This is a genomic window from Pacificispira spongiicola (assembly GCF_012926505.1).
In the GTDB taxonomy this organism is placed as follows: Bacteria; Pseudomonadota; Alphaproteobacteria; order UBA8366; family Aestuariispiraceae; genus Pacificispira; species Pacificispira spongiicola.
This window is the reverse complement of record NZ_JABBNT010000005.1, coordinates 170214-226982: the sequence shown is the minus strand read 5'-3', so window position 1 is coordinate 226982 and position 56769 is coordinate 170214. Positions and strand designations below refer to the sequence as shown.

Here is a 56769-nt window from a genome sequence, read left to right as displayed (position 1 = left end):
GGATCCGACCTGGATCGGTCGGTCGCCGGTATTGGCAACGGTGATCGTCACGGACGGCTGGCCCTTGTTGATTTCGATCTCACCGTCGGCGGGAAAGATTTCGCCCGGAATCATGGTCGTTCCTCCTGCTTCAGCGGATCGGTTCGTGGACGGTGACAAGCTTGGTTCCGTCGGGGAAGGTCGCCTCGACCTGGACGTCGTGGATCATTTCCGCCACGCCGTCCATGACCTGTTCGCGGGTGATGACCTGTGCCCCGGCGGACATCAGATCGGCGACCGATCGACCGTCACGCGCGCCTTCCACGACAAAATCGGTTATCAGCGCGATGGCTTCCGGATGGTTCAGCTTCACGCCGCGTTCCAAACGGCGGCGGGCGACCACGGCGGCCATGGCGATCAGGAGCTTGTCCTTCTCACGCGGCGTCAGGTTCATGCGGTTTTCCTCCCACTCTTTACCAAATCAACAATACCAAGGTCGGGGCAGGGAGAGCCCGCCCGACAGAATCCGATAGATGTCCGCGATCCATAGGCGCAGCGGGCCGGAAGCCTCTGCGACCGCGCGGCAGACCAGGACCCCGCGCCGCAGGCTGCATCCCCAATCCAATCCGTCTTGTGGCGGAACCTCCGCGCGCAGAAGGTCGCGAAAAGCTTCGGGATCGGGGCCGACATAGGCGCAGCCGACCGTGCAGGTCGCGCCCAGCGTTGCCGTCGCGCGCGACAGGGTCGCGGTCAGATCGCCGTCCAAACCGGCCTCGTCCGCGTAAACCAGTTTCCCGTCGATCCGAAGGCGCCAGGATTCGCGGAACCGGGCGGAAATCGACGTTTCCCCCATGGCCGCGCGACCGAAGACCGTCGCCTCCAAGCCGATGAAGCGCGCGCCGACCGCCAGATCGACGAACAATCGGCGCGACAGGGCGCTGCCGTCGAACAGGATGGTTTCCTGCGGCAGCCAATGCAGATCCGCATTATCCGCGGCGGACAGTCGGGTTTCCATGCAGGCCTGACCGTCGCGCCTGCGGTACAGCCGTTCGCAGGCCTGTCCGGACAGGCGCAGGGCCGCATCGGGGCCGACACCGGCCGTCACGTCGAATCGGTCGCCGCCCGTCAGGCCGCCGGCGGTGTTGATAATCACCGCCTCCATCATGGAATGATCGTATATCCGGGGGAAGCGAACCTTGCCGCAGCCAGATTGATAAAGGTTCCCCAGGCGGCTTTTCCCCGCGCGCGTCACCGCGTCCAGCCTGATCACACCCTTCGCCCGCTGTAAGGCGGGCGGGGCGTCCAGATTAGACTGTAAGGTGCCGTCGTACATCGGTTTCCGCGAGTTCCTTTTGACCGCCGGATGCTACCACCTCGCCACGGTCCAGGACGATAAATTTGTCCGCCAATTCCTTCGCAAAGTCGAAATACTGCTCCACCAGGATGATCGCCATGTCGCCCTTGTCGCGCAGGAAGGTGATGGCCCGCCCGATATCCTTGATGATCGACGGCTGAATGCCTTCCGTCGGTTCGTCCAGGACCAGGACTTTCGGGCGGGTCACCATGGCACGGCCGATGGCGAGCTGCTGCTGCTGGCCGCCGGACAAGTCGCCCCCGCGTCGCCGCAACATGTCGTTCAGGACGGGGAACAATTCGAACACTTCGTCCGGGACATTGCGGTCCTTCGACGACAGGCAGGCATACCCGGTTTCCAGGTTTTCCCGAACGCTCAATAGGGGGAAGATTTCGCGGCCCTGCGGGACATAGGCGATGCCCTTACGCGCCCGATCGTAGGGTTTCATCCCGTCGATGGATGCCCCGTCCATGGCGATCGTGCCCTTGGCGATGGGTTGGTGTCCGGTAATGGCGCGCAGCAGGCTGGTCTTGCCGACACCGTTGCGACCCAGGACGCAGGTGACGTGCCCCGGTTCCGCGCTGAGAGAGACGCCGCGCAAGGCCTGCGCCGCGCCGTAATAGAGGTCGATGGAGTCGACAGAAAGCATGGTCCCAATCCCCTCCCGTTACCGGCCCAGATAGACTTCGACGACGCGTTGGTTCGCGCTGACCTGATCGAGGCTTCCTTCCGCCAGGACGCTGCCTTCGTGCAACACGGTCACGCGCACGCCCAGCGAGCGGATGAAATCCATGTCGTGTTCGACCACGACGACGGAATGCGTCTGGGCGATATCCTTCAGCAGCTTCGCCGTTTCTTCTGTTTCCGCGTCGGTCATCCCGGCGGCCGGCTCGTCGATCAGCAGCAGTTGCGGGTCCTGCGCCAGCAGCATGCCGATTTCCAACCATTGCTTCTGTCCGTGCGAAAGGGATCCCGCGACCGTCTCGCGCAGGTCGCCGAGGCGGGTGAGGGCCAGAAGCTCGTCGATACGGGTCTGTTCGTCCTTGCTGGGCAGGCGAAACAACATCGGGAAGACGCGACGGTCCTGTTTCAGGGCCAGCAGCAGGTTGTCGTAAACCGAATGGCTTTCGAACACCGTCGGTTTCTGGAATTTCCGGCCGATGCCCATATTGGCGATGGCGGCTTCGTCGTGCTTGGTCAGATCGACCTTGCCTTGATAAATAACGTCGCCTTCGTCCGGTCGGGTCTTGCCGGTGATGATATCCATCATCGTCGTTTTACCGGCGCCATTCGGGCCGATAATCGCCCGCATTTCGCCCGGCTTGATGATCATGGACAGTTTGTTGATCGCCCGGAAACCGTCGAAGCTGACGCTGACATTGTCGAGATAGAGCAGGGACCCCGCCGCCATGGTCGGGGCGCCCGGCGAAATGTCGAATGGCGCTTCCGCCGGGACGGCGGTCGCTTGCATGACGGGTGTCGGAATTCTAGTCATTGCCGGCCTCCTTTTTACGGGCGAAGCCCATACCGGTGCCCAATCCCGGAAATTTCAGAATGGACAGCAACCCGGCGCAGCCTTTCGGCAGGAACAGCGTTGTCAGTACGAATAAGGCGCCCAGGAAGAACAGCCAGATTTCGGGGAAGGCCACCGTGAAGTAGCTTTTCGCGATATTCACCGCCAAGGCTCCAAAGATGGCGCCGAACAGATAACCGCGCCCGCCCAGTGCCACCCAGATGACGATTTCAATGGAGTTGATCGGCGCGAATTCGCCCGGATTGATGATTCCGACCTGCGGCACGTAAAGCGCCCCGGCAATCCCCGCCAGAACCGCCGACAGGGTGAAGACGAAGACCTTGTAGTGTTCGACCCGATACCCCATGAACCGACTGCGGCTTTCCGCGTCGCGCACGGCAATCAGAACCTTCCCCAGGCGCGACGTCGTGACGAAGCGGCAGGCGATATAGCCGAGCGCCAATGCCAGGGCGGAGGCGATGAACAACCCCCGCCGCACCCCGTCGGATCGCAGGTCGAAGCCCAGCAGATCGCGGAAATCGGTCAGCCCGTTATTGCCGCCGAAGCCCATGTCGTTGCGGAAGAAGGCGAGCAACAGGGCGTAGGTCATGGCCTGGGTGATGATCGACAGATAGACGCCGGTCACTCGGGATCGGAAGGCGAACCAGCCGAAGGCGAAGGCCAGGATGCCCGGTACGAGGGCGACCATCAGCATCGCAAAGGCAAAATTGTCGAACCCGTACCAGTACCAGGGCAGTTCCTTCCAGTTCAGGAAGACCATGAAATCCGGCAGGACCGGGTGGCCGTAGACGCCGCGGTCGCCGATCTGGCGCATCAGGTACATGCCCATGGCATATCCGCCCAGGGCGAAGAACGCGCCGTGACCCAGGCTCAGGATACCGCAATATCCCCAGACCAGATCGACGGCCAGCGCCAACAGGGCGTAGCACAGATATTTCCCGAACAGGCTGACCGTATAGGTCGGCACCTTGAACGGGCTGCCGTCGGGTAAGGCGTTCAGGACCGGAACCAGGACCGCCGCCCCCAGGATCAGGCCCAGGGTGATGACCGTGGCCCGGCCCGTCATGGCCCCGAACAGGAAGCCGCGTGAAGTCGAAAGGGACGTCGTCATGGCTCAGGACTCCACGGCCCGGCCCTTGAGCGCGAAGAGTCCGCGCGGCCGGCGTTGGATGAAGAGGATGATGAAGACCAGTACCAGGATTTTGGCGACAACCGCCCCGGTCCAGGGTTCCATGAATTTATTGGCGACGCCCAGGGTCAAGGCCCCGACCAGCGTTCCCCAGAGGTTACCGACCCCGCCGAAGACGACGACCATGAAGCTGTCGACGATATAGGCCTGCCCCAGATTCGGGCCGACATTGGTCAACTGGCTTAACGCCACGCCGCCGATCCCGGCGATACCGGACCCCAGGCCGAAGGTCAGCGCGTCGACGCGTCCGGTGCGGATGCCCATGGAACTGGCCATCGCCCGATTTTGCGTCACGGCCCGCATTTGCAGGCCCAGCGGTGTGCGTTTCAGAACCGCCAACAGGGCCAGGAAAACCAGGATGCAGAAGACGATGATGTAGAGCCGGTTATAGGTAAGCGACAACGCGCCGTTGACGGCGTAGAAGCCGCTCATCCAATCCGGTGTGGTGACCGGCTGGTTCAAGGGCGAGAAGATGCTGCGCACCGCCTGTTGCAGGAACAGGCTGATCCCGAAGGTGGCGAGCAGCGTTTCCAGCGGACGGCCATAGAGCAGGCGGATGATCGACCGTTCGATGGCGATCCCGACCAGCCCGGTGACGATGAAGGCGGCGGGCACCGCGACGAACAACGAATATTCGATAGCATTCGGCATCAACTGCTGCACCACGAAGGTGGTATAGGCCCCCAGCATCAGCATTTCGCCATGCGCCATGTTGATGACGCCCATGACGCCGAAGGTAATGGCGAGCCCCACCGCCGCCAGCAGCAGGACGGCCCCAAGACTGACCCCGAAGAACAGGGTTTCCAGCAGATTGTAGACCGACTTCTGATTTTCGATGGAGGCGAGGGCGGCCTGCGCCGCGGCGGCGAGGTCCGCGTCGGCTTCCTGCCCCGCCGCGCGGCCCAGGACCTGCCAGACATCGGGATCCATGGAACCGCTCAACATCCCGACGGCGGCCAGTCGTTCTTCCGCGTCGCCATTGGTCAGCAACAAGGCCGCCTGCGCCATATCCAGGGCCTCGCGGACGGCGTCGTCCTGTTCCTTTTCGATCGCTTCGACGACAAGAGGCAGGGCTTCCGGCGACGGATTGGCCAGGACCGCCTTCGCCGCCGCGATGCGCGTATCTGGGTCTTTCGAATAGAGGCGCAGCGCCCCGAGCGCGGCCTTGAGCGCCCCGCGCAGCTTGTTGTTGATCGTGATCTTCTTCAGGTCGCGCTTGCCGTGTTCGCCCAGATCGGCGGCGGTCAGCACGTCGATCGCATGGGGCGCGCCGTCGATTTCCTGGCTGAAGACGATGACGTTGTTCTGTTTCTTGTGGCTGAACAATTCGCCGTCCTGGAGGGCGCTCAGGATCGCCAGGGCGCGGTCGTCGCCCGACTGCACCAGTTCCAGAACCGCCTCCTCCTTCACGGTGAAGGATTGGTCGTTCAGTTTTGCGACGGATGTTTCGAAATCGTCGGCGCGGGACGGCGTGGCCGACAACAGGTCGAGCAGAAAGCTCAAGGCCAGAAATGCGAGGATGACGGGACGCGCCCGTAACGAGACCGGGATGCGAAGCATGGCTCTCTCGCCTCTAATTGTGGAAACTTCTCTGAAAAGGCGGGCCGTCTCTAGGGTCCGTCGACGGGGCCGCGAAATAAACACCAGGGACAGTGGGCGGTTCCCGAAAGAACCGCCCACCGATCACCCCCCGATCAGTAATTCTGACCCGAGCATTTGCCCGTGGTGATGTTGAAGTTCCCGCACGAGATCGGCGCGGTCCAATCGGCAACCAGATTCTTCGACTCCGGCAGGAAATCGGTCCAGGCGTCGCCGATCACGCCCTTCGGCGTGGACCAGACGATCTGGAACTGACCGTCATCCTGAATTTCGCCGATCAGGACCGGCTTGGTCAGGTGATGGTTGGTGTTCATGACCGCAATACCGCCCGTCAGATTCGGGTAGGTAATGCCGTTCATTTCGTCGCGCACCATGTCGACATCCGTCGTCCCGGCGGCTTCCACGGCCTTCACCCACATGTTGAAGCCGATATAGGTGGCTTCCATCGGGTCGTTGGTCACGCGGTCCTCACTGCCGATGAACGCTTGCCATTTTTCGATGAACTCGTCGTTCACCGGGGATTCGGCGCTCATGAAGTAGTTCCAGGCGGCGAGGTGACCGACCAGCGGGCCGGTGTCGATGCCCGACAGTTCCTCTTCGCCGACCGAGAAGGCGACGACCGGAATGTCGGAGGAGGCGATGCCCTGGTTGCCCAGTTCCTTGTAGAACGGGACGTTGGCGTCGCCGTTGATCGTGGACACGACCGCGGTCTTCTTGCCGGCGGAACCGAAGGCCTTGATGTCGCTCACGATCGTCTGCCAGTCGGAATGACCGAATGGCGTGTAGTTGATCATGATGTCTTCGGCCGGGATTCCCTTGTCGAGCAGATACTGCTCCAGGATCTTGTTGGTCGTGCGCGGATAGACATAGTCGGTACCGGCCAGGACGAAGCGCTTCACCGAACCGCCTTCCTCGCTCATCAGGTAGTCGACCGCCGGAATGGCCTGCTGGTTCGGCGCGGCGCCGGTGTAGAACACGTTCTTGGACGATTCTTCACCTTCATACTGAACCGGATAGAACAGCATACCGTTCAGTTCTTCGAAAACCGGCAGGACCGACTTGCGGGACACGGATGTCCAGCAGCCGAAGACCGCAGCGACCTTGTTCACTTCCAGCAGTTCACGCGCTTTTTCCGCAAAAAGCGGCCAGTCGGACGCCGGGTCGACGACCACGGCTTCCAGTTTCTTACCAAGAAGGCCACCCTTCTTGTTCTGCTCGTCGACCAGCATCAGGACGGTGTCCTTCAGCGTGGTTTCGGAAATCGCCATCGTCCCCGACAGCGAGTGTAGGACGCCGATCTTGATCGTGTCGTCCTGGGCCTGCGCAGCCCCGACGGAGACGCCCATGGCAAGCGCCGTAGCAGCCGCCCCCTTCATTACCCTGTTCATCATGTTTTTCATGTTGAATGCACTCCTTGTGACGCCGGCCCCAACCGCCGGCTGCCTTGTGCACCGCAACATTTGTGCCAGTTGATACGCTAACGAACTTACGGTGATAAGGTATTGTTTTTAATAGTAAAACAGTAACTATTTGCAAAAACGGCATCGCGTATTGCGTGTTTGTGCATAGCAAAAAGTGAACAAAAATTAACCAAAATGACAGTTTGGTTAAAATTTAGTCACATGTGCCGATTCACTCTGTCAGACCCGTAGGTTGACGGCTGGACGCATCCGCTACCGTGACCGGCTGACACTGCCAGTCATAGGTCAACCAGTCCTTACGGCGTTCGATCCGATCCGCGTAGCGGCCTTTGTCGATGGCTGCCGCTACCTGGCAGTTGAAGGCCGAATTGAATTGATGATCCCGTTCGAAGGACTGACAGTGGGTTTCGCCCAGCAACGTGACACACGCTACCAGGATCATGGCATACATGGTTTTATCCTCCCGCGTTGGGTAAGAGCGATCTGCGCCGCTCATTGTCGGGAAGTTTACCCTATAATGGCGCGAACACCTATTTCAGGGATGCGGTACAAGGGAAGGGAACACGGATGACGGAACGCAAGACGATCGGCCTGGTGGCGCATGACGGGTGCAAGCCGGACCTCGTCGCCTGGGCGAAGGAACGGCGTGAAATCCTTGCAAGGCATGATCTTGTCGGCACCGGGACGACCGGCAGCGCGGTCCGGGAGGCGACGGGCTTGGATGTCGAATGCCTGAAAAGCGGCCCGTTGGGCGGAGACGCGCAACTCGGCGCGCGGATCGCGGAAGGGAAGCTCGACATTCTGATCTTCTTCACCGATTCGCTGTCGTCCATGCCGCACGACGTGGATGTGAAGGCGTTGATCCGTTTGGCGGCGCTCTACAACACGGTATTCGCGTGCAACCGGGTAACGGCGGATTTCGTCATCGACAGTCCGCGTCTGAATGCGCCGATCATGCGCAGCGAGCCGGTCAAACGGTAGCAGATCGAAGAGGGTAGGATGAAAGCGGTAACGGTAGGCTCCGCCACGGTGGACGTCATCGCCACGGTGGCGAGCGAGGACATTGAGCAGATGACGCTTCACAACAGCACGACATCGTTCCTGCTGCTGGAGCCGGGCCGGAAGATCGACGCGCTCAGTGTCGTCACGCATACAGGCGGTGGTGCGGTAAATGCGGCGGTTTCCCTGGCCCGGCAGGGTTTCGACGTCGCGGCGCTGGTAAAACTCGGTCGCGATCATAATGCCGAAATGTTGGTGGACCGATTGGCGACCGAAGGGATATCGGGCGATCTTGTCCGCTATACGGAAACGGAGGCGACGGCGGTGTCCGTCATGGTCGCGTCGCATGACCGGAACGCGGCGATCTTCACCCATCGCGGTGCGAATGGGTTCCTGACGGAAGACGACATTCCTGACGACGCCTTTGCCGGCGCGGATCTGGTATTCGTCACCAATCTGTCGAACGATTCCGTGAACCGCTTTCCGAAAATCGTCGAACAGGCCAAGGCGGCGGGGGCTTTTGTGGCGTCCAATCCGGGTATCCGCCAGTTGACGCGGCAGACAGACGCCTTTTTCGACAGCCTGAAGCATGTCGATTTCTTCACCTGCAATTTCAACGAAGCACGTAGTTTGGTTCCGGCACTGGTGAACCGTACCGGCTGGGAACGGGAATATGCGGCGCGATGTGGAGACGATGCGGTTCTGCCCACAATGGAAATCGAGGGCTTTAAGCTGCCGCTATCCGAATATTTCCGACGCATTCATTCGCTCGGACCGCGTTTTGTGGCCGTAACGAGGGGCGGGGAGGGTTCCTATCTGTCGGAAGACTGCGCCGTCTATCACCAGGATATCGTCCCGGCCCATGTCGTCGGCACGGCGGGGGCGGGGGATGCTTTTGCGTCCACCTTGGCCGGGGCGTTGGTCGGGGGTGTGGCGCCGACGAAAGCCTTGCGGATGGCGGCGTATAATGCGTCGTCCGTCGTGTCATTCGTCGATACGCAAACAGGATTGAAGACGCTGGCACAATTGGAAAAAGACGCGGCGTAAACCGCTCGGCGCGGGGCCGGTGCGTGCGTGGTGTCGACTTGTCAGAAGAAAAGGTTGGAGGCGCGAGCCGGAATCGAACCGGCGTATACGGATTTGCAGTCCGCTGCGTCACCACTCCGCCATCGCGCCTTACCGGGCGGAGGGATATGGTGGCGGGTCCTTACAGTCAAGCGTTTTAGGCGCCGACGCATCGGCAAGATCGTAAAATTTTTGGCGTCCGGTCAGTTGACCGTGTCGCCGCTCGCATCCTCCACCGAATCCCATATCTCCTTCAGGCGCGGGCTCAATGGATGCTCTCTGCTAAAGGCGATATGCAGCGTTTCGCGTGTAACAGGTTTTGTATGGGCAATGTCGGCGGCCCTATCCGCACCTAGAAAATCCGCACTTTCCATCATACCGACATCGACATTTTCAACGAAGATATCGATCCTGCCGTAATCCAGCATCTTCCAGGCATTCAGGGCCTGACTCACGATATGCAGTTTCGCGCCCTTTCGTTCGAGGATTTCCGTAATTGTATAGGAGCGAACACCGCCGAACTGGTATCCGGCGGCAATTAGGTCATCCAAAGTTTCCCCATCCAATCCTTCCGGAAAGCGGGTCTTGTCGTAAAAGGGGACATCGATATGCGGGCCGACTTCCCGCTCGCTCATAAAGAAATCTCTGTTTCGTTCCTTCGTTCGCCGCCAGGGGAAGGTCGCAACGAAATCGCCGATCTTCGTGGCCGCGATCGCCCGCTGCCACGGCATGAATACGAGACGGACCTTGTATCCGGCGGATTTGTAGGTCTCTACGACCTTTTGGGCGTAAGTTCCGTACCCGATCTGAAGTTCCGATACGAAAGGCGGCCATTCTCCGACGGCAAAGACGAGTTCTTCCTCCGCTTGGGACGGGCGCGGGAAAATCCCAACGGCAAGCAGTAAGAACAGTCCGAAAAGAAGTGGCCGTACCGATCCGCCGCACGGACCGCGTCCTCGGGTCGTAATGCTTTGTGTCTGCATAAGGTGCCTCCCACGAATTTCGCGGATGGTGCGACACCTACAGTCGGATCGGACGATCTCCCCATTTCGCCCGTTGCGGGACAGTGCCGCCACGTCCGCCACGGGTTCAATTTGGAACTCTACACCGACTTCGGTTGGTTTGGGGGAAAATGATTCGCGGGGTCCGGTTCAGAAAAAACGTCAGGATCAATGTCTTTCCCATGCCATGCCGCATTGCAAATTTCCTCGCCGATACCTATAAACAAATCCTAGAACGTCATTTTCCAAACGGGCGGGTTTCTAAAATGGATTTTGCTCTCGCACGCCGCAACATGGTCGAGTGCCAACTTCGCACGAACAAGATCGTTTCGCCGGATATCCTGGCCGCGCTGCACAGCGTTCCGCGCGAACGCTTCGTTCCGGTCGCCCGCAAGGGGCAGGCTTATTCCGACGAACATGTGGCAATCGGGGAGGGGCGCTGGCTCGCTCCGGCCATGCCGATCATGCGCCTGATCCAGGAGGCGTATCCGTCCGCGACCGACAATGCCTTGGTCGTCGGCGCCGGATACGGGTATTCGGCCGCGATTTTGGGACGCCTGTGCCGGTCGGTTTTCGCGACGGACGACAACGCGGAATTCGTGTCGGCGATGTCCAGCGTTCTGACCGATCTTGCGGCGGATAACGTGGTTGCCGTGGAGGCCCCGTTGAAGGCCGGTTTCCCGAAGGAAGGCCCCTATGACATCATCCTGCTGGACGGCAGCGTATCGGAAGTGCCGCAGTCGCTGTTCGACCAATTGGCCGAAGGGGGGCGTCTGATGGCTATCGTCGGTGCGCCGGGTCAGATCGGCCGCGCGATGCTGTATGGAAAGCGCAACGGCGCGGTGTCGCACCGCGAATTGTTCGATATGTCGATCAAGGCGCTGCCGGGCTTCGAGAAGGAAGCGGCTTTCGTTTTTTAACGGGGTTGAATGTCGGTTGAAGTTATCGACCGGCGATCTAGTTGATGACCGCGCCCGGACTCGGGTTACAAGGTCTGGCTTCTGTGCTGAAAAGGGTACGACACATGCTTCGAGGGTACGGTTTCAAGGCGGCGCTTCTTTCTGCTGCGACGGGCGTATGGATCGCCACTGTCCCGATGGGGGCAGCGTCCGCTCAGACGCTGGAAGAGGCGCTGGTCGAGGCTTATATCACCAACCCGACGCTACTCGCCCAACGCGCGCAACTGCGGGCAACGGATGAAGGCGTGCCGCAGGCGCTTGCAGGCTGGCGTCCGAATGTCGAATTCACGGCGGATGTGAACGGTGTTCGTTCCCGCCTTAAAACCTCCGCGACGCGGACGGAATCGACGCGCATGACCTCCGGTGTTCAGCTACAGATCACGCAGAACGTCTATGACGGCGGCGCGACTTCCGCTGCCGTTGAGGGGGCGAAGGCCGATGTGCTTGCCGCCCGCGCGGATCTGGTTTCCACCGAACAATCGATCATGCTGGATGTCGGTACGGCCTATATGGACGTGTTCAAGAACCAGGCGGTCGTGTCCCTGAATGAACAGAACGTCGTGCGTCTGGAACGTCAGCTTGAAGCGACGCGCGACCGGTACAATGCCGGGGTTGCTACCTTGACCGACGTTGCCCAGGCCGAATCGCGTCTGGCGCGGTCGCGTTCGGATCTTTCCTCCGCGCGCGGCGATTTGGAAGTCAGCCGAACCGTGTTCGAGGAAGTGGTGGGGATCCCGCCGACGAACCTGTCGTTGCCGACACTGCCGCTGACCTTGCCGGCCGGCCGGGACGAAGCGAAAAGCATGGCGGTCGAACGCAATCCCAGCGTCGTTTCGGCCGAATTTGATCGGCGTGCCGCATTGCACGGCATCGACGAACAGGAGGCCGATCTGCTGCCGTCCGTCGATGTGTCGGGCACGGCCTCTCACGACTGGGATAAATCGACGAAAGGATCGTTCCAGCGCACTTATACGGTGACGGCGCAGCTGTCGGTTCCGATCTATCAGCAGGGTTATGAGACCAGTCAGGTCCGCGAATCAAAGATGACCGCCGCGAAGGCGCTTCAGGATGTCGAGACCGCGCGACGGTCCGTGACGGAACAGGCGTTGAGCGCCTGGGAAACCTACCAGTCCGTCGTCGCGGCGATCGTTGCCATTCGCGAGGAAGTGCGTGCCGCCGAAATCGCCCTGGACGGTGTGCAGCAGGAAGAATTGGTCGGTCAGCGCACTGTCCTCGACGTCCTGGATGCCGAGCAGGAACTGCTGGACGCCAAGGTTAGCCTTGTGCAGGCGGAGCGTGACGAGACGGTAGCGAAGTTCGAACTGATCTCCGCCGTCGGCGGTCTTACGGCCCGTGACCTCGGCTTGGATGTTGAAGCCTATGATCCGGCGCTGCACTATGACAGCGTCAAGGATACGTGGTGGGGGTTGGGCGATGACGTCGAAACCCATGACAGCGATGCCAAGGCCGCGGCCGTTCAGCCGTAACAATCCAATCATTTCCGTCTTCTAGGCCGCAAGCCCATGCATCCAGTGTGGGCTTGCGCTGACGTATCAGAATCGGGCAGTCTCAAAGCCGGTTTTCGGGTGTAATTTTAGTGACGCCCGAGGAATCGGGCTACGCTGCCGCTGGAGAACGCCCCTGTGGTGTTATTTCTGGGGCGTGACGGAACGGTGACGGAACGATGAGCGACAACCAAGAACCTTCGATGGAGGAAATCCTCGCATCCATTCGGAAGATCATTTCCGAGGATGGTGAGGACGAGCCGCAAAAAGCGCCCGAACCCGAACCGGCTCCTGAGCCGGAACCGGAGCCGGAGCCCGAACCAGAGCCCGAACCAGAGCCGGAGCCGGAGCCCGAACCAGAGCCGGAGCCTGAACCGGAACCCGAAGAAGAACCGCTCGAGCTGGAAGAAGAGTTCGAGGAGGAGCCCTTGGAGCTGGAAGACGAGGTCGTCGAGGAACCGCCGGAACTCGAACTCGTTGATATGGAAGAGGAAGAGCCGGAGGAAGAGGAAGACGACTTTCCGCCGCCCCCTCCGCCGCCGCCACCCCCTCCGCCGCCGCGTCCGGAACCCGATATGGATCCGATCATGCCGGCCCTGTCGGAAGACGACCGGATCATCTCGGATCGCACCGAAGATTTCGGCATGCATCAATTCGCGTCCCTCGAACGTTCCATCCGCATGGGGCAGGCCGGGGAAACGCTGGAAGACATCGTCAAGGGCTTGTTGAAGCCCATGCTGCGCGGCTGGCTGGACGAAAATCTGCCGGGGCTCGTCGAACGCCTCGTGCAGGAAGAAATACAACGCATGGCCCACCGCGCCCGCAAACGCTGGGACGAGGAAGACTGACGGCCAAAGTCGTTTAACAATGTCAAAAGGCCTCGACCGATCTCGGTCGGGGCCTTTTTGCATCGTCCCGGTCGCATTTCCTGCGTGCCGGGTTTGACCTCCTTGCGGCAAACCGTATAACCGTCGCAATCGATCGATTTTCTGTCAGTTGAGGGAGTCCCATGGCGGACAAGCTGGACAAGACCTATCGGCCGGATCAGGCCGAAGGCGCGCACTACAAGCGTTGGGAAGAAGGCGGGTATTTCAAATGCGGTCAGCGCCCGGACGCCGACCCGTTTACCATCGTCATTCCGCCGCCGAACGTCACCGGCAGCCTGCATATGGGGCACGCCCTTAACAACACGATCCAGGACGTGATGATCCGCTATCGCCGTATGGCGGGGCGCGACACGCTGTGGCAACCGGGCATGGACCATGCCGGTATCGCGACGCAGATGGTCGTGGAACGCAAACTGGCCCAGGAAGGCAACCAGTCCCGGCGCGACATGGGCCGCGACGCCTTCATCGAGAAGGTCTGGGAATGGAAGGGCGAAAGCGGTGGGGCGATTTCCAACCAGTTACGCCGCTTGGGCGCGTCCTGCGATTGGAGCCGCGAACGCTTCACCATGGATGACGGGTTGAGCAAGGCCGTCCTGAAAGTTTTCGTCGATCTGTATCGTGAGGGGCTGATTTATAAGGACAAGCGTCTCGTCAATTGGGACCCGGCGCTTGAAACCGCGATTTCCGATTTGGAAGTGCAGCAGGTCGAAACCAAGGGCAAGATGTGGTTCTTCCGCTATCCGGTGGAAGGCGAGGACGGCGTCTTCCTGACGGTCGGCACGACGCGCCCGGAAACCATGCTGGGCGATACCGGCGTCTGCGTGCACCCGGACGATGAACGCTACAAGCATCTGGTCGGCAAGAATGTGATCCTGCCACTGGTCGGCCGCGCGATTCCGATTGTTGCCGACAGTTATGCCGACCCGGAAACCGGGACCGGCGCGGTGAAGATGACGCCTGCCCACGACTTCAACGATTTCGAGGTCGGCAAACGTCAGAACCTTGAGATGATCAATATCCTGACCCCGCAGGCGAAGCTGAACGAGAACGTGCCCGAAAAGTATCGGGGCATGGATCGGTTCGAGGCGCGCAAGGTGGTGGTCGAGGATCTGGACGCCCTGGGCCTGTTGGAGAAAATCGAGGATATCGATCATTCCATTCCCTATGGCGACCGCGGCGGCGTGCCGATCGAACCCTATCTGACCGATCAATGGTATGTCGACGCCAAGACCCTGGCGAAACCGGCCATTGAATCGGTGGAGCAGGGACGCACCAAATTCGTCCCGGAAAACTGGACCAAGACCTATTACGAATGGATGCGCAACATCCAGCCCTGGTGCGTGTCTCGCCAGTTATGGTGGGGGCACCAGATTCCGGCATGGTACGGCCCGGATGGGGAAACCTTCGTCGCCCATGACGCGGCGGAAGCCCAGGCCGCCGCCGATGCGCATTACGGAAAGACGGTCGAATTGACCCGCGACGAGGACGTGCTGGATACCTGGTTCTCCTCGGCGCTGTGGACTTTCTCCACCCTCGGCTGGCCGGACAAGACGCCGGAATTGGACCGCTACCACCCGACCAACGTGTTGGTGACCGGGTTTGACATCATCTTCTTCTGGGTCGCCCGGATGATGATGATGACGCTGCATTTCATGAAAACGGAGCCCTTCGAAACCGTCTATGTCCACGCCTTGGTTCGGGACGAGAAGGGCCAGAAAATGTCGAAATCGAAGGGGAACGTTATCGATCCCCTGCAGCTGATCGACGAATACGGCGCGGACAGCCTGCGCTTCACGCTGGTTGCTCTGGCGGCGGCGGGCCGCGACATCAAACTGTCGACGCAGCGGGTCGAGGGCTACCGCAACTTCATGACGAAGCTGTGGAACGCCGCGCGTTTCTGCGAAATGAACGACTGCGTTCTGGACGAAAGCTTCGATCCGGCAAGCGCCAAGGAAACGGTCAACCGCTGGATCCTGGGCGAATTGGGCAAGACCCGCGACGCGGTGACCACGGCCATCGAAACATTCCGGTTCAACGAATCCGCGGGCGCGCTGTATCAGTTCGTCTGGGGCACCTTCTGCGATTGGTATCTGGAATTCGCGAAACCGCTCTTCGCGGGTGACGATCAGGCCGCTGCCGACGAAACCCGCAAGACGGCGGCCTTCGTTCTGGAACGCATTCTGCGTCTGATGCATCCGATTGCGCCTTTCGTGACGGCGGAATTGTGGAACCATGTAAAGGGCGAGGGTGCGGAAGACATCATTATCGCCGCCTGGCCCGACGCGCCTGCTGTCGATGCCGATGCCGAAGGCGAAATGGGCTGGGTCGTGCGCCTGGTTTCCGAAATCCGGTCCGCCCGGTCGGAAATGAACGTGCCGCCGGGGACCAAGATTTCGCTGGCGATCCAGGGCATGGGCGACCAGGCGAAGGCCTGGCTGGAACGCCATGCGTCGCTGATTTCCACATTGGCCCGCGCCGAGAAAATCGATCATGTCGAGGCCATGCCGGAAGGTGCTATTCAGATCGTCGTGGACGAATCGACGGTGGGGATTCCGCTGGCGGGCGTCATCGATCTGGCCGCCGAACGCGCCCGACTGGAAAAGGCGATTGCCAAAGCCGACGGTGAGATCAAGAAAATCGCGGGCAAGCTGGGCAACGAGAAATTCGTTGCCAACGCTCCGGAAGAGGTCGTCCAGGAAAACCGCGACCGCCTCGCCGAGGAACAGGCCCAACGCGACAAGCTGGCCGAAGCCCTGTCCCGGATTGCCGCCCTTTAACCGGGCGGTGTCGCATCGGAACGGATGTTATGAACCGGCGTCCGCTTGAGCGGCAGCGGTATTCGTGAGACCGTGATTGCAATCATAGAGATTGGAGACGATCCATGCGGCACCCGTCGCCCCGGCTTGCGGCAGGTTTTTCGAATGTCGGGCATTTCCTGTTTCACTATTTCGCGGCGATGTATTTCACCATCGTCCTGGCGATTGAACGTGACTGGAACGATCCCTATTCGGTGCTGATGGAATTGTGGGTGCCGGCGTCGCTGCTGATCGGGTTGGCGGCGCTGCCTGCCGGGCGTCTGGCGGACCGGTGGTCCAGTCCGGGCATGCTGATCGTCATGTTTCTGGGCATGGGGGTCGCGACCTTCGCCTGCGGGTTTGTCGACGGGCATGCCGGGCTGATGATCTTTCTGGCCGGTCTGGGCCTGTTCGGCGCTATTTATCACCCGGTGGGCATTCCCTGGGTCATCAAGACCAGTGAGGGTAAGGTTGGGATGCGCCTTGCCGTGAATGGTATTTTCGGCGGTCTGGGGGCCGCGGCGGCGGCGATGTTGTCCGGCTGGCTGATCGAAGGATTGGGCTGGCGGGGTGCCTTTATTCTACCGGGGGCGGTTTGCACCGTAATCGGTTTCGCGATGCTTTACTGTCTGCAAACCGGGCGCATTGCCGAAGGCGCGCGATCCGCGCCGGGCCGCACGGGCAAGGGCAGTAGCGCCGGGAACCTGAAAGCGGTCGCGCTGATGCTGATCCCGATGTTCATGCTGGGCCTGATTTACAACACGGTTCAGAATGCGATGCCGAAACTGTTCGAAGAGCGGATGATCGACCTGTTATCGGGCCAGATCGGTCTCGTCGGGACGGCGGTCGGGGTGGTTTATGCCATCGGCGCGGCGATGCAGCTTGTCGGCGGTTATCTCGCCGACCGGTATCCGTTGAAACGGATTTACGTGTTGCTGTGGGTCCTCCAAGCGCCGCTGCTCTATATCCTCGCGGAGCATGCGGGCATTCCCTTGGGCATCGCGGCGGTTGGACTGGCCATGGCAGGGACGGCGATCCTGCCGGCGGAAAACATGATGTTGTCCCGGTTTGCGCCCGCCGATCATCAGGGCGTCATCTTTGGGGTGAAATTCGTCGTGTCCTTCGGGGCCGCACCGTTGGGCATCTATATGCTGACCCAGGTTCGGGACGCGACGGGTGATTTCACGCTGCTACTGCTGACCTATGCGGCCGCGTCGCTGTTCGTCGTCCTGGTGGCGATGATGCTGCCGCGCAGCCGCGACTATGCGGAGGACACGCTGCAAGCCGCGGCGGCGGAGTAGGGGTTACAGGCGCTCCTGATCCGTCGTCAGGGTGCCGTCCTTATCCGCCTTTCGGAAAAAACAGGTGCGGAAGCCGACATGGCAGCAACCGCCGTCGCCTTGCGGACGAACGCGCAGCACCACGGCGTCCTGATCGCAATCGATACGCAGTTCCTTAACGATCTGGACCTGACCGGAAGTCGCGCCCTTGTGCCAAAGCTCCCCCCGGCTGCGCGACCAATAATGCGCTTCGCCCGTCTCCAGTGTTTTCTCCAGGGCTTCGGCATTCATATAGGCGACCATCAGCACCTCGCCCGTGTCGGCGTCGGTGGTGACGGCGGGCAACAATCCGTCGGCGTCGAATTTCGGCGCGAGGCGGTCGCCGGTTTCGATATCCGATTTGGTCAGGCCGGTGCGGTCAGTCAGGGACATGAGGCTTCCTCCGATTTGCGGCGCGACTATACGTAGGTGCCGGGAAGGGTGAAAGCCTCACCACCGATACCCGCCTTAAAATGTGCCACACCCGGGGCGCTGTCCCAGTCCAGCCCGCCCAGGTCCAGGAAGCGGATGCCGCGTTGTTGCAGTGTCTCGATCCCCCGCCAGAGCAGCAGGTTATGGGCATGTATCGCCCGTCCGTCGGGACTGGTCCAGCCGATCTGATAGGTCGCGGCCTGTCCATGCATGACGAACAGAACACCGGCAATCACGTCATCCCCCATGCGCGCTTCCAGGCACAATCTGTCGGAATCCGTCAAGGCGCCCAATAACATGCCGGACGGCGCGGCATAGCCTACCTTCTTACGGTGCCTGTCGTATCGGGTGAGCAGGGGGCGGGGGTCTTCCACCTCCGCCACCGTCAGGGTCCCGGCGGTTGCCCGATCCGTCGCACGGCGCAACTGGTTCCGGAAGTTCTGGCGCATTGCCGCCTTTATTCCAGATAGCGGCAACGACAAGTCCAACCATGCGGTCTCGTAGGGCTTGAGCACCTTGTGGAACCCGGCATTCCGTAACAGATCCACTACCGCCGGACCGTCCGGCAGTTCGGGCAGGATGGACAGGCGCTTCATCCGGCCGAGCGGATAGGCGCGGCGTACTTCTTTCATCGCCGCGATCCGGTCTTCCGGCAGGACGGATTGGAAGAATAAGGGACCGCGCAATATCCGGCCCAGGGTAAACAGGCCCAATCGCGTTTCCTCGAAGACCTGAACGAGGCCGACGGGGCGTCCGTTCTTCTGGATATACGCCCGCCGCACCCTCGCTTGCCCGGTGGCTTCTAGGGCGCGGCCCCAGGACCAGGACTGAAACATCGTGCTGCGCCCGCATTTCGCCAGACGGTCCCGCCAGTGGGCCTCGTCGGGGCTTTCCCAATCAAGTTGAATGGTGTTCATGTGGGGCGGCGCTTACAGGATGGGACGGCGGTCATGGGTGAAAGCAAGCGGCGGAAACAGGCGGGGTTCGAAACCGGCGGTAAGTCCACGCAGAAAAGGAAATGGGGCAGCTTTCGGCTGACCTGGCGGGTCATCGTCCTATTTATGCTCGCCATGATCCTGTTGGATATCCTGTTCTATGCGATCTTCCGTTTCGGCTTCGACAGCTGTTATGGCGTTCTGTGCCTGCTGAACAGCTAGAGTGTTTTCTTCTTTGAGGTGATGACGCGGGTGTTGATCCCGTTCCAGCCCAATTCCCCAGACAGGCGCGCATGTTCGATCTTCGGGCAGCGATTCATGACAACGGATAGGCCTGCGGCCTCCGCCATATGGGCTGCTTCTTCGTTCACCACGCCCAATTGCATCCAGATAACTTTCGGCAGCGGCAGCAGATTGAGAGCGGCCTCCACGACGCTCGGCACTTGATCGGACCGGCGGAAGATTTGTACGACATCGACCGGTTCGTGAATGTCGGCCAGGGAGGCGACCACCATGCGTCCCAGAATTTCCTGCCCTGCCGCGCCGGGATTGACGGGGACGACGTTCATTCCCTTTTTCAGCATGTATTGCATGGCGAAATAGCTGGGCCGGTTCCAGTTCGTGCTGGCCCCGACCATGGCGAAGGTCCGGCAGGTGCGCAGGATATGACGGATATACGCATCCGCGTAAAAATCATGCGAATGGTCGAACAGGGCGGTATTGGAAATCGTTTCGGTCATATCCGACTCTTTACCGTCATTCATGCGACCAAAGGGGCGGGCGCTTGCCGATAAAGGCGTCGATGCCTTCATCCGTGTCGGCATAGCCCATATTTTCCACCATGACGCTACCGGCATAGGCATAGGCGTCTTCCAGCGTCATGTCGATCTGTCGGTGGAAGGCTTCCTTCCCGGTTTTCAGAACCTTGCGGGATTTGGAGGCGATGACCGCCGCGAGCGCATTCGTTTCCGCATCCAGTTGATCTTCCGCCACGCAGCGATTGATCAAACCGATTTCCGCCGCATGCTGTGCCGAAACGACGTCCCCGGTCAGCAGCATTTCCATCGCCTGCTTTCGATGCACCGCGCGGCTGAGCGCGACCATGGGCGTGGAACAGAACAGACCGATATTGACGCCCGGTGTGCCGAATTTCGCCGTGTCGGCGGCGATGGCCAGATCGCAGGTCGCGACCAACTGGCATCCGGCGGCCGTGGCGATACCGTGAACTTTGGCAATAACCGGCTGGCGCAGGCGTGTGACGGCCAGCATCATCTTGGTGCAGGTATCGAAGGTACGTTGACGGAAGGCGACGTCCGGATTGGCCTGAAGCTCCTTCAGGTCGTGGCCACCGGAAAAGCCGCGCCCGCTGCCTTCAAGGACCACGACGGCAACGGACCGGTCGCGGTCCAAATCCGCCAGTTCGTCCAGAATTGCTTCCATCAACGCGATGGATAGGGCGTTATAGGCCTTGGGCCGGTTCAGCGTCAGCGTCGCGACGGCGCCGTCCGTGCGGCGCAGAACAAGCGGTTCCGGCATATCGGCCTGTTGGGCTGCGTCGACGCTCATGTTTCCTCTCCCGGTACTTTTTTCTGGAAAGCAGGAGCATCAACCAATTAGCGTGGCTGTTCAAGATGAACGCAGCGGCGCGTCCCGCGATAAAATGGGGCGCCGCCCGATACGCAGGGTAGGGAGCCTAACAGTGTCCACGAAACATTTGCCGCGAGACGTTCTGGAGAAGGTTCTGGCGCATGATGCACCGTTTGCAGAGCTTTACGGCTTTGTCGTGGAAGAATACGGGGAAGGGACGGCGACGGTCCGGTTGCCCTATAACCAAAAACTGATCCGGCCGGGCGGGACGATCAACGGCCCGGCCATGTTCGCCCTGGCGGATTTCGCGATGTACATCGCGGTCATGGGCGCGATCGGACCCGTGGCCCTGGCGGTTACCACCAATATGAATATCGATTTCCTGCGGAAACCGGCAGATACCGATCTGATCGGGGAGGTTACGCTGTTAAAGCTCGGCAAGCGGTTGGCTGTCGGGCGGGTCGATATCCACGCGGATGGGGAAAAGGAACTTTGTGCCCATGTCACTGGGACCTATTCGATTCCGCCACGCGATTAGCGGCGGATAGCGTAAGGGGGCAAGCTAGAGGTCGAGAGTGGTCGATAAGACGGTATTGAACGACATACTGGGACGCACCTATTCCGCTGATGAATTGCGATCGGAGGAGCAGGCATGGTTTCACCGCTTTTGGTGCGATCACGTGCGGGATACCGGCCGACTACCCGGCCGCCGCGATATCGACCCTGTGACTCTGCCCCGTAAACTGCTGCCGGTTATGATGATCATCGATGTCGAACGACCGCCGGATGCCCCCTTGTGCTTTCGCTATCGGCTCGTCGGGACGGAGACCAGTCAGTTTTACTGGCGGGATCCGACCGGCGCGCGTTTTGAAGAGATTTATACCGGACAGGCACTGGCTGACTTCAACGCCTTTTTCACGACGGTGGTGGAGACGCGGCAACCGGATTTCCGCGATCATATCCGTCTCCCTTGGCGGCATGAACATGTCCTGGAATACAGCCGAACCGCGCATCCTCTGGCGACGGACGGTTGGACCGTCGACCGTGTGGTGTTGGTTTTCCGTCCGGAATATAGAAGGTGATGGGTGGCGATCCCCGGTTTTTTGCCTAAAAACAGTGACTTTTTGTGCGGTAAAATAATACCGTTAATTTAACATATTGATAATATTAAGTATTTTTGGGAAAAATCGAAAATCAAGGCATTGACGTGCCGCCGTGCCCGGTATATCAACCGCCGTCTCCGGGAATTCCGGGAAAAGTATGATCGGCTACGGCATCGCAATGGGCGATGCGCGGGCCAAAGATTAGGCAGGCAGCAATGATGAAAACCTTTTCGATGAAGCCGGCGGAGGTCGAAAAGACCTGGTACGTCATCGACGCTCAGGACATGGTCCTCGGCCGCATGGCTTCGGAAATCGCGAAAATCCTGCGCGGCAAGCACAAGGCGGGCTATACCCCGCATGTGGATTGCGGCGACAACGTCATCGTCATCAACGCGGACAAGGTGAAACTCACCGGCCGTAAACTGGCGGACAAGACGTATTACTGGCACACCGGCCATCCGGGTGGGATCAAGAGCCGCACGGCGGAACAGATCCTGACGGGTCGTTTCCCGGAGCGCGTCGTCGAAAAGGCGGTTGAGCGCATGGTCCCCCGTGGTCCGCTGGGCCGTCAGCAGATGAAGAACCTGCGCGTTTATGCCGGCACCGAGCATCCGCATGAAGCTCAGTCGCCGGTGGCCCTCGATCTGGCCTCGCGCAACTCCAAGAACAAGCGGAGCCGTTAATCATGGCCGAACAAACTCTCACCGATCTGTCCCAACTGGGCGGTGCCACCGGTGCCGTCGTTGCGGAAGCCGCCGCCCCGGCGGAACCGAAGAAAGACGAATTCGGCCGCGCCTATGCGACCGGTCGTCGTAAGAACGCGGTCGCCCGCGTCTGGATCAAGCCGGGTTCCGGCAAGGTCGTGATCAATGGCAAGGACCAGGAAGTCTATTTCGGCCGTCCGGTTCTGCGCATGATCTTGAAGCAGCCGTTCGAACAGGCCGACCGCGTCGATCAGTTCGACGTGATGTGCACGGTCACCGGCGGTGGCCTGTCCGGTCAGGCCGGCGCCCTGCGCCACGGCATCAGCCGCGCCTTGGTCAACTTCGAGCCGGGCCTGCGCGGCGCGCTCAAGGCCGCCGGCTTCCTGACCCGCGACTCGCGTCAGGTCGAACGTAAGAAATACGGCCGCGCGAAAGCCCGCCGTAGCTTCCAGTTCTCCAAGCGCTAAGACGGTTCGTCTTCGCCTTTGGGTGGATGCTTTCAAAAGGCGCTGCTCCCGACCATCCGGGGGCAGCGTTTTTTTATTCTGACGACAGAGATAGGATTGCCTCATGCTTCGTAGATTTTCCCTGCTCTTGTCGTTTGTGGCAGTCCTGACTTCTGCGGTCATACCGTTGGTATGCGTGCGGGCGCATGAAGCGTCCTATCCAGAACTCGCCGACTTATCCGGTATCTACGAGCTAAAGGATTTCGCGGCGGCGGGTATCTATTCGTCCGGGGAAGAAGACGAGGCGCGCGATTTCATCGGGTATTTTCTGACCGTCCATGGGGATCATATCGTGCTGCCGACCAGCGAGCTGTGCCATGTCGCATCGGTTCGGCACGAAACCCTGAAAGACGATTGGGAAAGCTTCGGGACGGCGGGCGGATCGTGGTCGGAGGTCGGTCTGATCGAAACGTCGGCGGCGGGTTACGATGTGACCTTGGTCGATTTCGACTGCGACGGGCCCTTCGGGGGCATGATCGTACAGCCGGAATCGCAGACCTATCTGCTGAAATACTGGGCGGTCTATCTGATGATCGGCCGCGAACAGGATTAAAGTTCGACCGCCGCCTTGTAGCCGCTATAGACGGCGGTTGCGATGATGCCGGGCGCGTCGCAATCACCGATACGCTGTACCGATTTCGGGGCGCCGGGACCGCTCGTCGTCATGGCCGCTTCGATGTCTCGGAACAGCGCTTCGTGCGCTTCGCGGCGGGTCAGGGGGATCACCCAATCCGCCGCCACGGGAATGTCGGTCCCGGTCAGCACGCAGTGGGAGACGACGTGATCGCGTTCGACACGGTCTATCAACCGGTTGGTCAGGACCGTCACCCCGGCATCGGCGAGGCTTTTGATCGTGGCGCATTGTTCGTTGGTGTAGCGGGTCCAACTCGCCGGACGGCCGCCGGGCGTCATGTAGGTGACGTCAATTCCCCGCTGCCGCAGTGCCAGCGCCAGCACGGCGGCGAGGTAATAATGGTCGTCGTCATGGATCAGGACCGGCCCGTCCGGCAGGTCGCCGCCCGATAGCACCGTATCGGCGGAAACCACGGTCGCATCGTCGGTCCTCGGTACGGGCGTGTCGCGGTGCCGCCCGATCCCATCCACCGTCCAGGACGCGCCGGTCGCGACAAGAACACGGTCCGCACCGACCGAAAGAACATCGCTCGCGCCTAGGCGGCTTTCGCGGAATATCTCCACATTCGTCATCTTTTCGATCTGGCCGACGCGCCAGTCACGAACGCGGGCCCATTCGGACAGGCCCGGCAGCTTCGATTCTTGCGTGACCCGTCCACCGAGGTCGCGGCTGGCTTCCGCCAGCATGACGTCGTATCCGCGTTGGCCCAGGGCCCGTGCGGCCTCAAGCCCCGCCGGGCCTGCGCCGACGACGAGAACGCGTTCCGCCTTGGAAACCGTCGCGATCCGTTCCGGATGCCAGCCTTTTCGGTGTTCCTCGCCCATGGTCGGGTTCTGGGTGCAGCGAATCGGCACGCCCAGGGAGTTATGGGCGTAACAGATGTTGCAGCCGATGCATTCGCGGATGTCTTCCGGTCGCCCCTCGCGGATCTTTACCGGAAGGAACGGATCTGCAATCGACGGGCGGGCGGCCCCGATCATATCCTGCACGCCACCGAGCACGACCCGCGCCATCGTGTCGGGGGAGGTGAAACGCCCGACAGCAGCCACCGGTTTGGACGTCATCGATTTCGCCTTGGCGATGCTATTTTCCAGCGCGCTTTCTTTAACGAAGCGGGAGGCGCCCATTTCGATGCCGTAGTCATGGACCGTCAGGTCCCAAAGGTCCGGCATGTCCGCCATCATGGCGAAGGCGTCATAGGTTTCGGGATCGGACAGGTCCGCGGCGAAGCGGACGGCGAGGGCGGCCTTATCCCCAATCGCGTCGCGTGTTTCGGCGATCAGTTCCCGGACCAGCCGTGTGCGGTTTTCCAAGGACCCGCCATATTCGTCGGTTCGGGTGTTGATCGTCGCGCTGAGGAATTCGGAGAGTAGATAACCGTGCGTCGCATAGACATAGACGATATCGAACCCGGCTTCGATCGCGCGTTTCGCGGCGTCCCGCTGCCATTTCCGGACGTTTCGGATATCCTCCTTATCCAAACGGCGGCACTGGAACGGGTGGGGCAGATCGACATTCGTCGACGGTCGACTGATCATCCCCAAAGTCGGCACGCGACTATCGGTATTCGCGACGTAGTTCCCGCCGATGCACAACTCGACCCCCGCCAGCGCGCCATGCTCGTGCACGGCATCCGTCATCAGGGCATTGGCGCGGATATCCTCGTCATTCCACAGTCGGGCATAGGGGTAATAGCCGTCATCCGTGCTTTCATGGACGGAACAGTATTCCGTACAGACGACGCCCCAACCGCCTTCGGCCTTGATGCCGCGCATGGCCGCCAGGGTCTTCGGTCTGTGCCATCCCATGCCGGTACAGTGCGGGACCTGATAGAACCGGTTCGGCGCCGTGACGGGGCCAAGCGTGATCGGTTCGAAGAGAATGTCATAGCGCGACGATTGCACGGGAGCCTCAAACAATGGGGATTACGGTCCGGAGTTTACGGTGAAATTCTCTTGGGGCTCTATGATTAATTTGAACGGACGCTTAAAATAATTCGATGGTTGGAGAGATGTAAAAACTATTATCCGGCGCTCAAAATATTATGGCGGAAAATATTTTGCATTATTTCATTGGTAATTTTTAAAAAGGCGCTTATATTAGCGTTACGTTAGAAGTCGCTGCAGTACTACTATTTCCCGCTTAGGCGGATGGCTAGGTCTCTCTCCGACAATTCGAGCGTTAAAAAAGGTCTGTCGCATGCGGCGACGGTCCGCACACTTTGTCGTGAAAGGAATCTATCATGGCTACCGGTACTGTTAAGTGGTTCAACGCAACCAAAGGCTTCGGCTTCATTCAGCCGGAAGACGGCTCCAAAGACGCTTTCGTGCATATCAGCGCGGTTGAGCGCGCCGGCCTCTCCAGCTTGGCCGAAGGCCAGCGCGTCTCGTTCGACCTGACACCGGGTCGCGACGGGAAGGCCTCGGCGGAAAATCTGTCGATCGCCGACTAATTTCCGTTCAAGCGGATTCGAGACGGGAAGCGTTTCGGCGCTTCCCGCTTTCGTTTCGATCAATTTTGCCGAATTTGGCAACTCATTCAGAAAGGGTATTCGGTTAGATAATTATGTCTATTGAAACCGCGTTTCTTGTTCGTTTTGGACTACACCACTTCGTTACGCATTCCGCCTCATCGGGCGTAGACTGCTTTACTATCAATGGCACGGAGGGGCGCACGATGATTGACCATGCGACCCACCTGATTACCGAGATGTATGACTCCCCGTCGAGCATTCGCGTGATCTGACACGATCATCAAGGGGCCGGTCACCGAACCGCAACCCCGACACGCGTACTCTGACGCCCGAAGCGGCCTTTCCTATGGGAGGGTCGCTTTTTCGTATTTGGAGCGGGGTGCAGACGGATTATTTGGGGCCGAGGATTATCGGGAGCCGACCGGGGGTAAGCCGATCCGGGCGCGCTCCTCGTTCGTTTTCAATGTGAAGTCGATACCGGCAATATCGGCGGCGTCCTCGGTGCTCAACCACGCGATGGCCTTTGCGACCCATTCCGGCGGAATATGGTCGCTGAAATCCATCTGGCTGACCGGATTGATCCCGGACTCCTTGATCTTAACCTGCATGTCCGTTGCGACCGTACCGGGACTAAGGCCTGCCGCGCGGATTCCTTTATCGGCATATTCCTTATGCAAGCATTTGGTCAGGGACAGTACCCCCGCCTTTGTCGCGCAATAATGGCTCCATCCTTCCATCGCGCCGGTGGCGGCGCCGGAACTGATATTGATGATGACGCCCGATCCCTGGGACAGCATGGCGGGTAGGGCGGCACGGACGGCGTAAAAGACGCCTTTCAGGTTGATATCGACCACGCGGGACCAGCCGTCGGGGTCGCTTTCGTCGATACGCGCAATAGGGTCGATGACGCCCGCATTGTTGACCAGCACATCGATGCGTCCAAAGGCATCCAATGTCTTGTCGACCAGCGCCTTGACGCTGGCATAATCGGACACGTCGCAGGGGACGGCGAGGGCGCTGTATCCCGCGTCGGTCAAATCGTTGGCGATGGCAGCGATGGCGTCGGCCGACCGAGCCGCCAGAACGATATGCGCACCGCGCTCCGCCATCAGCATTGCAGTCGCCGCGCCGATGCCGCGACTTGCGCCCGAAATGATAACTGTCTTGCCGCTGATCTGGTCCATGCCGGTCGCTCCCTTCGTTACTCCTAGGAAGAGAGACATGTAGGACCGACGGTTTCAATGCCAAGACCGAATTTTACACCGAACAAACTGTCTTCAGGGCAGCAGCATCTCTTCGAACGGGTACAGCGACAAAAGCTCTTCCGGGTGCGATCGGTTCAACAATTTGCGATTGCGGTCGTTCATATGCCGTTCCGATCTATTTTCCCTTGTCTTGCCGCAGGCGGCGGGCAAAACATGCGATGAATGAAAAAACTGGTGGGATGCATGGCGGCGGGCACTGAAACGGTCCTACCGGGGAAGGGACGGTTCGTCGCGCTTCTCGCGGTTGCGGAAGTGCTGGCCATGACCTTGTGGTTTTCCGCCACGGCGGTCGTGCCGTCCCTGATTCGGGATTACGGTATCGAACCGGCCCATGCGTCGCTTTTCACCAGCCTTGTTCAGGTTGGGTTCGTCGTCGGTACATTGGGCAGCGCCATTCTTGGACTTGCAGACCGTTTGGAGCCCCGTCGCTTCTTTGCGGCAAGTGCCGTTATCGCCGGAACCGCGAATGGCATCATCCTGTTTCTGGATCCTACGGGACCTGTCGTCCTTGCCATGCGCTTCCTGACCGGGATTTGCATGGCCGGTATTTATCCGGTCGGCGTGAAGATCGTGACGACCTGGGCGCGGGGTGACCGCGGGCTTCTGGTCGGGGTGTTGGTCGCCGCCCTGACCTTGGGATCGGCGTTCCCGCATCTGTTCAACAGTTTGGGGGCGGTCGATTGGCGTATTCCCATCGCCTGCTCCAGCCTATCCGCCCTGTTGGCCGCCGTATTGATCGGGTTCGTGTCGTTGGGCGGGGAAACCGCGAAGGCCCCGCCGTTCCGTATCGGCCTTGCGTTCGAAGGATTCCGTCGCCCCGCCATGCGTTACGCCAATTTCGGTTATCTGGGGCATATGTGGGAACTCTATGCCATGTGGGCGTGGATTGGCTTGTTCTTACTGTCCAGCTATCGGGATAGAGGTATTGAGGATGCGCCCTTCTGGGCCGCCTTTACCCATTTTTGGGTATTGGCCATCGGGGCAGCGGGGGCGGCCGGGGCCGGTTGGATCGCCGACCGTTGGGGCAGAACCGCCACAACGATCGTCGCGATGTCGGTCAGTGCGGCTTGTTCGCTGTTGGTCGGAATCACCTATGACGCGCCGATTGCGGCGATGGTAACGCTGTGCCTCGTCTGGGGAATTTTCGTGATCGCGGATTCCGCTCAGTTCTCAGCGGCCATCAGCGAATTGGCGCCCGCCAATCTGGTGGGTACCAGCATCACGATTCAGACCTCCGCGGGGTTTCTGCTGACCTTGGCCGCCATTCACGTGATTCCCTGGTTCGCGAATTTGGTCGGCTGGGAATGGTCGTTCGTCATCCTCGCGCCAGGTCCGTTGTTCGGAATTTGGGCGATGGCGAAGTTACGTCGGCACCCCGATGCCGTGCATTTGGCTGACGGCCGCCGGTAGCCGCGGCGCAGCGAGAACAGCAGCTTGATATAGGATCGCAGCAAAAGCACCTGCTGCGCGGCGACGGATGGGCCCCGATGCTGAAAAACCTTTGATTGCTTGCCCTAGCAGTCTCTTCTCTGATCGTACTATTCCGGCGGCGTGTATCCGCAATTCGTGTTAGCTTTGTATAGGGTTGCGGTTCGTTCCGACGGGCTCGGTTTAAATGTGATCACTTTTTTTCATTGAAATGTGATCACGTTTCCGACCTAATAAGCGTGCCTGAAAAACGAAAAGAACAGGGACGATTTTGGGCGTCGCAACTTCGGGAGAGTGTGTGCGATCGAGGGGCAAACAAAAAGGTGATCCATGAAACAATCCGCGGAAAACGCGGTGGAAGTGGTGGGCGTATCTAAGGTTTTCGGGCAGGGCGCAAGCGAAGTGCGCGCTTTGGACGACGTCTCCGTTTCCATTAGACAGAATGAATTCTTTACGCTTCTCGGGCCGTCGGGGTGCGGAAAGACAACGCTACTGCGCCTACTGGCGGGGTTCGAGCAACCGACCGCGGGACAGATTTTCCTCAGCGGTATCGATATCGCCGGTTTGCCGCCGAACAAGCGGCCGATCAACACGGTTTTCCAGAACTATGCGTTGTTCCCGCATCTGACCGTCGGGCAGAACATCGCCTTCGGCTTGGAGATGCTGGGCCGACCCAAGGCGGAGGTGTCGGATACCGTCGAACGCATGTTGCGACTGGTGCGCATGGAAGCGTTGCGGGATCGTAAGACCAGTCAGATTTCCGGGGGACAGCAGCAACGTGTCGCTTTAGCGCGCGCCTTGGCGCCGCAGCCGAAGGTCCTGCTGCTCGACGAACCGCTTTCCGCGCTCGATTACAAACTGCGTAAGGAAATGCAGCTTGAACTGAAGCGGCTGCAACACGAAACGGGCATTACCTTCGTCTTCGTGACCCACGATCAGGAAGAAGCCCTGACCATGTCGGACCGGATTGCGGTCATGTGCGATGGAAACATCCTGCAGGTCGGCGGTCCGCGCGATATCTACGATCATCCGGCGGATCGGTTCGTCGCGGATTTCATCGGTGAATCCAATTTCATGAATGCGAGAATCGAATCCGTATCCGATGGCCGTGCGACGCTGTCGCTGACCGCCGGGGCGACGGTTCAGGCGATATTGCCAGAAGGTGTGGCGTCCAGCGGCGATGTTACCGTCGTCGTCCGGCCGGAACGGGCGCGGTTCCTGAAGGATGGGGAGGCCGGTGCGTCCGAAGTATCCTTGCCCGCGACGGTCGAAACCATCGTCTATGTCGGGACCGACACGCACTACCACCTGAAACTTTCGTCGGACGAAGCGTTCATCGCGCGGGTCCAGAACGACGACCGGGGCGGGTTCCTGCCGGCGCAGGGGCAGGCGGTCCAGGTCGCGATCGCTGCGTCGGCGGTTCAAGTTCTGAAGGACTAGGGGCACGTCATGGCTAATACGCAAATGAGCCAGACGACCACCGGAAAATCAGCGGGCGGCTTCACCGAAGCGGAGGCCGAACGCCGCCGTGTGCGGGTGAATTGGCTGCTTTCCTTGCCTGCGTTGGTTTGGCTTGCCTTCGCCGCCAGCGGTCCGCTGCTGATCATGGTTGTCTACAGCTTCCTGACGCCCGGCGATTATGTCGGCGTGGTCTGGGATTTTTCGACCGACGCCTGGTTTCAGGTCCTGTTCACACGGGATATCTTCGACGAAACCATCGTCACCATGGCGGATGCGCATCTGTCGATCTTCTGGCGGTCGATCAGCCTGTCGTTGATGACAACGGCCACGACCCTGGTTTTCGGGTTTCCGACCGCCTATTTCATCGCGACCCGGTCGCCGCGCAGCCGTCCGATGTGGCTGTTTCTCGTGACGATCCCGTTTTGGACGAACCTTCTGATCCGCACCTTTGCGATCATGGAATTGATCCGAAACGAAGGCCTGATCAATACGGTGCTGTTGAAGGCCGGTTTGATCGATACCCCGATCCAGATGCTGTTTACCGATGGGGCGACCCTGGTCGGAATGACCTATGTCTATCTGCCGTTGATGGTTCTGCCGCTCTATGCGTCGATGGAACGTCTGGATTTCCGGTTGGTGGAAGCGGGCTACGATCTCTACGCCTCGCGTCTTCAAGTCTTACGCCGGGTCATCCTGCCTCTGGTCAAGCCCGGGGTGATTGCCGGATCGATCCTGGTCTTCATCCCGTCCTTGGGGGCCTATGTCACGCCGCGTCTTCTGGGCGGCGGTCGCAATATGATGATGGGCAATTTCATCGAGATGCAGTTCGGCGCGGGCCGGAACTGGCCGCTGGGTGCGGCGCTGTCGATTACGCTGCTGTTCATCGTGATGATCGCGCTCATCTTCTATGTCCGAAATGTCGGGAAGGAGGGAAGCGGCCATGGCTGATACGCTGTCCGACGACGTCTTGCGCCGGGCCGCCGAACGAGCGCAGTCCAAACGCTTTGATGTCCGCACCATGCCGGGCTTCACGACCATTGCGGTAATCTGCTTCATCGCGCTGTATGCGCCGTTGTTTCCGATGGCGTTCTATTCCTTCAATGCGGGGGATTCCATTGCTGTCTGGCAAGGTTTTTCCTGGCGTTGGTATGTCAGCGCGTGGTCGAACGATCTGGTGAAGGACGTGACGGTTCGCAGTTTGATTGTTGCCGCCTGCGCTTCCGGTATCGCGACCGTGCTGGCGGTTCTCGCCGCCTTGGGAACAACGCGGACCCAGCCTTTCCGGGGGCAGACCCTGATCTACGTGCTGATCAACCAGCCGCTGATGGTGCCGGAAATCGTCACCGGCGTCGCACTGCTGGTATTCTTCGCCATGATCAAGGTCGCCACCGGTTATACGGGGCTGATCTATTTGATCGCGGCGCATGCGGCTTTCTGTATTCCATTCGCCTATCTGCCGATCCGTGCGCGGCTGGAAGGGATGGACAAGACGCTGGAAGCGGCCGCGTCAGATCTCTACGCCACACCGATTCAGGCGTTCCGGCGGATCACCTTGCCGTTGATGACGCCGGGCATCGTGGCGGGGGCGATGTTGGCCTTCGTCATCTCGCTGGATGACGTCGTCATTACGGAACTCGTGAAGGCGGCGGGACAGGATACGCTGCCCACTTATATGCTGGGTCAGTTGCGACGTGCGATCACGCCGGAGATCAATGCGATTTCCACGGCGCTGCTCGCCATTACGGTGGTTTTGCTCACCACCATCTTTTTCCTGACGAGTAAGAAAGAGTGAGCATGTGAATGAGGAGGCCCACGCGTGGGGCGAGGGGCTTTTTCCAATAAGCAGGGAGTCTAACAAGATGGATGTGAAACGGATCGGCGGCATTGCCGTGGCTGCGATGGTCGCTTCGGCCGGGCCGGCCTTCGCCGAAGGAAGCCTGAATATCTACAACTGGGGCAACTACACCAACCCCGACCTGATTGAGAAGTTTTCCAAGGAATACGGCGTCGAAGTCACTGTTACGGACTATGACAGCAACACCACCGCGCTGACGAAGATCGAAGCGGGCGGCCATGGTTTTGACATCGTCGTGCCGTCGGCCAGCTATATCCAGATTTATGTCGGCAAGGGCCTGCTGATGGAAGCGCGCCCGGACCAGATGGAAAACTTCAAATACATGGATCCGAAATGGGTCGATGTCGAATTCGATCCGGGTCGTCATTACACGGTTCCGTGGCAGTGGGGCACGACGGGCGTTGCCGTCAATACGTCGGTCTATTCCGGCGATCCGAACACGGCCGACATCTTCCTGAATCCGCCGGAAGAACTGGTCGGCAAGGTCAACGTCGTTCCGGAAATGAACGACGTCATGACGATGGCCGAACTGTATGTCGGTGCCGAACAGTGCACGACGGACAAGGAAAAGCTGAAGGAAGTGCGCGACATCCTGATGGCCGCGAAGCCGAAATGGATCGCCATGGACTACGGCACGACGGAAAAGCTGTCCAAGGGTGACCTGATGGCCAGCGTGAACTGGAACGGGTCGACCTTCCGCGCCCGTCTGAACAACCCGGATGTCGTCTACGGCTACCCGGTGACCGGCTATCCGGTGTGGATGGACAACGTCGCGATCCTGGCGGACGCTCAGAACGTCGAAAACGCGAAATTGTTCATGAACTACATCATGGCGCCGGAAAACGCCGCTCTGATTTCGGCCTTCGCCCGGTATTCCAACGGCATTATGGGCTCCGACGAATTCATGCCGGAAGACATGAAGACGGCGCCGGAAATCGTCGTCCCGGCGGAATTTGCCGGCAAGGGTGTGTTCACGAAGGAATGCCCGCCGGAATCGCAGAAGTTCCGGACCGCGATTTGGACCGAACTGACGAAATAATCGTCACTGACAGTCCGTTAAATTGGAACCGGCCCGCCAGTGTGCGGGCCGGTTTCCTTTTCGACCGGTGCGGTTTGGTGTACTGGACAAGGGGACGCTTGATCGCTACTTACTCAAACCCACATTTTCCTGGGTATCATTAGGTTTTTTGAGGACAGATCATCATGGTGGCGAGCGCCAACGACATCCGCGCCAAATTCCTGGACTTCTTCGCGAAGAACGGCCACGAGGTCGTGGACAGTTCGCCGTTGGTCCCGCGCAACGATCCGACCTTGATGTTCACCAATGCCGGGATGGTGCAGTTCAAGAACGTTTTCACCGGCCAGGAACACCGCGACTACAGCCGCGCCGCGACCTCTCAGAAATGCGTGCGCGCGGGCGGGAAGCATAACGACCTTGAAAATGTCGGCTATACGGCGCGCCACCACACGTTTTTCGAGATGCTGGGGAACTTTTCCTTCGGTGATTATTTCAAGGAACAGGCGATCGATCTGGCCTGGACCTTGGTGACCAAGGAATACGGTCTGCCGAAAGACAAGCTGCTGGTCACCGTCTATTCCGAAGACGACGAGGCGCACGGCCTTTGGAAGAAGATCGCGGGCCTGTCAGACGACAAGATCATCCGCATCCCAACCTCGGATAACTTCTGGCAGATGGGCGATACCGGCCCCTGCGGTCCGTGTTCCGAAATCTTCTTTGACCACGGCGACAAGATTTGGGGCGGCCCCCCGGGCAGTGCGGAAGAGGACGGCGACCGGTTCATTGAAATCTGGAACCTCGTCTTCATGCAGTTCGAACAGATCGAACCGGGCAACCGCGTGACCCTGCCGAAACCGTCGATCGACACCGGCATGGGCCTGGAACGCATCGCCGCCGTGTTGCAGGGCAAGCACAACAACTACGATATCGACCTGATGCGCGCGATCATCGAGGCCGTGGCCGACCTGACCGGCGTCGATCCGGACGGTCCGCAAGCCGCCAGCCATAAGGTCATCACCGACCACCTGCGCGCGTCGTCCTTCCTGATTGCGGACGGGGTTCTGCCGTCGAATGAGGGGCGCGGTTACGTCCTGCGCCGTATCATGCGCCGCGCCATGCGCCATGCGCATATGCTGGGCGCGAAAGACCCGCTGATGCATCGCCTGGTTCCGTCGCTCGTCGGCCAGATGGGTGGCCATTTCGAAGAATTGCGCCGGGCGGAAGCGCTGATCACCGAGACGTTGAAGCTGGAGGAATCCCGCTTCCAGACCACCTTGGACCGGGGCCTGAAACTGCTGGACGAGGAAACGGCGGACCTGCCGGAAGACGGCGAATTGTCGGGCCGGGTCGCTTTCACGCTCTATGATACCTACGGTTTCCCGCTGGACCTGACGAAGGACATCCTGCGCGGCCAGGGGCGCACGGTAGACGAGGCCGGTTATGACGAGGCCATGGCCGAACAGAAGGCCAAGGCTCGTAAGGCCTGGGCCGGGTCCGGCGAGGCGGCGACGGAAAGCGTCTGGTTCGATCTGAAGGACGAAATCGGTGCGACCGAATTTTTCGGCTACGAAACCGAAAAGGCGGAAGGTGTCGTCTCGGCCATCGTAAAGGACGGAAAGCCGGTCAAAAGCATCGCCCAGGGCGACGACGCCATCGTGATCGCCAACCAGACGCCGTTCTACGGCGAAAGCGGCGGTCAGATGGGCGACCAGGGCGTTCTGAAAACGGCTGACGGTGCGGTCTTCACCGTCACCGACACCCAGAAGAAACTGGGCGACATGCATCTGCATATCGGCAAACTGTCCACGGGCGCGCTGAAGGTCGGCGACGTGTTGGAAATGCTGGTGGACGGGGAGCGCCGAACGAAGCTGCGCGCGAACCATTCCGTCACCCATTTGGCGCATGAAGCGTTGCGCCGCGTTCTCGGCGATCACGTGACGCAGAAGGGCTCCCAGGTCGGGGCCGATGCCATGCGGTTCGACTTCGCCCATCCCAAGGCGATGACCCAGGACGAAATCGAACAGGTGGAGCGGATCGTGAACGCGCAGATCCGCATGAACGAGGCCGTCGATACCCGCCTGATGACGCCGGACGAGGCGATCAAGGCCGGGGCGCTCGCCCTGTTCGGAGAGAAATACGGCGAGGAAGTCCGCGTCGTGTCAATGGGCGGGTATGAGGCGGAAAAGGCGGGCCACGTCTATTCGACCGAACTCTGTGGTGGCACCCATGTGCGCCGCACCGGCGATATCGGCCTGTTCCATATCGTCAGCGAAGGCGCGGTGGCGGCGGGTGTGCGGCGCATCGAATGCCTGACCGGTCAAGCGGCCTTCGACTATCTGGCGGCGCAGGAATCGCGCGTCCGGGCGGCCTCGGCCGCCTTGAAGGTGAACCCGTCGGAACTGACGGACCGCGTCACCTCGCTAATGGAGGAACGCCGCAAGCTGGAACGGGAAGTTTCCGAATTGACGCGCAAGCTGGCTGCCGGTGGCGGCGGGGCGGGGGCCGACGCGAAGGACATCGCCGGTACCAAATTCGCCAGCCGCATCCTGGACGGTGTCAATCCGAAGGAACTGAAGCCTCTGGCCGATCAGTTGAAAAGCCAACTCGGCTCCGGCGTCATTGCGCTGATCGCGGTGAATGATGGCAAGGCGTCCATCGTCGTCGGTGTCACGGACGACCTGACCTCGAAATTCGATGCGGTTCAACTGGTCCGTGCCGGTTCCGAAGCCATGGGCGGCAAGGGCGGCGGCGGTCGTCCCGACATGGCCCAGGGCGGCGCTCCGGACGGCAGTCAGGCGGCCAGTGCCGTCGGCGCAATCGAAGCGGCGCTCCGTTAACATCAGAGCTTGGCGTTTTCAGACTGCAGTTTGACCGACTGTCGCGGACTGACATAGGATTCTCTTAGATACTTTTGGGGGACGCTATGATCATCCGACGGGTCGCAGGCACTATCTCGGCATCCTTAATCAGTGGACTGATTGCAGGAGCAGTGTTTGCCGCTAACCTGACCGCTGAATTCTTGGACTCGGCTTGGGACGGGAAGCACATTCCCGATGGGCAACAGTGCCAGGAATTCGACGGGGCGGGTGCGACCCCGCCGCTACGCTTGTCCGGCTTACCCGACGGGACAAACGCTATTTTGCTTTTCTTCAATGATGAAGATTACGAGCCGCTTTCGACCGGTGGCGGTCACGGCATTGTCGGCTTCGAGGTTGCGCCCAAGGATGGGCGTGTCGACCTGCCAGCGGTGCCGGGCGGCACGACCGATATGCCGGATGGCGTTTGGTTGGAAGCCGAAAACCGGGACGATATCGGCGAAGCGGGATATCTAGCGCCCTGTTCGGGCGGCGAGGGAAACCTCTATTCCGTCCGGATCGAAGCCGTGCGCTATCTCGATGACGACCATTACGACGTCCTGTCGGAAGGCTATCTTCAATTGGGGCGGTATTGATCGGTTAAACTTGCTCCGCGCGTTCCAAAGTTTCCTGGGCTTGTAGCCACGCATCTTCTGTTTTTGCGATGGCGCGGTCGAGGTCTGACGCGGATTTGGTGAGGTCGGCGAGGGTCTTGCCGTCACCGTTGTAAAGCGCCGGGTCGGCCAATTTCACATCGATCCTGGCGCGTTCCGCCGTCAGCTTTTCCAACTGTTCTTCCAAACCCGCCGCCGCCTTGCGGAGCGGGGCGAGTTTGGCGCGGGCGTCGGCGCGGGTACGGCGGTCGGCTTTCTTGTCTTCTTGCGCGTCGGCACGCGGGGCACCGTTTCCCGGCTTCTCGTCGCGCAGGCGGCGTTGTTCCAATAGGTGACGCCGGTAATCCGCCATATCGCCGTCGAACCGGGTCATCGTACCGCCCTCGACCAGCAGCAGGCGGTCGACGGAGGTTTCGATCAGGTGCATGTCGTGGCTGACCAGGATGACCGCGCCTTCATAGGCGGCGAGCGCCTGAATCAGGGCCTGGCGTGCATCGATGTCCAGATGGTTGGTCGGTTCGTCGAGCAGTAGCAATTGCGGGCTGCGGCGGCAGATGACGGCCAAGGCCAATCGCGCTTTTTCCCCGCCCGAAAGGCTGGCGATCTTCGTATCCGCCTTGCCCTGCGGGAATCCGAAGCGGCCAAGATGGGACCGCAGCTTTTCTTCCACCGCCATGGGTTCGAGGGCCTGTAACTCCTCCACCGGGGTGCGCGTGCCGGTCAGCTCTTCCATCTGGTTCTGGGCGAAATAACCGACTTCCAGCTTACCCGACCGGCGCAGCTTGCCGGAGATCGGTTTCAACCGGTCAGACAGAAGCTTCAGCAGTGTCGTTTTACCGTTACCGTTGGCCCCCAGCAGCGCGATGCGGTCGTCCATGTCGACACGCAGGTTCAGCCGCTTCAAGATCGGCTTTTCCGGGTCGTAGCCGACGGCGACGTCTTCCAGTGTGATGATCGGCGGCGGCAGGATATCCGGCTTGGGCAGGTCGAACCGCACCGTATGGGCGTCGGTGACGCTGGCGATCGGTTCCATCTTTTCCAGCATTTTCAGACGCGATTGGGCCTGACGCGCTTTCGACGCCTTATAGCGGAATCGGTCGACGAAGGACTGGATATGGCGACGCTGTTCCTGCTGTTTCGCGTAAAGGGCGGTCTGGCGCGCCTGCTTTTCCGCGCGCGCGCGCTCGAACCGGTCGTAGCCGCCGGTATAGAGGGTCAATCGCCCACCGTCTAAATGCAGGATCGCGGTCGGGATACGGTTCAGGAAACCGCGATCATGGCTGACGATGATCAAGGTGCGCGGATAGCGCGACAGATAGGTTTCCAGCCACATGGACGCTTCCAGGTCCAAATGGTTGGTCGGTTCGTCCAGCAGCAGGATGTCCGGCTCCCGGAACAACGCGCCTGCCAGGGCGACGCGCATCCGCCACCCACCGGAAAAACTGGAAAGCGGGCGGTGGATCGTTTCTTCGTCGAATCCCAGACCGTTCAAGATCCGCGCGGCCCGCGCTTCCGCCCGATGGCCGTCGAGGTCGAGTAGCCTTGCATGGATTTCACCGATATCGGGATGGTCGTTGCCTTGTTCCGCCGCCCCCTGTTCCGCCGCCCCTTGTTCCGCCGCGGCGCGCAGTTCCGCCAGTTCCGGGTCGGATGCCAACACAGTTTCCAGGGGCGACAAGGTACCGTCGGGTTCTTCCTGCGCGACCGTGCCGACGAATTCGCGTGGTCCATGGTCGATCGATCCCGCATCCGGGGACATTTCCCCGGAAATCAGGCGCAGCAGAGTTGTTTTGCCGGTTCCGTTAGGGCCGACGAGGCCGACGCGGTGCCCATCCGGAACCTGAGCCGAGGCACCGTCGAACAGAACGCGCCCACCGACGCGATAGGTGATATTTTCGATCTTCAACATGGTGGCCAGCGAATAGCATGACCGGGGGGCGGTGGAAATCCGGGAAACCGATCCCGGTGGACGAAGCCGGGACTTGAAGCCCGCCGCCGCGCCGTCTATAAGGCGCCGCGCCCTTCGCAGAAGCGAAAAGGCCCGAATTCACCGGCATTCCTTGCGGCAGTCGCCCGGGACGCCCTCACTAACGAAACGAGAAGAGACAACCATGGCTCTGGAACGTACTTTTTCGATCATTAAACCGGACGCGACGCGCCGCAACCTGACCGGCAAAATCAATGCGATGCTGGAAGATGCCGGCCTGCGCATCATTGCCCAGAAGCGCATCCGCATGACCCAGGAACAGGCCGAAACCTTCTATGGTGTGCACAAGGAACGCGCGTTCTTCCCGGATCTGGTCAAATTCATGACCTCCGGCCCGGTCGTCGTGCAGGTTCTGGAAGGCGAAGGCGCCGTCCTGAAGAACCGTGAAGTCATGGGCGCGACCAACCCGGCCAACGCCGAAGACGGCACGATCCGCAAGCTGTTCGGCGAATCCGTGGAAGCGAATTCCGCCCACGGTTCCGACTCGCCGGAAAATGCGGCGATCGAAATCGCCTATTTCTTCGCGGGTGCCGAAATCGTCGGCTGATCCTTCGCGATCTGAATAGAAAAAGGGCGCCGAGAAATCTCGGCGCCCTTTTTGTTTGTTCAGAAGAAGCGAGCCGTTACGGCGTCAGCGTCAGCGCCATCAGGCCCAGCACGATGATAACACCGATCGCGCCGATCGTGATCAGACGTTTCACGCCGCCCCACGTCTGGGTGAACTGCGGCGATGCCTTGGTGAATTCCATATCCGGTTCGGAGTGCATGTTGATCCTTCCCCATCCGCGTTTGCGCGGCCCCCGGTTCCCATCTCGGTTTCCAGAGTGCCGCAGTCATGGTCCAACAGCGTTTATACAGAACCCAGCGTCAGGCTCAAGTGTTCCGGTGGGCCTATTTGTCGTCCCAATGCAGAAGCAGCGGCCCCGGCGCGCCGTCGATCCTGGTTTCATCCCCGGCGACGTCAATTCGACCGCTTGCCAGGAGCGACAGGGCCAGCGGGTAGATGACATGTTCGCGGGTCAGCACGCGTTGCCCCAGGCTGTCTTCCGTATCGTCAGGTAGGACGGGGACTTCCGCCTGTACGATCAACGGGCCGTCGTCCAGTTCCGGGCGCACCAGATGCACGGAACATCCATGCGTATCGTGGCCCGCCTCCAGGGCGCGGCGATGGGTATGCAACCCCTTGAAATGCGGCAGCAGCGACGGATGGATGTTCAACATGCGATCCAGCCACAACGAAACGAAGCTGCTGGTCAGGATACGCAAGAACCCCGCAAGACAGATGATCTCCGTTCCGTATTCCCGCAGCACCAAGTCGATTTCGCGTTCGAAGCTTTCGCGGTCAGGATAGTCGCGGTGATCGATCACGCGGCCCGGAATACCGGCCTGCCGTGCCCGTTCCAGGCAATAGGCACCGGGGGAATTCGTCAGGACAAGACAGATTTCCGCCGGAAAATCCGGTGCCGCCGCCGCGTCGATCAGGGCTTGAAGATTCGTGCCGCCGCCGGATGCCAGGACGGCGACCTTGGTACGGCCGGACTCCTGCGCCATCGGATCAGTCGATTCCGTCCACGAGAACCGGACGGCCCAGCGTATCGCGCGATTCTATCTCGCCGATCACGGTGACGGTCTCACCGGCATCGCTCAACGCCTTGCACACCGCTTCAACGCTGTCCGGGGCGACGGCCATTACCATGCCGACACCGCAGTTGAAGGTGCGCAGCATTTCATGCGGCGTAATCCCGCCCGCGTCGGCCAACCACGTGAAGACCGGCAGCTTCGGCCAACTTGCGCCATCGATTCGGCACCCCAGCGTATCGGGCAGGATACGCGGCAGGTTTTCGTAGAAACCGCCGCCGGTAATGTGGCAAATGCCATGAACGCCGCCCGCTGCGATTGCCGCCAGGGCGGATTGTACATAAATCTTGGTCGGGACAAGCAGGGCCTCGCCGACCGTTTTACCGTCTTCCCAGGGGCAGGGGGCGTCGAAGCCCAGACCCTCGAGCGACAGGACGCGCCGAACCAGGCTGAACCCGTTGGAATGGACGCCGCTGGACGACATGCCGACCAGGACGTCGCCTTCCGCGACCTTATCCGCGCTCAACACGGCGTCGCGTTCGACCGCGCCGACCGCGAACCCGGCGAGGTCATAGTCGCCGTCGCCGTACATGCCCGGCATTTCCGCCGTTTCGCCGCCGACCAGGGCGCAATCCGCCTGGATGCAGCCGTCGGCAATACCCTTGACGACCTGTTCCGCCACATCGACCGACAGACAGCCGCAGGCGAAATAGTCGAGGAAAAACAGCGGCTGCGCCCCCTGGACGACCAAGTCGTTCACGCACATCGCGACCAGATCGATTCCGACCGTGTGGTGAATGTCGGAATCGATGGCGATTTTCAGCTTCGTGCCAACCCCGTCCGTGCCGGACACCAGCAGGGGATCCTTGAAACCGGCGCCCTTCAGGTCGAAGAATGCGCCGAATCCGCCCAATCCGGCATCGGAACCGGCGCGGGCCGTGGCTTTGGCGAGCGGTTTGATCCGGTCGACGAGCCGATTTCCGGCATCGATGTCGACCCCGGAATCGGCATAGGTCAGGCCGTTCTTTTTGGGTTCGTTTGGTATGGCGCCCTCCTATCTCGGCGGCATATTCGCGGACCGGTGTGCAATCGCGTCTCTTGCGTTTGCCGCGCGCGGGCCCAAATGACATTTGTGGCAAACCGTCGTCGCAGGCGTTTTCGCCCGCTGGGCATTTGCTCTATAACGAGCGGGACATTATCCAAACAGGAGCCTTTTGCAATGGCCGAGCGGCCCAGCATATCGGGAATTTTCGGAAAGTCCGGTCTTTTTGTGGCGCTTGCGGGCCTGTTGCTCGCCGCCGGGGCCGCCGCGTCGCCCGTGCGCGCGCAGGATCTCTATGCCGTAACCGGGCTGCCGGTCGACGAACGCGCCGCGAACGAGGTGGAAGCAAAGCAGATCGGTATCGCCAACGCGAAGACCCGCGCCTTGCAGATCGTCATCGATCGATTGACGGTGGAACCGGAATATTCGCCCGGGGCCGCCCTGCATCAGGATCCGCAACAGCTTGATCTGCCTGACGGCGAACGCCTGGAATTCATGATTCGGGACCTGTCCTTCCAGAACGAGAAATTCGGCGGCGGTCGATATCTGGCGGAAATGACCATCCGATTCCATCCTGAGGAGGTGAATCGCTTCCTTCAACGGGCCGGAAAGGCCTATCTGGCCGGTCCGAGCCCCAAGGCGGTCATCCTGCCGATCTATCGCAACGAGACCGGCGACCTGCTGTGGAGCGATGCCAATCCCTGGTTGGACGCGTGGTGGCGCTTGGATACGCCGTCCCCGATCGTGCCCTATACGGTACCGCTGGGCGACCTTGCCGATATCGCGGCAATCGACGTGCGTCGGGCGCTGAATATCGATGCCGCCGCGATCAACGCGATTGCCGCACGGTATCAGGCCGGTGCCGTGATCGTGCCGGTCGCGACCAAGACGCCGGATGGCGGCATGCTGGTGGAGGTGTCGACCTTTGGGGCAGGGTGGCCGTCCGCCCCGGAATTGGTCACGATCCACCCGTCGACGCTGACCTCGGAATCGGCGAAATATGTCGATGCTCAAGGGGAAGATGCGGCCCCGTTGGTGGCAGCGGCGGCAATCGTCCGCGATGCCCTGGATACCCGTTGGAAACGCGCGAACATTTTGCGGTTCGACGAATCCGCCGAAACCTTGACCGCGCGGGTCGGGCTTGTGTCCGGTCTGACGGATTGGCTGTCGGTACGGCAAGTCCTGAATGGTCTCGCGCCGGTGAAATCCTGGCGCTTGTCCGAATTGGCGACCAACCATGCCGTGGTCGAAATCGACTTCGTCGGCAATACCGCTCGCTTACAGCAAGCCTTTGCCCGGTCGGCCCTCCAACTGACACCGCCGGGGGCGGCGACGTTGCCGGGTCTGCGCCGCGACGAATGGGCCCTTGTCCGGCCATGACCGAAAAGCCGATGCAATTACCCCTCGATCTTGGTTTCAGACCGGCATCGGGGCGGGAGGATTTTCTTGTTGCCCCTTGCAATGCGGCGGCGGTGGCCTGGATCGACCGCTTTCCCGATTGGCCGGGGCCGGTCGCCGTGCTGTGCGGGCCGGAGGGAAGTGGGAAGTCTCATCTGTTGGCGGTGTGGAGCGACGTTTCGCAGGCGGTGTTTCTGGTCGGCGCGGACTTGACTGTAAACGGGCTTGAAACGGCGATCGGAGGTGCGGTGGCCGTGGCGGTGGATGCCGCGGACGGCGTGCACGAACCGGACACCCTGTTCCACCTTATCAACATGGTGCGAGAACGCGGCGGGCATCTTTTGGTCGCCGTTCGGGAACCGCCTGCGCGATGGACCTTCGGTACGCCGGATATGCGGTCAAGACTGGCCGCCGCGCCCTTGTTGGAATTGGGGGCGCCGGACGACGCGGTTCTGCAGGCGGTTCTTTTGAAACAATTCGATGACCGCCGCTTGGCGCCGGGGCCGGATGTCCTAAGGTATCTGACCGAACGCATGCCGCGTACCTTCGCGGCGGTTTCCGCCGTCGTTTCGGCGATGGACCGGTTGAGCCTCGCGGAAAGACGCGCGCTGACCGTGCCGCTGGCCCGCCGTGTTCTGGCGCAACTGGGATATGACGAAGAATAAGAACGGATTGAAAGGGACTACCGATGGATTTGGGGCTTAAAGGTCGTAAGGCGATTGTCTGTGCGTCGTCGAAAGGATTGGGGCGCGCGTGCGCCATGGCGTTGGCCCATGAAGGGGTCGATCTGGTGATCAATGCACGGTCTGCCGACACACTCTCCCGCACAGCGGATGAAATCCAAGCGGCCACCGGTGTTTCCGTGACCCCTGTCGCGGCCGACGTGACGACGGAAGAGGGTCGTGCTGCGCTGCTGGAAGCCTGCCCATCGCCGGATATCCTGGTGAACAACGCCGGGGGACCACCGCCCGGTGATTTCCGCGATTGGGACCGCGACGACTGGATCAAGGCCCTGGACGCCAACATGCTGACCGGCATTTTCCTGATCAAGGCGGTTGTCGACGGGATGATGGAACGCCGCTTCGGACGCATCGTGAATATCACGTCTTCGGCCGTGAAGGCGCCGATTGCCGTTTTGGGCCTGTCCAATGGCGCTCGCGCCGGTTTGACGGGCTTCGTTGCCGGTATCGCGCGCGAAACCGTCCGGCACAATGTCACGATCAACGGCCTGTTGCCCGGTCCGTTCGACACGGACCGTCTGCGCAACACCATCGCGGCACGGGCCGAAAAGGACGGCATTACAATGGATGATGCGATGGCACGGATGGCAGAGACCAATCCCGCCGGTCGAGTCGGCGATCCCGATGAATTCGGTCAAGCCTGCGCCTTCCTGTGCGGGGACAAGTCCGGTTTCATCAACGGACAAAACCTTTTGGTAGACGGCGGCAGCTTCCCCGGCACGCTATAGGAGTGAAATATTTCAAATATGTGAATAAAATGTGACGGAAAACTATATGTTTGATCCGAAGGAACACCCGTATAGATTTCCCGCATGGCGGAAAAAGAAATTGAACTGAAGCTGACGATCCGGCCCGAAGACGTCGTCCGTTTCCGGCGCGAACCGGTCCTTCATGCATGCAAACGCGGACGGGCACGATCGAAACAGTTGTTGGCCGTGTATTTCGATACCAAGGCCCTGGTCTTGCGCAAGAAACGCGTGGCCCTGCGTATCCGCCAGGAAGGCGCGCAACGCATACAAACGGTAAAGGCCAGCCTGGGCGGGGCGGGGCTGTTGCGCCGGTTGGAACACAACGCGCCGATTACCGGCGACACCCCTGATTTGTCGCTGATTGCCGATACGGAAGCACGGTCCGAAATCGCCGGGATTATCGGCCGTAAAAAGCTGCAGCCCGTTTTCACCACCGATATACGGCGCACGATCTGGCTGATCGATCATGACGGCAGCACGATCGAGGTCGCGCTCGACCTCGGCAAGATTATCAGCAACGGCAATTCCGTCGATGTGTGTGAGGTCGAATTGGAGTTGAAGGGCGGCCCGTCCCTCGGCCTGTTGAACTTTGCCTGTGAGTTGGCGCAGCGCTATCGCCTGCGCGTGTCCGAGGAAAGCAAGGCCGTCCGCGGCTACGGCCTATTCGAAGGCGTGACGCCGAAACCGCGCAAGGCGAAGCCGCCGGTTCTGAACCCGGACGCGGACGCTTGGACGTCCTTTGCACGGATTGTGGAGGAAGGCTCCGCGCAGCTTTTCGGGAATGAGGCGGCGGTATTGGACGGTACCGATATCGAAGGTGTGCATCAGGCGCGTGTCGCCGTGCGCCGTTTGAGGGCCGCACTTTCCGCATTTTCGGGTGTGGTGCCCGACGACATCCGCAAACCGGCGGGGAAGGAACTTCGCTGGGTGCAAAACGCTCTCGGCCCTGCGCGGGATTGGGACGTTTTCATTACCGAGACCTTGGAACCGCTTGTGACGAAGAAAGGCGCTCCGTCGGCCTTCGAGAAGTTCTTGCACCGCGCGGAGCGGGCGCGGCATCTGGCCTATCGGCGGGCGCATAAGATCGTGCGGGGCGCGCGCTATGGACGTTTGCAGATCCGGTTGATCCGCATGCCCTATCTGCCGGAGCCGGAATCGGTCCGTGGTTTGACGACCCGTGACGTTGCCACCCGCCTTTTGCAGGAACGGTATGACACAGTGTTGGAGGCGGCGGGGGAAAGCCCGGCGCAATTGGCGGAAACCTATCTGCATATGTTGCGGATAGACATTAAGAAACTTCGGTATGCCATTGAATTTTTTGATTCAATATACGATCAGGAATCGGCGAAGGAATGGCTGTCCGCGACCAAGCGCTTGCAGGATTGTCTGGGCGGGTTGAACGACGCGGTCGTGCATGCAGACATGATCGACGCGATGGAAGCGCCCGATATGCCGGTCCCGAAATCAGTCCGGGCCTTCATTACGGCACATAACAATGCAAAGATCGAAAGCGGTCTGATGGATTTGCAGGATGCCTGGATCGGCTTCGCCGCCCTGCCGGTCTATTGGCGATAATCCGCGACGCGCTCTTCCGTCAGGTTTCGTCCCGATCCAGTTCACGCGGGATGACGTAATCGTTCAACACACCCGTATGCGGCGCCAGGGCAGGCCAGGGCGTATCCTTCATGTCGATCGCCGCCAGGGCGCCGGTCGGAAACTTTTCTTCCAACATCGCGCCCTGGATAGGGTCCATGGCGGACTCGACAAGGGCGAGGGCCGTATCGTGAAGAATTGGATTGTGGCCGATGACCAGAACCCGCGACGCCGTTTTCGGTAGGTGGCGTAAGCGGTCCAACAGATCGCTTGCCGCCGTCATGTCGTAAATGCCGTCTTCCATCAGGATGCGGGACTCGCCTTCCAGGAACGGCAGAATGAGGCCCAAGGTCTCCCGCGTGCGGCGGCTTGTGGAACACAGGATGAAATTGGGCCGCAGGCGGTTGTCCCGCATATAGGCACCGATGCGCGGCGCGGCCTTCAGTCCCCGATTGGCCAGGGGGCGATCGAAATCACGTTGGCTCTCATCGGCCCAACTGGATTTCGCATGGCGCAGAAGAAAGAGCGTCGGCATGGGTTTCCTCCCGGTCCTCAGTCGAGGCGCCATAGCATGGAGGATGGAAGGCGCTCAATAGAGATGCGCTCATATCGTTGAAATCCGCACGATTGCAACGGATTTGTAACAATATTGACCGTGACTTGGACATAGCCTTTGGGTATCTCGCAAGGGTATGCTGATTCCGACCGACGCACCCTGCAGGACGGTCGATAGCGAAAGAGGGTAATCACGATGGCGATGGACGATCAGGCGCAACAGGCGGAAACTCTTCCGGCGGAGGTTGTCGACGATACGCCCAAGAAACCCGCTGAGTGGGGATCGTACCGCTTCATCAACCGTGAAATTTCGTGGCTGTCCTTCAACACCCGCGTGTTGGAGGAAGCGAGCAACCCGCATCATCCGCTGCTTGAACGCCTGCGTTTCCTGTCCATTTCGGCCAGCAACCTGGACGAATTCTACATGGTGCGCGTGGCGGGTTTGAAGGGGCAGGTTCATGCCGGCATCGCGTCGCCCAGCCAGGACGGTCACACCCCGGCCCAACAGTTGCAGCTCATTTCGGAAGAGGCGGGCGCCCTGATGCGCCGCCAGCAGAAGATTTGGGAAGAGCTTCAGGTCGAATTGCGCGCGGCCGGTGTCGTGCTCGCCACAGCGGACGAATTGACGACGCGGGAAAAAAGCTGGCTGGACGGCTGGTTCCTGGAACAGATTTTCCCGGCCCTGACGCCCCTGGCCGTCGATCCCGCGCACCCGTTCCCCTTCATCCCGAACAAGGGGTTGGTGCTGGCCGTTGAAATGACGCGGCCGTCGGACGACCGGAACATGAACGGGTTGTTGCCGATCCCCAGCAATTTGGACCGCTTCATCCGTCTGCCCGGCCCGAAAATCCGCTTCATCCTGCTGGAAGACGCCATCCGCATCTATCTGGACCGCATGTTCCCGGGATTCACGGTGACGGGGCAGGGCATGTTCCGCGTCATTCGCGACAGCGACGTCGAAATCGACGAAGAAGCCGAAGATCTTGTCCGGACCTTTGAAAGCATGTTGCGCCGGCGCCGCCGCGGGCATGTCATCCGTTTGACCCTGGGCGGCAGCATGCCGGAAGACCTGCGCGATTTCGTCGTGGATCAAAGCGATGCGGATAGCGAGGACGTCTTCCCGCTGGATGGTATCCTGGGCATGTCCGATGTCAGTCAGATGATCGTATCGGACCGCCAGGACCTGCTGTTCGACGCGTTCAACATCCGCTTCCCCGAGCGTATCCGCGATTTCGGCGGCGATTGTTTCGCGGCGATCCGGGCGAAGGACATCATCGTCCATCACCCGTATGAAAGTTTCGATGTCGTCGTCCAGTTCCTGCGTCAGGCCGCGCAGGATCCGGCGGTAATCGCGATCAAACAGACACTGTATCGCACCTCCAAGGATTCCCCGATCATTGCGGCGTTGAGCGAGGCGGCGGAAGCGGGTAAGTCCGTCACGGCCCTCGTCGAGCTGAAAGCGCGGTTCGACGAAGCGGCGAATATCCGCTGGGCGCGCGACTTGGAACGTGCCGGGGTTCAAGTCGTCTACGGCTTCGTCGACCTGAAGACCCATGCGAAGGTATCCATGGTGGTCCGCCGCGAAGGCACGGGCCTGCGGACCTATGTTCATTACGGTACCGGCAACTACCACCCGATCACGGCGAAGATCTATACGGATCTCAGCTATTTCACCTGCGATCCGGGTTTGGGCCGGGATGCGGCGCGGGTGTTCAATTACATGACCGGCTATGCGACGCCGGAGGCCTTGGAGTGTCTGTCCATTGCCCCGATCACGTTGCGGCATCGCGTGTTGAGCGGCATACGCGGCGAAATCGAACATGCGAAGGCGGGGCGTCCGGCGCAAGTCTGGATCAAGGTGAACAACCTTGTCGACGGCGACATTATAGATGCGCTGTATGAGGCGTCCATGGCCGGGGTCGAAATCGATCTGATCATTCGCGGCATTTGTTGCCTGCGTCCCGGTGTCGAAGGACTGTCGGAGCATGTCCGCGTGAAAAGCATCGTCGGGCGGTTTCTGGAACACAGCCGGATATTCTGCTTCGGCGCCGGTCACGGCCTGCCGTCGCTTGATGCCGATGTGTTCATCAGTTCCGCCGATTTGATGCCGCGCAACCTCGACCGCCGTGTGGAAACCATGGTGCCGGTACAGAATGTGACGGTGAAGCGCCAGATCCTGGAACAGGTCATGTATGCGAACCTGAACGACGAGGCGCAGACATGGCACATGGACGCCGAAGCGCACTATATTCGCAACGAACCGGTTGGCGATGGGTTTAACTGCCACGTCTTCTTCATGACCAATCCCAGCCTGTCCGGGCGGGGCAAGGCCCTGAAGAAAGTCAGCCGAATGGCGCGCCAGACAAAGGCAATTGCGAAGCAGGGCGCAAAGGCCGACGCGAAGACGCCGTCCAAGAAGGCTGCGGCAAAAAAGCCCTGACGCTACGGTATCATTAAAGCCGATCAACGGTTGACGCGCCGGGTCCGATCAAGGAATTTCCGGCGAAGCGTCATTTCAAGGTGGACTGCTGCATGCCCGAGTTGCGGATCGACTATTCCCCCAAACCTTCCGCAGCCGTCGTCGACATCGGGTCGAATTCCATTCGTTTGGTCGTTTACGAATCCGCCGATCGTGCGCCGGTCCCGCTGTTCAATGAAAAGCTGCTCTGTGGGTTGGGACGCGGATTGGACGCGACCGGACGTCTACATGAAGAAGGCGTGGAAATGGCGCTGAAGGCGCTGCCGCGTTTTATGCGTGTAGCGCGCGAAATGGGCGTCGCCAGCATCGATATCCTGGCGACGGCGGCGGCTCGGGATGCGGAAAACGGGGCGGAATTCATTCGCCGGGCCGGTCAGCTCTGCGGTCAGGAAATCCGTGTTCTGACGGGGGAGGAGGAAGCGCGGCTCAGCGGTCTGGGCGTCGTGTCCAGTACGCCTGGCGCGGACGGCATGATGGGCGATCTGGGCGGCGGTAGCGTCGAACTGGTCGAATTGGACCATGGCCAGACCGGACGTCAGGCGACCCTGCCGCTTGGGCCATTGCGCCTGGATCCCAAATTGGTGGCGAAACCGACAAAGGCGGTTGAAACGCTCGACGCGGCCCTGGCCGGGGTCGACTGGATCGATTCCATGAAGGGGCGCCACTTCCATCTTGTCGGCGGGGCGTGGCGCAATTTGGCGCGGATGCATATGGATCACACCGGCTATCCGCTGCATATTATCCATAACTACCGCATACCGACGGCGAAGGCCCTAGAACTGATCGATCTTGTGGCGCATCAGTCCCCGACGGCGCTGCAACGGGTGCCGGGGATTTCCAAACGCCGCGTCGAAACGTTGCCCTATGCCGCGATGCTGTTACACCGCATCCTGATAAAGGGGCAGCCGAAGGAAGTCGTGTTCTGCGCCAACGGCCTGCGGGAAGGGTGCCTTTTCGACAAACTGTCGGCTGATGAAAAGGCGATAGACCCGCTCTTGTCCGGCTGCGTCCGTCATGCGGATCATGAAAAGCCGGATTCCGCCGTGACGGGCGATGACCTGTTCGATTGGATGTCCGGATTGTTCGACGGGGAGGAGCTGCCGCAACGGCGTTTGCGCAAGGCCGCCTGCATCCTGTCCGACATCGCGCGGCGGGAACATCCCGATTATCGCGCCGAACATGCCTTGATGCGCGTGCTGCGCCTGCCGGTGACGGGGATCGAACATAAGGAACGGGCGTTTCTGGCCCTGGCCGTGTCGTCGCGGCACGCCCAGGTATCGGACGATCACGCGGGTATGCGCGCGGTGCGCTCCCTGATCGACGACAAGGATATGGATAAGGCCCGCGCCATCGGTTTGGCGATCCGCTTCGCCTACACGCTGACCGGCGGGGTATCGCCGATCCTGGATCGCATGACCTTGCGTCGGGATGGGGCGAAATTGCTACTCAACATTCCGCCCGACCTTGCGTTCCTGATCGGGGATGCCGTCGAACGGCGTTTCGCGCATCTGGGAAAGGTGCTTTCGGCCACCCCTGAATTCGTGACCGGGTCGGATTGACCCGATTCCGCTCCCGATTGCAGTGGGGAGCGTCAGGAACCGGTTCAAAAACCATCGATTTGCAGGTCTGCTGTTTTCGAAAGTGACAAATTATGGAATTTTTGCGTCCGGCCTTCTGATGAAGCTTGGAGAAAGGGCGAATTTGCGTATATTGCGGCATCGTTGATCAAAGAGGAGTGCATGTCCGATGTCGTTTCTAGAAGCCCTGACCTTTGACGATGTTCTCCTCCAGCCCGGTCATTCGGAAATCATGCCGGCGCAGACGAACACGTCGACGCGCCTGACCAAGACGATCGAACTGGGCATTCCGCTGATTTCCTCCGCCATGGACACGGTGACCGAAGGGTCTCTCGCCATCGCCATGGCGCAGCAAGGCGGCATCGGCGTGGTGCACAAGAACCTGACGATCCAGGAACAGGCCGACGAAGTGCGCAAGGTGAAGCGCTTCGAAAGCGGCATGGTCGTCAACCCGATCACGATTTACCCGGATCGCACCCTGGCGGAAGCCCTGGACCTGATGCGCCGGAACCGGATCAGCGGCATTCCGGTCGTGTCCCGCCGGTCCAAGCGACTGGTCGGCATCCTGACGAACCGCGATGTCCGTTTCGCCGAAGACATGCAGACGCCGGTCAAGGAACTGATGACCAAGCGCGGTCTCGTCACCGTGCCGGAAGGCGTCAGCCGGGACGAGGCGATGCGCCTGCTGCACAAGCATCGCATCGAAAAGCTTCTGGTTGTCGATTCCGAACATCGCTGCGTCGGCCTGATCACGGTGAAGGATATCGAAAAGGCGCAAAATTACCCCAACGCCTGTAAGGACGAACAAGGCCGTCTGCGGGTCGCCGCCGCGACGGGAACGGGCAAGGACGGTCTGGCCCGCGCCGAAGCGCTGCTGGACGCCGGTGTCGATCTGATTGTCGTGGATACGGCGCATGGCCATTCCCAGGGTGTGTTGGACCAGGTCGGCAGCGTCAAGAAACTGTCGAATTACGCGCAGGTCATCGCCGGGAACATCGCAACGGCGGAAGGCGCCCGTGCCCTGATCGATCACGGCGCGGATGCGGTGAAGATCGGTATCGGGCCGGGATCGATCTGCACGACGCGGATCGTCGCGGGGGTCGGCGTTCCGCAGCTGACGGCTATTCTGGAAGCGTCTGCGGTCTGCCGGGAAAAAGGCATTCCCGCTATCGCCGACGGCGGCATTAAGTTTTCCGGTGATTTGGCGAAGGCAATCGCCGCCGGGGCGAATGCCGTTATGGTCGGGTCGTTGCTGGCCGGAACGGAAGAGGCGCCGGGTGAGGTTTTCCTGTATCAGGGCCGGTCGTATAAATCCTATCGCGGCATGGGCTCGGCGGGCGCGATGTCGCGCGGCTCGGCGGATCGCTACTTCCAGGAGGAAGTGAACGAGAGCCATAAATTCGTGCCGGAAGGCGTCGAAGGGCGCGTTCCTTACAAAGGCCCGGTTTCCGGCGTCGTGCACCAATTGGTCGGCGGGTTGCGTGCGGCGATGGGCTATACCGGCAGCCGCACCATCGAGGATATGCAGAAGCGCGCGGTGTTCCGCCGCATCACCAATGCCGGACTTCGCGAAAGCCATGTTCACGACATCACCGTGACCAAGGAATCGCCGAATTACCAGATCGACCGGTGAGGATACGCGATTGATCGAACTTATCGGAATGCTGGCCGGAATTCTGACGACGGCAGCGTTTATCCCGCAGGTTCTGAAATGCTGGCGTAGCCGGTCCACGGCGGATATCTCCCTGATCATGTTTTCGACCATGACGACAGGCGTGTTCCTGTGGCTCGTTTATGGCCTCTTCCTGAACAGTCCGTCGCTGATCGTGGCGAATAGCGTGACGCTGATCCTCAGCGGCGCGATCCTTTTTATGAAGGTACGGTTCGGATGACACCCGGGGCCCGCATGTCGGCGGCCATAACGCTGTTGTCCCGGCTCGATGGGCCGGACGCGCCGCCCGCGGATAAATTGTTGGCGGATTGGGCGCGGGCCAACCGCTATGCCGGGTCCAAGGATAAATCCGCCATTGCCGCCATGGTCTATGGCTGCTTACGCCGTCGCGGACAGATCGATTGGTGGTTGTCACGGTGTAAAGGTGACGAACCCGCCGCCAGACCGCGCCTTTTGGTCTGGATGCAATTGGCCGGGGAAGCGGCGTTGAGCGACCTGGAACGCTTCTGTTCCGGGGAGAAATTCGATCCGCCGCCGCTGACGCCGGTGGAAAAGCGTGTCGCCGTGGAACTATCCGCGCAGAAGGGCTTCGACCTGTCCTGCCAGCCGGTTTCCATCGGCGGCAATATGCCGGTTTTCCTGGAACAGGACCTGATTGCGCTCTATGGCGCGGAAACGTCCCGGCAATTGGCCGCGCATGATGCCGAAGCACCGGTCGACCTGCGCGTGAATACGTTGAAGGCGGACCGCGATACGGTTCGGGCGGCCTTGGCGGAAGCGGGGATCGACAGCGCGCCGACACCCTATTCCCCGATCGGCCTGCGTCTGACCGAACGCAAACCGCTGTCTGGGACGGCGGTGTTCAAGGACGGCTTGATCGAACCGCAGGATGAAGGATCGCAATTGGCGGCTCTGCTGGTTGAAGCAAAACCGGGCATGAAGATCGTCGATTTCTGCGCCGGGGCGGGGGGCAAGACCCTGGCGCTCGCGGCGACAATGAACAATACGGGCCGGATCATTGCCTGCGACGTATCCGAAGCGCGGCTGAAACGCGCGGGGCAGCGCCTGAAGCGGGCAGGGGCCTTCCTGGTCGAACGCCGCCCCCTATCGTCCGAACGCGATAAATGGGTGAAGCGGCGGGCCGCGCGTTTTGACGGCGGCTTCGACCGTGTGCTGGTGGATGCGCCATGCAGCGGCTCCGGCACCTGGCGCCGCAATCCCGATCAGAAATGGAAGCTGACGCCGGACGGGCTGGCGGAAGTCATGCAAAAACAGTCTTCCGTCCTCGAAAGCGCCGCGCGTCTGGTCGCGCCGGGCGGGCGTCTGATCTATGTGACCTGTTCGATCCTGAAACAGGAAAACGAGGACCGTGTGGATGCCTTTCTGGCGGAACATGGCGATTTCTACGCCCATCCGGTTTCGGAAATCTGGTCCGAAACGCTGCCGGATGTTGCCTTTCCTGGAGCCCCGGAAAATCCCTATTTGCGCCTGACCCCGGCCGACCATGGAACCGACGGGTTCTTTGTCGCCGTTTTGGGCCGAAAACTGACCTAGTAGAAGCTGCTGAAAAGAAGGAACCGCCCCATGACCGAGATCACCGTCGCCGACCGCATCCTGATTCTGGATTTCGGCAGCCAGGTCACGCAGTTGATCGCGCGGCGGGTCCGGGAAGCGGGCGTCTATTCCGAAGTCCATCCTTTCAACCGTATTTCCGACGAAGAGATCGAGGCCTTCGCACCGAAGGGGATTATCCTCAGCGGCGGCCCGGCCAGCGTCACTCACTCGGACACGCCGCGCGCGCCGGAACTTGTCTTCAATCTGGGTATTCCGGTTTTCGGCATCTGCTATGGCGAACAGACGATGTGCGCGCAGTTGGGCGGTTCCGTCGAACCGTCTGACGAGCAGGAATTCGGCCGTGCGGAACTGGACGTCGTGGACGATTGCGGCCTCTTCGAGGGCGTCTGGCAGAAGGGCGGAAAGCCGGTCGTATGGATGAGCCATGGCGACCGCGTCGACAGCCTGCCGCCGGGTTTCCGTGTCGTCGGCAAGAGTAAGAATGCGCCCTTCGCCGCCATCGCCGATGATGACCGCAAATTCTACGCCGTGCAGTTCCATCCGGAGGTCGTGCATACCCCGGACGGTGCGCGCCTGATTTCGAATTTCGTGCATCTGGTCTGCGGCTGCAGCGGCGATTGGACCATGGCGGCCTTCAAGGCCCAGGCTATCGAAGGCATCCGCCGTCAGGTCGGGGAGAACGGCCGGGTGATCTGTGCCTTGTCCGGCGGGGTCGACAGTTCCGTCGTCGCCGTCCTGATTCACGAGGCCATCGGCGAAAGGCTGAATTGCATCTATGTCGATCACGGTCTGATGCGCCTGGGCGAAAGCGATCAGGTCGTGCGCCTGTTCCGGGATCATTACAATATCCCCTTGGTTCACGTCGATGCCTCGGACCTGTTCCTGGGCAAGCTGGCAGGCGTCGACGACCCGGAAAAGAAACGCAAGATCATCGGCGGCCTGTTCATCGACGTGTTCGAGGAAGAGGCCACGAAGCTCGGCGGCGCGGATTTCCTGGCCCAAGGCACGCTCTATCCCGACGTGATCGAAAGCGTCAGCTTCGCGGGCGGGCCGTCGGCCACGATCAAGTCGCACCACAATGTCGGCGGTCTGCCGGAACGCATGAACATGAAGCTGGTGGAACCGCTGCGCGAGTTGTTCAAGGACGAGGTGCGCGAGCTTGGTCTCGAACTCGGTCTGCCGGAAAGCATGATCGGCCGCCACCCGTTCCCCGGGCCGGGCCTCGCCATCCGCATTCCGGGGCCGGTCGACCGGGACAAGGCCGATATCCTGCGCAAGGCCGACGCGATCTATCTGGAAGAAATCCGCAATGCGGGCCTCTACGACAAGATCTGGCAGGCCTTCGCCGTGCTGCTGCCGGTGAAGACCGTCGGGGTCATGGGGGATGCGCGTACCTACGACCATGTCTGCGCCTTGCGGGCCGTTACCTCGACCGACGGCATGACGGCGGATTTCTATCCGTTCCCCAGCGATTTCCTCGGCCGCTGCGCCACCCGCATCATCAACGAGGTTCGCGGCATCAACCGCGTCGTCTACGACGTGACCTCCAAGCCGCCGGGCACGATCGAGTGGGAGTGAGATTTCGTCTGGAAGGCGGCACTGTCGCCAATTGACCGTTTGTCACCGTCAGTAGCGGTTGGGTAGCTCAAGATAGGGGGCCAGAAGGTCTTCCATCCATTTCATGAACGTGCGGACGCGGTGCAATGGATTGCTCCGATGCGGTACGACAAGCGATACGTCGAGAGGTTCGGGCGGGAATTCCGGTAGAATTTCTATCAGCGCGCCGCTTTCGAGATGCCGTCCTATTCCCGACAGAGCGGCCTGTATCAAACCGAGACCGGCAAGCCCCGCGGCTTCATAGGCCTGGACACTGTTGACGTGTAGGGAACCCGGCAAGGCCAGCGTCGCATAGGTGTTTCCGTCGCCGGTCGGATATTCCCAACCGTAGGGTTTGGAGCCGAGTATCCGATTGTAATGAATGGTGTGGTGGCCGTGGCGCAAATCCTCCAACGACTGAGGGACGCCATGGCGGGAGAGATAGGCGGGACTGGCGGCGTTGACCATACGCATCCGACCGAGTGGACGGGCAATCAACGTGTCGTCCCCAATCGGCCCGATCCGCAGCACGCAATCGAAACCTTCCTCGATTAAATCGACCTGGCGGTCCGTACTGGACAGTTCCAATTCAAGTTCAGGGTGACGGGCGATAAAATCCGGTAGCGCAGGCACAATGGTCGACCGCGCCAATTCCGTCGGTAGGTCTATCCTCAGGCGGCCGCGCAGTGGCGCACCATCGACTGAAAACATCGAATGCAGATTGTCGCAGTCGGCAAGCAGATCACGCGCGCGTGCATGAAAAACCCGCCCGTCTTCCGTTAGCTGAACGCTGCGCGTGGTCCTATGCAGAAGCCTGACGCCCACTGTTTCTTCCAGCCTCTTGACCGCTGTGGAGGCGCGTCCCTTTTGAATGCCCAGGCTTTCGGCCGCGTGACTGAAGCTCCGCATGTCGGCCACACGGGTAAAGATGAGGAGATGTTCAAGATTGTGCATATCGGTATCTCATGATTGTTATTTTCATAGTAACAATCTGTTCAGTTTGGCGCGATTTATTTCGTAAAATTGATATTGTAGTCATTCTGTCGATGAGAACGCCGCGCCGACGAACAGGTCGTCAGCGCCCTGAAACTCTAATCGACAGGAAATCAGTATGACAAAAGCCACCATTACCACCGCCGTTGTCTATCATTCCGGCTATGGGCATACGAAACGTGTGGCGGAAGCGGTTGCCCGCGGTGCTTCCGCCGAGCTGATTGCGATCGACGCAGACGGCAATATTCCGGACTCTGCTTGGGATACGCTCGATGCGGCGGATGCGATTATCTTTGGATCGCCGACTTATATGGGCGGGCCGAGCTGGCAATTTAAAAAGTTCGCCGACGCCACGTCGAAGCCCTGGTTCGAAGAGAAGTGGAAGGACAAGGTTTTTGGCGGTTTCACGAACAGTGCCACCATTAACGGCGACAAGCTCAACACCTTGCAGTACTTCCTTCTGCTGGCGGGCCAGCATGGCGGAATTTGGGTCAGTCTCGCTATCAAGCCGTCGAATGTGAAGGCGTCAAAACGGGACGATCCGAACCGCATGGGCTCCTATGTCGGTCCCATGGCCCAATCGGATGCGGATGCTGCCCCGGAAGAAATGTCTGTCGGTGATCTTGAAACCGCGCGGCGTTACGGCGTTCGGGTCGCGGAAATTGCCGGTCGCTTTTCCGATACGCCAGTTGCTTAACCGTGACCTTAGTGGAGTCCGCAGACCTGCGGGCTCCATTTGCTTTGGCGAGTTTAGAAATG

General features: G+C 60.5%; 55 protein-coding genes and 1 tRNA gene (1 of these 56 cut by a window edge). 33 read left to right on the top strand and 23 right to left on the bottom strand.

Features of this window, described 5'->3' with window-relative positions; translation table 11 throughout:
- From HH303_RS16890 to HH303_RS16850, 9 genes are all read right to left on the bottom strand, one after another.
- Positions 1-114, bottom strand: partial view of an urease subunit beta gene (locus HH303_RS16890; RefSeq protein WP_169626547.1) — the 5' end (the start) only. Its footprint begins 192 nt before the window's first position; only the first 114 of its 306 coding nucleotides appear in the window; it begins with the start codon at positions 112-114; its stop codon lies beyond the left edge, outside the window.
- Between the two features lie 16 nt (positions 115-130).
- Positions 131-433, bottom strand: coding sequence for an urease subunit gamma (locus HH303_RS16885; RefSeq protein ID WP_169626546.1), 303 nt, complete (start codon positions 431-433; stop codon positions 131-133).
- 27 nt (positions 434-460) lie between these two features.
- The gene (locus tag HH303_RS16880) at positions 461-1312 is read right to left on the bottom strand and encodes an urease accessory protein UreD (RefSeq protein ID WP_169626545.1); all 852 of its coding nucleotides are present in this window, start codon (positions 1310-1312) and stop codon (positions 461-463) included.
- The gene (gene urtE, locus HH303_RS16875) at positions 1287-1982 is read right to left on the bottom strand and encodes an urea ABC transporter ATP-binding subunit UrtE (RefSeq protein ID WP_169626544.1); all 696 of its coding nucleotides are present in this window, start codon (positions 1980-1982) and stop codon (positions 1287-1289) included. The genes HH303_RS16880 and urtE overlap by 26 nt, the downstream gene beginning before the upstream one ends.
- 18 nt (positions 1983-2000) lie before the next feature.
- Complete coding sequence (gene urtD / locus HH303_RS16870; RefSeq protein ID WP_169626833.1) at positions 2001-2744, bottom strand: urea ABC transporter ATP-binding protein UrtD; 744 nt, start codon at positions 2742-2744, stop codon at positions 2001-2003.
- Between the two features lie 76 nt (positions 2745-2820).
- On the bottom strand, positions 2821-3978 hold the full coding sequence (gene urtC, locus HH303_RS16865; protein WP_406611455.1) for an urea ABC transporter permease subunit UrtC: 1158 nt from the start codon (positions 3976-3978) through the stop codon (positions 2821-2823).
- A 3-nt stretch (positions 3979-3981) separates the two neighbouring features.
- On the bottom strand, positions 3982-5616 hold the full coding sequence (gene urtB / locus HH303_RS16860; protein WP_169626543.1) for an urea ABC transporter permease subunit UrtB: 1635 nt from the start codon (positions 5614-5616) through the stop codon (positions 3982-3984).
- Positions 5617-5750: 134 nt separating this feature from the next.
- Positions 5751-7001, bottom strand: a complete 1251-nt coding sequence (urtA, locus tag HH303_RS16855) for an urea ABC transporter substrate-binding protein (RefSeq protein WP_227421919.1) — start codon at positions 6999-7001, stop codon at positions 5751-5753.
- Between the two features lie 286 nt (positions 7002-7287).
- A complete protein-coding gene (locus HH303_RS16850; RefSeq protein WP_169626542.1) occupies positions 7288-7527 on the bottom strand; it encodes a hypothetical protein in 240 nt (79 codons plus the stop codon).
- A 116-nt stretch (positions 7528-7643) separates the two neighbouring features.
- Between HH303_RS16850 and HH303_RS16845 the strand changes: the two genes are divergently transcribed.
- Together HH303_RS16845 and HH303_RS16840 are read left to right on the top strand one after the other, a co-directional pair.
- Positions 7644-8057 (top strand): methylglyoxal synthase, encoded by a 414-nt coding sequence (locus tag HH303_RS16845; RefSeq protein WP_169626541.1) that lies wholly within the window; start codon positions 7644-7646, stop codon positions 8055-8057.
- A gap of 18 nt (positions 8058-8075) precedes the next feature.
- Positions 8076-9122, top strand: a complete 1047-nt coding sequence (locus HH303_RS16840; protein WP_169626540.1) for a carbohydrate kinase family protein — start codon at positions 8076-8078, stop codon at positions 9120-9122.
- A 55-nt stretch (positions 9123-9177) separates the two neighbouring features.
- Here the strand turns inward: HH303_RS16840 and HH303_RS16835 are convergent.
- Together HH303_RS16835 and HH303_RS16830 are read right to left on the bottom strand one after the other, a co-directional pair.
- Positions 9178-9251 (bottom strand) — tRNA-Cys (locus HH303_RS16835).
- A gap of 92 nt (positions 9252-9343) precedes the next feature.
- Positions 9344-10123 carry a substrate-binding periplasmic protein gene (locus tag HH303_RS16830; protein ID WP_169626539.1) on the bottom strand — a complete coding sequence of 260 codons (780 nt, stop codon included), beginning with the start codon at positions 10121-10123 and terminating at the stop codon, positions 9344-9346.
- Between the two features lie 284 nt (positions 10124-10407).
- Here HH303_RS16830 and HH303_RS16825 point away from each other — a divergent pair, with 284 nt between their 5' ends.
- From HH303_RS16825 to HH303_RS16805, 5 genes are all read left to right on the top strand, one after another.
- Positions 10408-11061: a protein-L-isoaspartate O-methyltransferase family protein gene (locus HH303_RS16825; protein WP_169626538.1), complete on the top strand. Its 654-nt coding sequence runs from the start codon at positions 10408-10410 to the stop codon at positions 11059-11061.
- Between the two features lie 104 nt (positions 11062-11165).
- Positions 11166-12587: a TolC family outer membrane protein gene (locus HH303_RS16820; RefSeq protein ID WP_169626537.1), complete on the top strand. Its 1422-nt coding sequence runs from the start codon at positions 11166-11168 to the stop codon at positions 12585-12587.
- Positions 12588-12784: 197 nt separating this feature from the next.
- Positions 12785-13453, top strand: coding sequence for a DUF2497 domain-containing protein (locus HH303_RS16815; protein ID WP_227421892.1), 669 nt, complete (start codon positions 12785-12787; stop codon positions 13451-13453).
- Positions 13454-13614: 161 nt separating this feature from the next.
- Entirely contained in the window at positions 13615-16269 is a 2655-nt protein-coding gene (locus HH303_RS16810; protein WP_169626536.1) for a valine--tRNA ligase, read from the top strand.
- Between the two features lie 104 nt (positions 16270-16373).
- Entirely contained in the window at positions 16374-17588 is a 1215-nt protein-coding gene (locus HH303_RS16805) for an MFS transporter (RefSeq protein ID WP_169626535.1), read from the top strand.
- 3 nt (positions 17589-17591) lie between these two features.
- Here HH303_RS16805 and hisI read toward each other — a convergent pair whose 3' ends face one another.
- Positions 17592-17999 (bottom strand): phosphoribosyl-AMP cyclohydrolase, encoded by a 408-nt coding sequence (hisI, locus tag HH303_RS16800; RefSeq protein WP_169626534.1) that lies wholly within the window; start codon positions 17997-17999, stop codon positions 17592-17594.
- 26 nt (positions 18000-18025) lie between these two features.
- Entirely contained in the window at positions 18026-18955 is a 930-nt protein-coding gene (locus HH303_RS16795) for a lipid II:glycine glycyltransferase FemX (RefSeq protein ID WP_169626533.1), read from the bottom strand.
- A gap of 33 nt (positions 18956-18988) precedes the next feature.
- Here HH303_RS16795 and HH303_RS16790 point away from each other — a divergent pair, with 33 nt between their 5' ends.
- Complete coding sequence (locus tag HH303_RS16790) at positions 18989-19195, top strand: hypothetical protein (protein WP_169626532.1); 207 nt, start codon at positions 18989-18991, stop codon at positions 19193-19195.
- Here the strand turns inward: HH303_RS16790 and HH303_RS16785 are convergent.
- Together HH303_RS16785 and HH303_RS16780 are read right to left on the bottom strand one after the other, a co-directional pair.
- Positions 19192-19713: a CoA-binding protein gene (locus tag HH303_RS16785; RefSeq protein WP_169626531.1), complete on the bottom strand. Its 522-nt coding sequence runs from the start codon at positions 19711-19713 to the stop codon at positions 19192-19194. The two genes, HH303_RS16790 and HH303_RS16785, sit on opposite strands and share 4 nt — an antisense overlap.
- A gap of 16 nt (positions 19714-19729) precedes the next feature.
- Complete coding sequence (locus tag HH303_RS16780; RefSeq protein WP_227421891.1) at positions 19730-20539, bottom strand: enoyl-CoA hydratase; 810 nt, start codon at positions 20537-20539, stop codon at positions 19730-19732.
- Between the two features lie 133 nt (positions 20540-20672).
- Here HH303_RS16780 and HH303_RS16775 point away from each other — a divergent pair, with 133 nt between their 5' ends.
- The 5 genes from HH303_RS16775 (at position 20673) to HH303_RS16755 (ending at position 23426) form a co-directional block, all read left to right on the top strand.
- Positions 20673-21098, top strand: a complete 426-nt coding sequence (locus HH303_RS16775) for a PaaI family thioesterase (RefSeq protein ID WP_319637443.1) — start codon at positions 20673-20675, stop codon at positions 21096-21098.
- A 37-nt stretch (positions 21099-21135) separates the two neighbouring features.
- The gene (locus tag HH303_RS16770) at positions 21136-21642 is read left to right on the top strand and encodes a PAS domain-containing protein (protein ID WP_169626530.1); all 507 of its coding nucleotides are present in this window, start codon (positions 21136-21138) and stop codon (positions 21640-21642) included.
- A 239-nt stretch (positions 21643-21881) separates the two neighbouring features.
- A complete protein-coding gene (rplM, locus tag HH303_RS16765; protein ID WP_169626827.1) occupies positions 21882-22346 on the top strand; it encodes a 50S ribosomal protein L13 in 465 nt (154 codons plus the stop codon).
- Positions 22347-22348: 2 nt separating this feature from the next.
- Complete coding sequence (gene rpsI, locus HH303_RS16760; protein ID WP_169626529.1) at positions 22349-22834, top strand: 30S ribosomal protein S9; 486 nt, start codon at positions 22349-22351, stop codon at positions 22832-22834.
- A gap of 103 nt (positions 22835-22937) precedes the next feature.
- A complete protein-coding gene (locus tag HH303_RS16755; protein WP_169626528.1) occupies positions 22938-23426 on the top strand; it encodes a hypothetical protein in 489 nt (162 codons plus the stop codon).
- On the opposite strand, the gene HH303_RS16750 is transcribed toward HH303_RS16755, so the two are convergent.
- Positions 23423-25411: an oxidoreductase gene (locus HH303_RS16750; protein WP_169626527.1), complete on the bottom strand. Its 1989-nt coding sequence runs from the start codon at positions 25409-25411 to the stop codon at positions 23423-23425. The two genes, HH303_RS16755 and HH303_RS16750, sit on opposite strands and share 4 nt — an antisense overlap.
- Before the next feature lie 338 nt (positions 25412-25749).
- Between HH303_RS16750 and HH303_RS16745 the strand changes: the two genes are divergently transcribed.
- Complete coding sequence (locus HH303_RS16745; protein WP_169626526.1) at positions 25750-25959, top strand: cold-shock protein; 210 nt, start codon at positions 25750-25752, stop codon at positions 25957-25959.
- Between the two features lie 428 nt (positions 25960-26387).
- Here the strand turns inward: HH303_RS16745 and HH303_RS16740 are convergent, their stop codons facing one another.
- The gene (locus tag HH303_RS16740) at positions 26388-27164 is read right to left on the bottom strand and encodes an SDR family NAD(P)-dependent oxidoreductase (RefSeq protein WP_169626525.1); all 777 of its coding nucleotides are present in this window, start codon (positions 27162-27164) and stop codon (positions 26388-26390) included.
- 243 nt (positions 27165-27407) lie between these two features.
- Between HH303_RS16740 and HH303_RS16735 the strand changes: the two genes are divergently transcribed.
- The 7 genes from HH303_RS16735 (at position 27408) to HH303_RS16705 (ending at position 36458) form a co-directional block, all read left to right on the top strand.
- A complete protein-coding gene (locus tag HH303_RS16735; protein ID WP_227421889.1) occupies positions 27408-28655 on the top strand; it encodes an MFS transporter in 1248 nt (415 codons plus the stop codon).
- Between the two features lie 348 nt (positions 28656-29003).
- A complete protein-coding gene (locus HH303_RS16730; protein ID WP_169626524.1) occupies positions 29004-30113 on the top strand; it encodes an ABC transporter ATP-binding protein in 1110 nt (369 codons plus the stop codon).
- Positions 30114-30122: 9 nt separating this feature from the next.
- The gene (locus HH303_RS16725) at positions 30123-31082 is read left to right on the top strand and encodes an ABC transporter permease (RefSeq protein ID WP_227421888.1); all 960 of its coding nucleotides are present in this window, start codon (positions 30123-30125) and stop codon (positions 31080-31082) included.
- Entirely contained in the window at positions 31075-31926 is an 852-nt protein-coding gene (locus HH303_RS16720) for an ABC transporter permease (protein WP_169626523.1), read from the top strand. Before HH303_RS16725 ends, HH303_RS16720 begins: the two co-directional genes overlap by 8 nt.
- Before the next feature lie 67 nt (positions 31927-31993).
- Complete coding sequence (locus HH303_RS16715; protein WP_169626522.1) at positions 31994-33028, top strand: extracellular solute-binding protein; 1035 nt, start codon at positions 31994-31996, stop codon at positions 33026-33028.
- Positions 33029-33195: 167 nt separating this feature from the next.
- A complete protein-coding gene (gene alaS / locus HH303_RS16710; RefSeq protein WP_169626824.1) occupies positions 33196-35844 on the top strand; it encodes an alanine--tRNA ligase in 2649 nt (882 codons plus the stop codon).
- 152 nt (positions 35845-35996) lie between these two features.
- Positions 35997-36458, top strand: coding sequence for a YbhB/YbcL family Raf kinase inhibitor-like protein (locus tag HH303_RS16705; RefSeq protein ID WP_169626521.1), 462 nt, complete (start codon positions 35997-35999; stop codon positions 36456-36458).
- 4 nt (positions 36459-36462) lie between these two features.
- On the opposite strand, the gene HH303_RS16700 is transcribed toward HH303_RS16705, so the two are convergent.
- A complete protein-coding gene (locus HH303_RS16700) occupies positions 36463-38385 on the bottom strand; it encodes an ABC-F family ATP-binding cassette domain-containing protein (protein WP_169626520.1) in 1923 nt (640 codons plus the stop codon).
- A 202-nt stretch (positions 38386-38587) separates the two neighbouring features.
- Between HH303_RS16700 and ndk the strand changes: the two genes are divergently transcribed.
- Positions 38588-39010 carry a nucleoside-diphosphate kinase gene (ndk, locus tag HH303_RS16695; protein WP_169626519.1) on the top strand — a complete coding sequence of 141 codons (423 nt, stop codon included), beginning with the start codon at positions 38588-38590 and terminating at the stop codon, positions 39008-39010.
- 76 nt (positions 39011-39086) lie between these two features.
- Here the strand turns inward: ndk and HH303_RS16690 are convergent, their stop codons facing one another.
- The 3 genes from HH303_RS16690 to purM form a co-directional block, all read right to left on the bottom strand.
- The gene (locus HH303_RS16690; protein WP_169626518.1) at positions 39087-39230 is read right to left on the bottom strand and encodes a hypothetical protein; all 144 of its coding nucleotides are present in this window, start codon (positions 39228-39230) and stop codon (positions 39087-39089) included.
- A 124-nt stretch (positions 39231-39354) separates the two neighbouring features.
- A complete protein-coding gene (gene purN / locus HH303_RS16685; RefSeq protein ID WP_169626517.1) occupies positions 39355-40014 on the bottom strand; it encodes a phosphoribosylglycinamide formyltransferase in 660 nt (219 codons plus the stop codon).
- A gap of 4 nt (positions 40015-40018) precedes the next feature.
- Positions 40019-41059 (bottom strand): phosphoribosylformylglycinamidine cyclo-ligase, encoded by a 1041-nt coding sequence (gene purM / locus HH303_RS16680; RefSeq protein WP_169626823.1) that lies wholly within the window; start codon positions 41057-41059, stop codon positions 40019-40021.
- Positions 41060-41260: 201 nt separating this feature from the next.
- Here purM and HH303_RS16675 point away from each other — a divergent pair, with 201 nt between their 5' ends.
- The 4 genes from HH303_RS16675 (at position 41261) to HH303_RS16660 (ending at position 45545) form a co-directional block, all read left to right on the top strand.
- Positions 41261-42463, top strand: coding sequence for a DUF2066 domain-containing protein (locus tag HH303_RS16675; RefSeq protein WP_169626516.1), 1203 nt, complete (start codon positions 41261-41263; stop codon positions 42461-42463).
- Positions 42464-42474: 11 nt separating this feature from the next.
- Positions 42475-43146, top strand: coding sequence for an HdaA/DnaA family protein (locus HH303_RS16670; protein ID WP_227421886.1), 672 nt, complete (start codon positions 42475-42477; stop codon positions 43144-43146).
- Between the two features lie 23 nt (positions 43147-43169).
- Positions 43170-43949 carry an SDR family oxidoreductase gene (locus HH303_RS16665; RefSeq protein WP_169626514.1) on the top strand — a complete coding sequence of 260 codons (780 nt, stop codon included), beginning with the start codon at positions 43170-43172 and terminating at the stop codon, positions 43947-43949.
- Positions 43950-44033: 84 nt separating this feature from the next.
- Positions 44034-45545 (top strand): CYTH and CHAD domain-containing protein, encoded by a 1512-nt coding sequence (locus HH303_RS16660; protein WP_169626513.1) that lies wholly within the window; start codon positions 44034-44036, stop codon positions 45543-45545.
- A 19-nt stretch (positions 45546-45564) separates the two neighbouring features.
- Here the strand turns inward: HH303_RS16660 and HH303_RS16655 are convergent, their stop codons facing one another.
- The gene (locus HH303_RS16655; RefSeq protein WP_169626512.1) at positions 45565-46098 is read right to left on the bottom strand and encodes a SixA phosphatase family protein; all 534 of its coding nucleotides are present in this window, start codon (positions 46096-46098) and stop codon (positions 45565-45567) included.
- Between the two features lie 216 nt (positions 46099-46314).
- Here HH303_RS16655 and HH303_RS16650 point away from each other — a divergent pair, with 216 nt between their 5' ends.
- The 6 genes from HH303_RS16650 to guaA all read left to right on the top strand — a co-directional run bounded on the left by HH303_RS16650 (position 46315) and on the right by guaA (position 54999).
- Positions 46315-48558: an RNA degradosome polyphosphate kinase gene (locus HH303_RS16650; RefSeq protein ID WP_227421885.1), complete on the top strand. Its 2244-nt coding sequence runs from the start codon at positions 46315-46317 to the stop codon at positions 48556-48558.
- Between the two features lie 92 nt (positions 48559-48650).
- Positions 48651-50156 (top strand): Ppx/GppA family phosphatase, encoded by a 1506-nt coding sequence (locus HH303_RS16645; RefSeq protein ID WP_169626511.1) that lies wholly within the window; start codon positions 48651-48653, stop codon positions 50154-50156.
- A gap of 187 nt (positions 50157-50343) precedes the next feature.
- On the top strand, positions 50344-51807 hold the full coding sequence (gene guaB, locus HH303_RS16640; RefSeq protein ID WP_169626510.1) for an IMP dehydrogenase: 1464 nt from the start codon (positions 50344-50346) through the stop codon (positions 51805-51807).
- Positions 51808-51817: 10 nt separating this feature from the next.
- A complete protein-coding gene (locus tag HH303_RS16635) occupies positions 51818-52066 on the top strand; it encodes a SemiSWEET transporter (protein WP_227421884.1) in 249 nt (82 codons plus the stop codon).
- Positions 52063-53400, top strand: a complete 1338-nt coding sequence (locus tag HH303_RS16630) for an RsmB/NOP family class I SAM-dependent RNA methyltransferase (protein ID WP_169626509.1) — start codon at positions 52063-52065, stop codon at positions 53398-53400. Before HH303_RS16635 ends, HH303_RS16630 begins: the two co-directional genes overlap by 4 nt.
- A gap of 30 nt (positions 53401-53430) precedes the next feature.
- Complete coding sequence (gene guaA / locus HH303_RS16625; RefSeq protein WP_169626508.1) at positions 53431-54999, top strand: glutamine-hydrolyzing GMP synthase; 1569 nt, start codon at positions 53431-53433, stop codon at positions 54997-54999.
- 48 nt (positions 55000-55047) lie between these two features.
- Here the strand turns inward: guaA and HH303_RS16620 are convergent, their stop codons facing one another.
- A complete protein-coding gene (locus tag HH303_RS16620) occupies positions 55048-55971 on the bottom strand; it encodes a LysR family transcriptional regulator (protein WP_169626507.1) in 924 nt (307 codons plus the stop codon).
- Positions 55972-56128: 157 nt separating this feature from the next.
- Between HH303_RS16620 and HH303_RS16615 the strand changes: the two genes are divergently transcribed.
- On the top strand, positions 56129-56707 hold the full coding sequence (locus HH303_RS16615; protein WP_169626506.1) for a flavodoxin family protein: 579 nt from the start codon (positions 56129-56131) through the stop codon (positions 56705-56707).
- Positions 56708-56769 lie beyond the last annotated feature (62 nt).

Excerpts from the sequence above, each read along its gene's own strand:
- HH303_RS16885 (WP_169626546.1), bottom strand. The coding sequence starts at position 433 with ATGAACCTGACGCCGCGTGAGAAGGACAAGCTCCTGATCGCCATGGCC.
- HH303_RS16880 (WP_169626545.1), bottom strand. The coding sequence starts at position 1,312 with ATGTACGACGGCACCTTACAGTCTAATCTGGACGCCCCGCCCGCCTTA.
- urtE (WP_169626544.1), bottom strand. The coding sequence starts at position 1,982 with ATGCTTTCTGTCGACTCCATCGACCTCTATTACGGCGCGGCGCAGGCC.
- urtD (WP_169626833.1), bottom strand. The coding sequence starts at position 2,744 with ATGGCGGCGGGGTCCCTGCTCTATCTCGACAATGTCAGCGTCAGCTTC.
- urtC (WP_406611455.1), bottom strand. The coding sequence starts at position 3,978 with ATGACGACGTCCCTTTCGACTTCACGCGGCTTCCTGTTCGGGGCCATG.
- urtB (WP_169626543.1), bottom strand. The coding sequence starts at position 5,616 with ATGCTTCGCATCCCGGTCTCGTTACGGGCGCGTCCCGTCATCCTCGCA.
- urtA (WP_227421919.1), bottom strand. The coding sequence starts at position 7,001 with ATGGGCGTCTCCGTCGGGGCTGCGCAGGCCCAGGACGACACGATCAAG.
- HH303_RS16850 (WP_169626542.1), bottom strand. The coding sequence starts at position 7,527 with ATGTATGCCATGATCCTGGTAGCGTGTGTCACGTTGCTGGGCGAAACC.
- HH303_RS16845 (WP_169626541.1), top strand. The coding sequence starts at position 7,644 with ATGACGGAACGCAAGACGATCGGCCTGGTGGCGCATGACGGGTGCAAG.
- HH303_RS16840 (WP_169626540.1), top strand. The coding sequence starts at position 8,076 with ATGAAAGCGGTAACGGTAGGCTCCGCCACGGTGGACGTCATCGCCACG.
- HH303_RS16830 (WP_169626539.1), bottom strand. The coding sequence starts at position 10,123 with ATGCAGACACAAAGCATTACGACCCGAGGACGCGGTCCGTGCGGCGGA.
- HH303_RS16825 (WP_169626538.1), top strand. The coding sequence starts at position 10,408 with ATGGATTTTGCTCTCGCACGCCGCAACATGGTCGAGTGCCAACTTCGC.
- HH303_RS16820 (WP_169626537.1), top strand. The coding sequence starts at position 11,166 with ATGCTTCGAGGGTACGGTTTCAAGGCGGCGCTTCTTTCTGCTGCGACG.
- HH303_RS16815 (WP_227421892.1), top strand. The coding sequence starts at position 12,785 with ATGAGCGACAACCAAGAACCTTCGATGGAGGAAATCCTCGCATCCATT.
- HH303_RS16810 (WP_169626536.1), top strand. The coding sequence starts at position 13,615 with ATGGCGGACAAGCTGGACAAGACCTATCGGCCGGATCAGGCCGAAGGC.
- HH303_RS16805 (WP_169626535.1), top strand. The coding sequence starts at position 16,374 with ATGCGGCACCCGTCGCCCCGGCTTGCGGCAGGTTTTTCGAATGTCGGG.
- hisI (WP_169626534.1), bottom strand. The coding sequence starts at position 17,999 with ATGTCCCTGACTGACCGCACCGGCCTGACCAAATCGGATATCGAAACC.
- HH303_RS16795 (WP_169626533.1), bottom strand. The coding sequence starts at position 18,955 with ATGAACACCATTCAACTTGATTGGGAAAGCCCCGACGAGGCCCACTGG.
- HH303_RS16790 (WP_169626532.1), top strand. The coding sequence starts at position 18,989 with ATGGGTGAAAGCAAGCGGCGGAAACAGGCGGGGTTCGAAACCGGCGGT.
- HH303_RS16785 (WP_169626531.1), bottom strand. The coding sequence starts at position 19,713 with ATGACCGAAACGATTTCCAATACCGCCCTGTTCGACCATTCGCATGAT.
- HH303_RS16780 (WP_227421891.1), bottom strand. The coding sequence starts at position 20,539 with ATGAGCGTCGACGCAGCCCAACAGGCCGATATGCCGGAACCGCTTGTT.
- rplM (WP_169626827.1), top strand. The coding sequence starts at position 21,882 with ATGAAAACCTTTTCGATGAAGCCGGCGGAGGTCGAAAAGACCTGGTAC.
- rpsI (WP_169626529.1), top strand. The coding sequence starts at position 22,349 with ATGGCCGAACAAACTCTCACCGATCTGTCCCAACTGGGCGGTGCCACC.
- HH303_RS16755 (WP_169626528.1), top strand. The coding sequence starts at position 22,938 with ATGCTTCGTAGATTTTCCCTGCTCTTGTCGTTTGTGGCAGTCCTGACT.
- HH303_RS16745 (WP_169626526.1), top strand. The coding sequence starts at position 25,750 with ATGGCTACCGGTACTGTTAAGTGGTTCAACGCAACCAAAGGCTTCGGC.
- HH303_RS16740 (WP_169626525.1), bottom strand. The coding sequence starts at position 27,164 with ATGGACCAGATCAGCGGCAAGACAGTTATCATTTCGGGCGCAAGTCGC.
- HH303_RS16735 (WP_227421889.1), top strand. The coding sequence starts at position 27,408 with ATGAAAAAACTGGTGGGATGCATGGCGGCGGGCACTGAAACGGTCCTA.
- HH303_RS16730 (WP_169626524.1), top strand. The coding sequence starts at position 29,004 with ATGAAACAATCCGCGGAAAACGCGGTGGAAGTGGTGGGCGTATCTAAG.
- HH303_RS16725 (WP_227421888.1), top strand. The coding sequence starts at position 30,123 with ATGGCTAATACGCAAATGAGCCAGACGACCACCGGAAAATCAGCGGGC.
- HH303_RS16720 (WP_169626523.1), top strand. The coding sequence starts at position 31,075 with ATGGCTGATACGCTGTCCGACGACGTCTTGCGCCGGGCCGCCGAACGA.
- HH303_RS16715 (WP_169626522.1), top strand. The coding sequence starts at position 31,994 with ATGGATGTGAAACGGATCGGCGGCATTGCCGTGGCTGCGATGGTCGCT.
- HH303_RS16700 (WP_169626520.1), bottom strand. The coding sequence starts at position 38,385 with ATGTTGAAGATCGAAAATATCACCTATCGCGTCGGTGGGCGCGTTCTG.
- ndk (WP_169626519.1), top strand. The coding sequence starts at position 38,588 with ATGGCTCTGGAACGTACTTTTTCGATCATTAAACCGGACGCGACGCGC.
- HH303_RS16690 (WP_169626518.1), bottom strand. The coding sequence starts at position 39,230 with ATGCACTCCGAACCGGATATGGAATTCACCAAGGCATCGCCGCAGTTC.
- purN (WP_169626517.1), bottom strand. The coding sequence starts at position 40,014 with ATGGCGCAGGAGTCCGGCCGTACCAAGGTCGCCGTCCTGGCATCCGGC.
- HH303_RS16675 (WP_169626516.1), top strand. The coding sequence starts at position 41,261 with ATGGCCGAGCGGCCCAGCATATCGGGAATTTTCGGAAAGTCCGGTCTT.
- HH303_RS16670 (WP_227421886.1), top strand. The coding sequence starts at position 42,475 with ATGCAATTACCCCTCGATCTTGGTTTCAGACCGGCATCGGGGCGGGAG.
- HH303_RS16665 (WP_169626514.1), top strand. The coding sequence starts at position 43,170 with ATGGATTTGGGGCTTAAAGGTCGTAAGGCGATTGTCTGTGCGTCGTCG.
- HH303_RS16660 (WP_169626513.1), top strand. The coding sequence starts at position 44,034 with ATGGCGGAAAAAGAAATTGAACTGAAGCTGACGATCCGGCCCGAAGAC.
- HH303_RS16655 (WP_169626512.1), bottom strand. The coding sequence starts at position 46,098 with ATGCCGACGCTCTTTCTTCTGCGCCATGCGAAATCCAGTTGGGCCGAT.
- HH303_RS16650 (WP_227421885.1), top strand. The coding sequence starts at position 46,315 with ATGGCGATGGACGATCAGGCGCAACAGGCGGAAACTCTTCCGGCGGAG.
- HH303_RS16645 (WP_169626511.1), top strand. The coding sequence starts at position 48,651 with ATGCCCGAGTTGCGGATCGACTATTCCCCCAAACCTTCCGCAGCCGTC.
- guaB (WP_169626510.1), top strand. The coding sequence starts at position 50,344 with ATGTCGTTTCTAGAAGCCCTGACCTTTGACGATGTTCTCCTCCAGCCC.
- HH303_RS16630 (WP_169626509.1), top strand. The coding sequence starts at position 52,063 with ATGACACCCGGGGCCCGCATGTCGGCGGCCATAACGCTGTTGTCCCGG.
- guaA (WP_169626508.1), top strand. The coding sequence starts at position 53,431 with ATGACCGAGATCACCGTCGCCGACCGCATCCTGATTCTGGATTTCGGC.
- HH303_RS16620 (WP_169626507.1), bottom strand. The coding sequence starts at position 55,971 with ATGCACAATCTTGAACATCTCCTCATCTTTACCCGTGTGGCCGACATG.
- HH303_RS16615 (WP_169626506.1), top strand. The coding sequence starts at position 56,129 with ATGACAAAAGCCACCATTACCACCGCCGTTGTCTATCATTCCGGCTAT.